The organism is Segetibacter koreensis DSM 18137 (genome assembly GCF_000374045.1).
Classification (GTDB): domain Bacteria; phylum Bacteroidota; class Bacteroidia; order Chitinophagales; family Chitinophagaceae; genus Segetibacter; species Segetibacter koreensis.
This window is the reverse complement of sequence record NZ_KB893319.1, coordinates 115344-161883: the sequence shown is the minus strand read 5'-3', so window position 1 is coordinate 161883 and position 46540 is coordinate 115344. Positions and strand designations below refer to the sequence as shown.

The window sequence follows — 46540 nt, the reverse complement described above, 5'->3', positions numbered from 1 at the left end:
TCATTTTTCAACTATTCCTCCGTAAGTTTTTTCTTACTTATGACAAGAGTTAATTGAAACTTCTAAATCATTTATAAATATTTTAATTATGAAAAAGATATTCTCTATTTTGAGTTTTGCTTCTTTTTTATTTATTCAACTCACCGGTCTTGCTCAAAACTGGGTAAATGGAGGCAATACCTTAACTGCAACAGGAAAGTTTGGTACAAAAAATAGCCAATCTGTTGTTTTTATAACAAATAATACAGAACGGGGCAGGATAACCAATGGAGGTAACTGGGGGATAGGTTCAACAGGCACCACTTCCAGGTTTACCGTTAACAGTGCTTCCGGTGTAAGTCCTTTTCGTGCGCAGGTAAATGGGTCTACTAAATTTATCGTTAATGGCAATGGTGGTGTTTCCATCGGCAGCAGCAGCAGTGGTCCGTCAAATGGTTTGTATGTGTCAGGAAATGTAGGAATAGGCACATCATCTCCTTTATATAAATTGCAGGTAGCCGGTAATGCCTCAATTAGTAGCGGACTGTATGTTGGCAACAACGGTATTTTTGGTTACAACAGTTCAGGCAGTGGAGTATACGGAAGTGGAAGTACTTATGGTGTTTATGGAACGAGCACAGGCGATTACGCTGTTTATGGCAATGGAGGAACATATGGCATATACGGCATTGGTGTCAGTTCGGGTGTCTATGGTGTGGGGAGCAGTACATATTCTAATGGTGTTACGGGCTCTTCGGGTTATATTGGTGTTTATGGTACAGGTGGCGGTTACGGTATTTACGGAGTTGGAACCGGTACTTCTGCTTTTGGGGTTTTAGGTACAGGCAAAACGGGTATTTATGGATATAGTACAGTTGGAGGGGGTGATGGAGTACACGGTTTTGCATATGGCGCGAGTGGTTATGGTGTCTATGGATATTCATCTTCTTCCTTAGGCGTTTACGGCTCTACAGGAAGTAGTAGTTCTTATGCCGGTTTCTTTTCAGGAAATGTATATTCTACAGGAACTTATTTAGGTTCAGATCGAACACTTAAGCAAAACGTTACTGACTTAACAAGTGCAATGGATCTCATAAATAAACTTAAACCAAAATCTTACAATTTCAGACAAGATGGTAATTACAAATTAATGAATTTGCCAGAGGGGAAACATTATGGGCTCATTGCGCAAGAAGTCGAACAGATTCTTCCAACTATAGTTAAATCAACTAAATTTGAGACTCGCGATGTGAAACCGCCAGTATTACAACAAGCAGGTTCAACTGTCGCAACACCTGCTGTAGCACAACCTTCAGAAACGATAGAGTTTAAGGCTTTAAATTATACTGAACTTATTCCGATTTTAATTAAAGGAATGCAGGAGCAGGATATTAAAATTAAAAGTCAGCAAAAAGAAATAGAAGATTTAAAATTATTACTACACTCTACGAACACACCTGGAAGCACTACAATTAACACCTCTGCCTTTATAAAACAAAATACTCCTAACCCTTCGGGTGATAATACGATGATAAGTTATTTTATACCAAATGATACAAGAAATGCTCAATTATTAATTAGTGACATGAAAGGAAGTGTATTAAGAGCTTTTAACCTAACAAAAGGTGAAGGACAAGTAAATATTAAAAGTGGCGAACTTACTGCGGGTACTTATAATTATAGCTTATTTATTAATAACAGTAAGATTGATACAAAGCAAATGATTATAATAAAGTAACGCCGGTAGAATTCTTTCGATAATTTAAAAGCAGGAAGCCAGATGTTGTGCCCGGCTTCCTGCTTTTAAACCATGTTCAAAACATTTAGTAATTCAATTACTATTTTATTATTTATCTACTATTAGTTGAAAACAGGATGAGGCAAGTAACTAATTGGCAAAAGATATTTAAAGATATATTCTGCCAATTACGCATCCAATAACTAAAGCTGCAATTATTAGCAGTATCACATAAACACTTTTTTTACCTGCTTTTTCCATTCGCTGCTGCAAAGTTTTTATTTCATCGGCTTGAGAAATTTTTTCTTTACTAGCGGCTTCTAGCTGCCGCGTTAAAATTTCCAATTCTGTTTTATTTGAAGTTACAATAGATGTAATGTCAGTGTTTAAATTATTGATCTCTTCTGCATATTTTTCTTCTAATTGCCGCGTTATATCATTTACCAGCTTTGCTTTTAAAGTGTGAAAATCTGTAATTGTATTATTATAAATTTCATTAAAGTATTGCCCAATTGCAACTGGAGTAGTAAAAGATTTATCTGCTATCTTTTGTAGTAACGGAACATTTTCTTTATCACCTAATCCAGTAATAAAATGGGTTGAAAGTGCGAGCGCTGTTTCTGCTATATCACCGCTATCAAATATTTCTATATTCTCCTCTCCCCCTGCGGCAACAGCAAGTATATCGCATTTTTTTGCATAGTAGCGTAAACTCTCCATAATCTCTCTTTCAGAAGTAAGATTAATCCCTATAAAGTAAATTTTGTAAGACGGCGCGGCTGCTTGTAACTGATGTTTAATATCGCTGTCAATTATACCAGACTTGCCAAGTAATATATTTACAGTTATAGGTTCTCCATTAATGATCTTTGATTTAATAAAACCATTTACATCTTTATAACCGCCTTCAGCCTTCTTTCGAAGTATGTCAAATGATTTTAATTGAGTATTAACATAGCTCAACGAGTTTCCGGAAAGCAGTTCAACTACATTCAATTGTAAATCTATTCTACCCCCAATTGGCTGAACTCTTTTAGTCAGATATACATTACATTCTATTATTTTATTTTGTATTAACTGAGGCCTTATTAACGCTGGAACTACAAGGACCATAGAAGCATCTGAAGTTTCATCTTTAAGATTATCAAAATAAATACCTTCATAACTTATGCCATTACCTGCAGTATAAATGCCTTTGACTTTGAATACCTTTTGTGTAGTTTCATTATGTAATGTACTGTTGAATATGTGGAGCAATGAAGACGGATTGTAAATAGTCTCTGAATTTGAGCGAACTAAGGCCATAAAATACTAGAAATTAGTTTTGCAATAATTGACAAATGTAATCAGCAAATACATTTTTTATTTCCTCAGGTTATTTTATTCCGCAATGAAATAAGACTAATTTTTATCATTTTACCGACTTTTATCAATTTAGTCTAATAAAAGGGAAAGGCTGCAGTCAAATGGAAAAGGTAAATGCTTTACAATAAATGATAGTAAAACAATGCGAGCCTTACCTCGCTAAAATAGATATTCTTCAATAGCCAATTCTAAGAAAATCAACCTATAAAAATAATTGCAACTTTCGTTGAAAAAGTAATATGATCGTAACTACAAGCACCCATATAGAAGGATATAAAGTAGTAGTACGAGGTATAATTGTACGGTTACGTAACCAGCAACAACGTTCATCTTAATTATAGAAATCTCAAGTACTTCGGCTTCAAATCTTAAACTTAAAAGCCTTCGTTTTATTATGAAACATAATGATTTGTAAGGGTACGAACATTTTAAAATGTATGTTTTATGTTCCGACAGGCAAACATTAACGTTGAAAGCCAATTATTTAAAGGTAACTTACAGAAATTGCTGGTTACAACACTGGTAATAAAAGTCTATTTCTTGCATAAAAAGCTATTTATACGGTGCCATTACGCCGCCGGACCTTTGTTTCTTAGCTTTCTATCAACAACGTGGACTAATCGGGAAACAAGATCAACGCCATGGTATAAACTAATGACGAAAGTTAAATTGCAAAAAAGAATTGAACAATTAGTAGCAGATACGCTATGATAAATATTTCCATAAACTTTAATAAAAAAACAAAATGTCAGTAAAAAATAAAAAACAATTCGGTGTATGGATGAATTCGCACCAAGCTACTATTGTAGGCAGGGAATCAGTAGATACCGGTAACTTCGCAATACTGGCCCACACTAAAACAGCAAGCAGCGACAGTAATTCGAATGAAAATTCTGCTAATAATTCTGAACAGGGCACGCAACAAAAGTTGTTCAAGGAAATAACTTCTCATATGCAAAATGTTGATGAAATACATGTGACTGGTACCGGCAATGCGCAGGAGCAGTTTATTAATTACCTTTCGCAAATCCCCCAGTACAAAAACACGGTTGCGAAGGAGAGCACTTCGAACAAAATGGCAGACGAAAAATTAGTCGAATATATTACTGCGCAGTTCAATTAAAAGGCTGAATAAGATCAGTTGTGGTGAAGTTTTAGCCTTTATTTCTACGTCTCTTTCAGCACCTTCATAAAAAACAATTATCATGAATATTTATGTTTCTAACTTAGGCTTCAATATAAAAGATGAAGCTCTCAAAGATCTGTTTACACCATTTGGAGAAGTAAAATCTGTAAAGATTATTAATGACAGAGAAACGGGGCAATCGCGGGGATTTGGTTTTGTGGAAATGGTTGATGAAACTGCTGCACAAACAGCGCTGTCGCAGTTAAATGAAACTGCAGTCGAAGGAAGAACAATGAGAGTTGCTGAAGCGATGCATAAAGTTAGAGAAGGATCCGGTTTAAATACAACCTCCGACAGCAGTAAAAAGAATAGGCTTTTGTAGTTCTTACTATTATTTATTACGAAATAGGAACAGTAAACCAAAAAATATTGTTCGTTAAACAAGAAAAGGCGCTTGGTTGCGCCTTTTTTGCTTTACCAACCCTTAAAGGATTTACTTGAAATATTTCTGTATGTAGGTCGGTAAATTCGACCATCAAAATGATAAGCTCTCTTTTATTTTTCTTAATTAAACTACGTTAAAAGCTATTTATTAACACCGTGCCCGGGTTCTAATAGCGTACCTTACCAAAACAGTTGGTAAAAACCAAATCAAGTGTCATTCAGCCGTTTATTAAAATTAATTATTGTACTTTTTCTGCTCTTTACAGCTACCGTCTCTCTACGGAGTCAAAAGCAGCAGACAACAAAAGAAATTTTTGAGGACACAACCAGGAAAATCGACATTATCGACATTGTAAAATCAAAATTTAAGTTTAGTCCCAAAACGCTTAAAAGAAGCCCCGGGAAAAAAGTATATTTCTCGTTGCTTCCCATTTCATCTGCAATGCCCGGCGGGGGAAGGGCACTTATAACATCTACTTCTGCTGGCTTTTACCTTGGGAGCAGAAGCAATACGTTTTTATCGAATGTGACATTTTCCCCTTATCTCAACTTTAAAGGTCGTAATTCTATTGCTTTCAGGTCAAATATATATACCAAAGAAAATCTTTGGAACATACAGGGTGATACAAGGTTTTCATTATACCCCGAATATATTTACGCAACTAAGAACACTATTTACCGGGATGAAAAATTGTTATTAAATTATAAATATATCCGGTTTTACCAGGCAGCATTAAGAAGAATTAAGCCTTATTTTTTTGCCGGCGTTGGATATGATCTCGACTATCATATAAACATTAACAGTGTTAATGATACTATTGGTTTGCAAAAATTTACAGGCTACAATCATGGTACAGATGTGAATCAAAATACGTTGTCCTCTGGTATCACTGTTAACCTGCAATACGATACGAGAAATAATGCTATTAATCCCTTACCCGGTGCTTACGCTAATCTTATTTACCGGGTGAATCCTTCTTTCTTAGGAAATGGATCTCATGCATGGAAATCCCTATACCTAGATGGCAGAAAGTATATAAATTTTCCTGACAGAAAAAGAAAGGTAGTAGCATTGTGGTCATACCTCTGGACCGCCTTTAACAATGATGTACCTTATCTTGATTTGCCTGCAAACGGCGCCGACGTCTATCAAAGATCTGCAAGGGGAATTGATCAAAATCGGTATCGTGGAAAATCTTTGTGGTATATAGAAGGCGAATACAGAAGAGATATAACCATGAATGGACTATTAGGATATGTACTTTTTACCAACCTTACTACCATTACAAATCCCGCTACACAACGCCTGAGCGGACCTCATGCGGCGGCCGGTGGTGGATTAAGAATCAAATTCAACAAACGATCAGGTACTAATATTGCTATCGATTACGGCTTTAGTAAAGGCCATTCAGGTATTTATTTAAACCTGGGCGAAGCTTTTTAATGACTATCAAATACTTTTTTATAAATACACAATGACATTAACGGTTAACAGAATGAATATCAGGATCAATCCTGATTATAAGAAAGTAATTGCAAGATTTTTTAATACGGGTGACGAGCGTTCTCTTAATTTAATAAATAGAGTGTCGCAAATGAAAAATGAAGAAGTGGAAGTTTTATTAAAAAATGTTTTTACTGAGTTTTCAAAGAGGTACCGGGATATAAAAACGGTTTTTTTGAAACACTTTCATTTAATTAAACACTTGCTCGCCCAACCTGAGCAAGATGCGTTAATCGATATGAAAAAGTTGCTGATTGGTTCTTATTTTACAATGGAATATTCTATTGAAGCCGCAGCTTTATTCAACCCTTCGATTGTTGAAGATCCCGACCAGGCTGGTGCAGGTGTTGGCCAAAAAAAGGTGATCGTGAGTTTTAGGGCGACAGGTGAAAGTCACATTTCTTCTATTGTTTTTAAAGAAGGTTTATTAGACGAAAACGGCGTTATCCATTTTGAACCCACAGGCAGATTTATGGGTGAAGGAAAGGTTATTGAACTTAAAAAAGACAACAAAGCAACTTTAGAAGAGTTAATGTCTCAAATGGTAATACCTGAAGGTATTCTGCCTTCTATTTACGACCAGTTACCAGAGACTTTTTCTTACAAGGAGATCGAAGCGGTTCTAAAAAAAGCTTTATTGAGAATAGAATCAACAAAAGACAGAAACAGGATTAAATTCGATATTCTTAGTATGGTCAATACAAGCTATGAATTACAGTTTTCTCCTGACTCTTTATTGTCAGAGCGTGTGATTTTTCCTGTAACCCGTACAGAAAAAAATGGAATAGAAGATGCAAGATTTGTAAAATTTGCAGAAGAGGATGGTTCGTTTACTTATATTGCGACTTATACTGCTTACGACGGCTCCTATATTTTGCCCCAACTAATAGTAACGAAGGATTTTTGTCATTTTAAAATTGCACCTCTTCATGGTAAAGCAGCTATCAATAAAAACCTTGCTTTGTTTCCGCGTAAAGTCAATGGGCAATATTTAATGCTCTCCCGTATTGACGGTATGAATAATTACATTATGTTTTCTGATGATCTGTATCTGTGGGAAGAGGCTCAACTGCTGCAAAAGCCAAAATATCCATGGGAGTTTGTACAAATAGGAAACGCAGGTTCACCAATTGAAACAGAAAAGGGATGGCTGGTGATTACACATGGAGTTGGGGCAATGCGAAAATATTGTCTCGGTGCAAGTCTTTTCGATTTGAATGATCCAACGGTAGAAATAGGACGTTTGAAGGAGCCGCTGCTTGTACCTAATGAAGATGAAAGGGATGGATATGTACCTAACGTGGTTTACTCCTGCGGTTCAATAATACATCGAGATAAATTGATAATCCCGTATGCAGTATCTGACTATGCTTCTTCGTTCGCAACAGTATCTGTAACAGAACTGTTGGATGAAATATTAAGCAATTGAAAAAGAGTCGTATCAGTTTTAGATTAAATGATGTTACGAACTCTCAATCATTCATACTGACTTGGAGCTATACATTCCTGCCAATATTCAATTATTTTCTTTATTGTATTTTCAAGGCGTTGCATGGAAGAAGGTTTAATAAAAAAGCCTTGAACAGACATAGCATAAGCATCGGTGACCGCTTTTTTATTAGCGCCTGTTGTAAAAAATAAGTAAGGAATACATTTTGTTTGTAATTGTTCGTTCGTAAATATTTTATTTCTTAGTTCAAATCCATCCATCTTTGGCAGGTTGATATCCGAAAGAATGAGAAATGGCCGCACGTCTGTTCTATTGATGTATTCTAATGCTTTATTGCTATCTAGGAAATAGACGATTTTATTCTCGTAACCTAATTTTTTAAATATTTCCATGAGGATTTCCTGGTCATCTTCATCATCTTCTATTACGATAATTGGACCTTTCTTATTCATAAAATATTGTTTATTGTTTTAACGAAAATAGTAAAAAGTCAGCTACCTGCCCTTGTACTCTCATATGGGGCCAGGAGATGTTCTAGAACAAGTATAATGTCTTAAATGCTATTAGACTTTCTAAGGATTTGCTGATACAATCTTATATAACCAAAGACCATTACTTTACTGCTGAACTTCTTCATAGCATGATTACGGCATTCATTTCTACAAATGCTGATGATCTTGCCAACTGCAACAATTGCTTCTGCGATATTATTTACTAAAAAACCGGTTTTCCCATCAATAATTAATTCTTTCATAGCTCCTCTGCTAAAAGCAATTACAGGTGTGCCGCACATCATCGCTTCGGCTACACTTAAGCCAAACGGTTCTTCAAAACTTATCGGGTGCAGGAGTGCAATTGCATCGCCTAATAATTGATTTCGTTGTTCAGGTCCTGCATTGCCCAGATAAATAATAGAGGTATCATTAAGATAAGGAGCAACTTGTTTATCAAAATATTCCTGGTCCTGAATAAGACCACATAGCACCAACTTTTTATTCGATTTAGCGGCTATTTGAATTGCTTCATATGCACCTTTATCCGGATGAATTCTTCCAAAATACAACAGGTAATTCCCCTTTCCTAAACCTAACTGAAACTGCTGATCATTCAGCCCGTTGTAAACTGTATCGAGGTAGGTAAGGTCAGGATGTCGGTCGCTATTACTAATAGACACATAATGTGTATTAGCATTATATTTTCTATATACAGGAATAATTTGTTCGGAAGAAAACCCATGTATTGTTGTAATCATAGGAGTACGAACTAAAGCCGAGTAAGTAAGGGGAAGAAAATCAAAGTGATTATGTATTATATCAAACGAGGTAGCTTGCTCCATTACATTCGAAATGTGCAGGCATTCTACAACTTTTGCATCACCCGGAAATTCTCCTAATGGCTTTTCCCTTACAGATGCAAGCTTGCCCCTGGTTACTGAATCTCCTGTTGCGAATAAGGTTACATCCACTCCTTGTTCTACCAGTCCTTCAGCCAATACTGATGCTACTTGTTCCCAGGGTCCGTAGTTCCTTGGTGGAGTACGCCAGGTAACAGGAGCTAAAATGGCAACTTTCATTCTTTAATTGATGATAATACTACCATGTGCGAAATCCAATAAGCTAATGTACTTTCTGCGCCCTGGTTAAAATTAATTCCTTCACTATGTAATCCGTCAGCACATCCACCCGTACCGGGATCATACAACGATAAACTCAGGTCATTATGGCCGAGAAACCAATTGTAGCTCTGGTACATGCGGCTTAAGTATTTTTTATTCCGGGTTATTCTAAAAGCCTGTTGATAGAAAAGCACCATAGCCATTGCATCAATGCCTTGTTGATCAAATTTTGCAGGAGTATTTCCCCGCTCATACCAACCCTGGTTTCCTATTGGGCTTAAAATACCGCTGTGAAATACTTTTGACTCCAAAAAACGTATGGATTCGAGGGCAATTGACAAATAAGTTTCATCACTTGTTATCTCGTAAGCATTTAATAAGGCAAGAGGTAGTATTGCATTGTCGTAGGTAAGGATAGGTTCAAACCAATGCCATTTATCCTTTTTGTTGTCATTATACATTCTCACCATTTTATTGGCAAGCTCTATCACAAGATCTCTTTTGTGGTCGTCAGGATAATTATACTTGATATACTGGCAAACGCCAACAATAGAATTGGCAATGCCACGTAAAGAAGTAAGCTTATCAATATGACGATAAGCTTTGGAGAAAATGTCAGCACCAGCCCTTTTTAACGAATTAGAAGGGGCTTCGTTAACAAGAAATCCAAGCGCCATTATTGTTCTGCCAAACGAATCTTCCGAGCCACGTTCTTCATCAGCCGCCTTAGTATAACTCATGAAATTCTTAAACTCACCATTATCAGTTTGCATATAATGGATAAAACTCAGGTATACATGGAGAAGCGGTAATGCAGCCTCATTTTGCTTATTCTTACATACCAAAACTGCTAATAATAAAGCACGTGAATTGTCGTCAATACAATATCCTTCTTTCCTATTTGGTATATTAAATATCGCATGTTGAATAATTCCTGTATCATCCGTCAAATTTTTAATATGCTGGAAATTGAAATCCGGCAAATCTGAAAGCTCCAGAACGTGGGGATTCGAACTGAGCAATATTCCTTCTGTTTCCATAAATACTTTTTAATTTAATTGATATACTGATTAACTAGTTCTGACTGCAACACCGGGATTCCAAGAACATTATAGAAAAGGTTCGCATGTTTTTGACCTACTTTTTCCCATGTTGTATTTCGGGTCTTTAAAAAGGCATTATTGCTCATTTCCTTTTTTAGTTCAGGATTTCGAAGGATCCTGATTGCATTTTCTGCTAATTCATGATCCTTACCGGGAGATAGAATTACACCTGTTGTTTCGTCCAGCATTTCTTTAGCCAACACAAATGAATTTGAAATAATCGGGCAACCGGCACTCATCGCGTATAAAAAAGTACCACTCACTGCCTGGTTAGGATCTTTTGAAGTAAACAGGTAAATATCTGTTAACGCTAAATATTCCATTAGTTTTTTTATAGGAGCATATTCATTAACCAAACGTACATTTTCCTGCAATCCATTCTCCTCAATCAATTGCTGCAGGTAATTGCGGTATTTTTCCCCTTCCTGTTCTAACAAATTTGGATGTGTTTGACCTAAAACAATATATACCGCTTCAGGAAAAATTGCCCGTATTTCTTTCATTGCAATAATGCCTTTTTCAATCCCTTTATTAGGGCTTAGTAATCCAAATGTTGTTAATACGTGTTTTTTGTCAAGACCGTATTTAACTTTTAATTCCTCGGTATTTGTTTTGCTATGAGCGTGAGTTCCATGAGGTATAATAATAATTTTATCAGAACTTAACAGGTAATCTTCTTTTAGTATTTTAGAAGAGTTTTTCGTCATCACGATTACTTTATCAGCCAACAATCCTATAGCCTGTACAATTTTCAACATCTTTGGTGCAGGAGCAGGTAGCACTGTATGAAAGCGAATGACAAAAGGTTTTTCAATCAGCGATAAAAAAGCCAGCAGATATTCACCTAATTCTCCACCATACAAACCAAACTCATGCTCTATACAAATTAATTTAATAGAGGAATCATTATTTATATTCTTAGCAGTTTCCAGACAAGACTCCAATTGGTAGCCGTCCATGACCAAACTAACAGTTTCGTCATATAACTCCGTTGTCTTTTTTTTATCTAGTGCACAAACATCAATAACAATTTCTTCTGTTATTTCCATATTGATTGCATTAATCAAATCATGCGTAAAGCTTGCAATTCCACATTTTTTAGGTGGAAAAGTGCTTATAAAAAGAATTTTTGTTTTTTGATTAGATGCCGGCATAGTATAATTTTAAATAAGTGTTATTAATAAACAGTATAAGCAGAGGTCAATTACAAGCGACTATTAAAATCGATCCAAATTTTACTCCTATTGCTGAAAGGAATATAAAAAGGGCAAGTAGTTAAAGCCTATGCAAGAATAGCTTTAGATAAGACAAAATATGAGATCAGAAGACAATCGTATTGTGATAAAGTTAGCGTAATTAATTGACGATATCATAAAAACTTTAAATGGGTAGGTATATTTGAAGCTATTACATCTACGGTATCTAAGTTTGTTGGCTATTGAATGGGTGGCAGCTAAATATCGAAAATCGTGCAATAGTAAGCCATAGTATTGGCTTTTTATTTTACTGCAAGCTATTAAAACAAAAACGCCCCAACCATATGCACAAATGAGAAAGGGCTGAGGCGTAGCTGTGGAAGAAGGGCTCGAACCTTCACGAGGCAGTTGGTTCAAACGCAAAGTTTAGTGGTCAACCCTGGTCGGCCGAACGCAAGGAACAGTCGGCTCTACGTTTAAATTTATCCCGTAATCCTCACCCCCGAGACAAGAGGGCATGTCTGCCAAAAATTTCATCACTCCACAGTATTAATAAGAACTCTTTTCAAGATAGCTGTAGGGGGAGGGCTCGAACCTCCACGAGGCGGTTAGTTTAAACGCAAAGTTTAGTGGTCAACCCTGGTCGGCCGAACGCAAGGAACAGTCGGCTCTACGTTAAATTTATTCCGGGCTCCTCACCCCCGAGACAAGAGGGCATGTCTGCCAAAATTTCATCACCCCACAGTATGTATTCAATGAACTTGACAATGCAATATTACGGCTTATTCTATTTTTGTTGCAAATTTTATAACTAATATTTCAAAAAATTAGAAATCATTCAAGTAAATTTACTTATTGTTTAAAAAACTCTAACTACATCTAAAAAAATGACCTCTAAATTAAATTTTGACAAACTGGACTACCAGATTATAAACGAAATGATGGAAACAGCAGAGATATCGTATGCCGATCTTGGTAAAAAACTATTTGTATCAGGAGGAACCATACATGTGCGAATAAAAAAGCTGCAGACAATGGGAATTGTAAAAGGAACAAAATTAAATGTAGACCTGAAAGCAATGGGTTACGATGTAATAGCTTTTATCGGCATTTATCTTGAGAAAAGTTCGTTGTACGATGCAGTTGTAAAAGAGTTGCGAAAAATACCTGAGATAGTAAGGTTAAATTATACTACCGGGAATTATAGCATGTTTGCTGAAATTATGTGCAGAGACATAAGCCAACTGCGTTACGTTTTGCATGATGAGCTGCAAAAAATAAAAGGAATTGAAAGAACAGAAACTTTTATTTCATTGGAAGAAAGTTTCAGACGAAATGTTGTTGTAGGAGATTAATAATAAAAATTATTAAAACCGTGTTATTGGCGCTTATTGCAAAGCCAAATTAATTATACCGGTTGTACCTTCTCAGGCACGCTTAACTCCTTTACATTTCCTGTTCTTTTTAAAACACCCCATTGCTGTAGTTCTCCTTTGATCGCCCTTTTAAACGAACGGAACAAAACTATATACATGAGCCAGCGATATGCGAACCTTTGCGGAATTAACCATATAAGTTTATTGAATTTCTCCTTTTCAAAGCTAAAAGCCATAAGAGCAATTGCCGCATCCACTAACATAAATAATAAATAATAGTTTCCAATTTTTGCTGCATTATCTGTCATAAGACCAATGATCATTAAAACATCTGCAAGAGGAGAGAATACCGGGATGATAAACTGAAACAGTAAAATATTTGGCAACGCTATCCATCCCAACGATTTATAATTGTTATTAAATAAAGTCTCACGATGTTTCCAGAATGTTTGCATAACTCCAAAACTCCATCTAAACCGTTGTTTTAAAAACTGCCTTATAGTCTCAGGCGCTTCGGTCATAGCAATTGCCTGGTTCTCGTTTTCAACCAGGTACCCACATTGTAAGATACGAATAGTCAGATCGCAATCCTCAGCCAGGGTATCTGTAGTAAAGCCTCCTGCTTCTTCAAGCACCTGTTTTCTAAATGCACCTATTGCGCCGGGCACAACGGTAATTGCATTAATATAGGCAAAAGCTTTACGATCAAAGTTTTGGCTCGTGATGTATTCTATACTTTGCCATCGGCTTATAAGGTTTACTTCATTACCAACTTTTACATTTCCCGCTACCGCACCCACTTTTCCTTGCCTGCCTTGCTCTGTTGATAAAAAATGTCGCATCAAAAGTCTGACAGCATCAGGTTTGAGTTTTGTATCAGCGTCAATACATATAACGTAGTCGGCAGTAGTTTGAGATATTCCAAAGTTGAGTGCAGATGCTTTACCGCCGTTCGGCTTAGTCATTACTTTCACCTTCGGATGATTAGAGAATGAATTGCTAACTTTTTCATAAGTGCTGTCTTTGCTTCCATCATCAACAAAAATGATATTGAAATTTTCATAATCGCATTTTAATAAATTCGTTAGTGAATTTACTGCATTCACTTCTTCGTTATATGCCGGAACGATTATACTTACAAGGGGTTTATCAGATGAGGAATTATAAATTATTGACTGTTCTTTGCGGTGCTGTTTCCATGCAAGGAAAGCCATGAATAAAAGCCTTGCCATGCCCAGAATAAGAAATACAACAAACAATGAAAACATTATATGCCCAATATAATAACCCGCTTCCAGGATAAACATATATATCTGAATATTTCTGTAGCCACTGCCTTTCGGAACTCCAGGCATCATGTCATCTCTTCTTTTGCCTAACAAATGTGAAACAGTGGTAAAAGTGTATCCATTATCTCTAAAATATTGAATAATTCGTGGTAAGGCCTTAACGGTTTGGCTGCGGTCGCCGCCTGCGTCGTGAAGAAGAATAATATTACCATTTTGCTGATACCTGACAACCCGTTTAAAGATACTGTCAGCAGATATACCCGGCTCCCAATCTTCGGGATCAATGCTTTCTCCCACAGTCAAATAATTTCTGGTACGGCTTAGTGCTACAGGAATCAATTCTTCCATTTGTTCGGGTTCACTGTCCGCATTAAAAGGAGCTCTGAACATAATAGTTGAATGACCCGTTATACATTCTATAAGTAACCTTGTTGCATCCATTTCCATTAAAGCCCGCTTATCGCTGACTTCTGCCATATTGGGGTGTGAGAATGTATGGTTACCTATTTCGTGACCTTCTGAATAAATTCTTTTCACCAACGGTATATTTGATTCCGCCTGGATACCAACTATAAAAAAAGCCGCAGGTACATGATATTTTGCAAGTGTATCCAGCACTTCTCTTGTATACTCCGGATCTGGTCCGTCATCAAAAGTCAGCACCATCTGCTTGCCCCTCGCCTTTCCCCATTTTTTTACCACAAACATAGAAGGAAGAGTATCATAATGCTCTTCACTAATTAACATTTCAGCAGTATCTATTTCAGGAGTTATATGTCCCGCACGGGGTTTAGATAAGACATCTAATATTTCACCTTCACCTACATAATCTACATCATTGCTGCTTTCTACCGTATTAAAATCGGCAAAGTTGAAACTGGCAAGAGCAGGCTTAGACATCTCTTTGTTATAAAAATCCCATAAGCGGGTATCCTCACTTCCGAGGCGCCATAAAGCAGTACCTGCAAGACCGTACTCAGTTGCAAATCTCAGGGTATTAAAATTAGTTCCGGCATCTGTAAAATATACTTCATGCTGCTTATCGCTGTCATCATAATAACTATAATGGAGATTGTAAGTATTGTCATCAAAATCTACCTCTGCTTCACTTTCCCGGGCAGTACTTAACGCTTCCTGGTAAGTAACTGTTTCTGCAGCACCTTTTTCAGGCCAGTCGTAACCATAGCCGGCCATTCCCAAAACTATTTTTTTAGCGGGCACTACTTTCGCCATTTCGTCTACGGCAGCCTGCATCCAATCCTGGCTGCTTATGTCCCCAGGCTTACCGTCTGAAGAATGTTCATCATACGCCATCAGAAATAAATAATCATTGTACCTGGATAAAGCTTTATAATCATAATCTTCATTTAAAGGAATAACATCCTGCGTTACGAGTAAACCATTGGCGTGAAGGCGGTTGTACAATTCTTTCTGAAAACCCGATAAAACCTCGTTGTGCGTTTCGATCAACTCTTCAAAATCAATGTTAATTCCCTGGAATTTATTCTCTTGTAAAAGCTTTACCAGGTCATTTATTAATCTGTCCCTTTTCGCAGGATTTGTTATAATCCTGTGTACCACATCGCCTCTCCATTTTTCATTAATATTATTAGTAAGCATCGGCATTACCTTTACTCCCGACGCTTTAATTAAATCAAACGCTCTTTTATCAATATTAGTTTTAATTGTATCTGCATCAGGATCTAAAAAAAACCATTCCGGTAATACAAGATTTAATTTACTGATGCTTCTTTTGAGTGAAAAAAAAGATTGCGGATCCCAGGCTACATAAAAAGCTGAACGAATGCCTGCCGGGGAATTCCAATTGTAGGCAGCACTTACATTGACAGGCAAAGAAGATCCCTGTCCACATCCTTTCCCTTTGGCCCACCGTGTATTTATAAATTGTTTAAAACCTGTATATTCCTTTGGAAGTTTAGATCGTTTTTCAATAAAATTTTTTCTTTCCTGCAATGCCTTTTTAGCAACACCTTCCATGTTAAGCTGAGGGGTGTACTCTGTCTCCATAGCTATAATAATGACCGCAATAGCCAATAGCAAACAGAATATTAAAAAACGGCTTCCCCATTTAAATCTTGCCCAGCGTGCAGAATTTGAAGTTTGAAAAATTTGTTGAGAAGGATTCTGAAACATATATGATGTAAATAAGACAGCAATTTTTATACAGTAATTATTGAGTCAAACGATTATTAACGTTGATTTATTTAACTGTATGGTTAAAATATTTAAAAATTGTTCCGTTTTAAATTCAAAGGTTTTTTTAAATATCATGTTCGTTTAATATTAGTAAGATGTAAAAGCATTAATATAGGTCCTAAATGTTTTATTATCTTTTATTATTATTAATAATTCCTTCATTAACACTTACCAATTAGCGTTACATTTCACTACCATTTTATTAACCACTTTTCCTTTTAAAAATAATCTTATTTATATAATAAAGCCAGCATTTATTATTAATATTGCCACTTATAACTACATTAATTTATAAAAATTTCCAATTCTTTTCTTATATTCAGAAGAAAAATCAGGTGTAATGTATTAAATGATATTTAAACATAGACCGCCTGTTCTTAATCACAATATTCTATCACCAGCAGCTGTTTTTTCACCAATGATAAAATATGATTATAAATTATACCCTTTCTTCGCGGAAATATTTTACCTTCTTTTTTAAATTTTGTTTTGCTTTATTCTTTTTCGGCAGATCTTCTTCCACACTTATAGCACAATCAGTTGGTTTAAATATTAAAGTTAATTTTCAGGATTCGTCTACAACACCTCCTACCGGTTGGATACGAGACTTTGGTCAACCTTTTGGTCTCCGCACCCTTTCGCACCAGGGTTCAGGTCTTTATTATGGATGGGTAAAAAGGTATGATAACACTCCTCTCAGGCTTAGTAAAAACGGGCGAAAAAGAAGTTCTCCTGCAAATATTTCACTTGCTACCTTAATGCATATGCAGGCAAATAATATCACTACGACATTTTCAGGCACTAAAACGGAGGGCAGATGGAGAGTTAAGATACCTAATGGTAAGTATGATGTAAAAGTTTCTGTTGGTGACGGCACCGAAATTGACAGTAAGCACACTATTAATATCGAAGGCAAAAAAGTGATTTCCGCATTTGTACCTACCTCAACCCAAAAGTTTAAATCTGCAATTGTAACAGTGTCTGTTTCCGATGGGTACTTGACCATAGATGCTATCGGAGGAACAAATACCAAAATAAATACCGTTACCATTCAGCCGTGCAGACCTGCTGTGGTATCAGTAAATCCATTGAACGGAGAAAAAAGTGTAAGCGAGAATACATCTATATCAACAAATATTTTACAATTACCAAATGGTGGCATTAATAACAATACCATTACCTCTGGCTCTGTGTATCTTACAGAGACGGCCACAGGGGCAGTAGTTCCTTCACATGTTAATGGAACCGGCGGAGGTGATGCAATAACTCTTGTGCCAACTTCTTCGTTAAAATTAAACACCACCTATAAATTTAATATTACTTCGGCAGTTAAAGACCTGTTTGGAGGATCGTTTGTTCCTTTTTCCAGCACATTTACTACAACATCTACGGCAACTCCGGATAATAGTTCAATACGGTTTGATAAGATAAGCTTACCCACTGCTACGGGGCGACATTCGAGCCTTACAATAGGGCCGGACGGTAAACTATATGCAATAACCATTGATGGTATAATTAAACGCTTTACAATAAACCCTGACGGAACTTTAGGAACTCCGCAATTAATCTATTCACTGCAGGATGCGTCGGGAATACGAAAACAAAGATTATCCCTTGGTTTTGCTTTTGATCCCTCAGCTACTGCAACTAACCTTATCGCGTGGGTTACAAATGATTCGTACGTGTTTATAAATGGCCCGGATTGGGATGGAAAACTCACAAGACTCAGCGGCAGCAATCTCCAGATAGTTCAGGATGTACTTATTAATTTACCGCGGTCAGCTAAAGATCATGTAACCAATAGTATAGCTTTTGGTCCTGATGGGGCTTTATATTTTACCCAGGGTAGCACCTCGGCAATGGGACGGGCAGACCAAACATGGGGCAACAGAAATGAACATTTACTTTCAGGAGCAGTTTTACGATTAGATGTTTCCAAGCTCGGTTCTCTTCCTTTAAATGTAAAAACTTCTGAGGGCGGAGGAACTTATAACCCTTATTCTTCTAATGCTCCATTAACTATTTATGCCTCGGGTACCCGAAATGCTTATGACCTTGTCTGGCATAGTAACGGGAGTCTTTATGCTCCAACCAACGGCTCTGCTGCAGGAGGCAATACTCCTGCATCTGTAACCGGCACTTTAAGGACAAATGGTACAACTTATAAAGGTCCTTCAATCCCGGCCTTAACCAATGTACAGCAGACGCAAAAAGATTTTCTTTTCAGAATAGTAAAAGGAGGTTACTATGGTCATCCAAATGCATTGAGAGGCGAATATGTTTTAAATGGAGGAAACCCTACATCGAATAAAGATGTGTCCGAAGTGACAAGCTATCCCATAGGCACGCTACCTGATGCTAACTGGAGAGGTTTCGCTTTCGATTTTCACAGTAATATTTCTCCCAATGGTGCTATTGAGTATAAAAGCTCAGTATTCAATGGTGCTTTAAAGGGAAAGTTGCTGGTAGTAAGGTATAGCCAATATGACGATATCATCACCCTTACTCCTGGCACGTCAAAAGACATTGTCAGTTCAATTGAAGGAAAATCCATTACAGGATTTTCGGGGTTCGTTGATCCCCTCGACCTTACTGAAAATGTAAAAAATGGAAATATTTATGTGTCAGAATATGGAGGAAACGGTCAAATAACCTTACTAAAACCACATACCGGTACAACTTCTGCCCGTGCTCAACCAATTAATAATGCACAGCCTACTTCTGTAAAAAGTTCCTATAAACAATTTCCTTCCTGCGATGATACTTTAGCATTTGCATACCCAACAGAACTGTCAGAACTATTAATGGAAAGCCTTACCGACACGGAAAAACCAAAAGTTAATCCGAATCCCTTTCAAAAAAGATTCAATATCGAATTTCCCCGGACATATGAAGGAGAGTTTACCCTGCAAATTGTAGACGCGCTAGGAAAAGTGTACGACCTGGGAAAAAGAAGATTAAAAGCGGGTGGAAGCAACTTATCAATAGATGTTTCCAGGTTTTATTTTAAGCCCGGTATTTATTTTCTCAAAATACAATCTGACTCAAAACTCGAGACAATTAAACTATTAATACAATAAGATTACTTATTTAAAATTGTTTAAATAATAAAGGTTGCTTCTTTTAGCAACCTTTATTATTTATTTTGAATGCTGTTTCTTATTCAAACGTACTATAAAAATAAGGAGTTTTAGCCTCAAATTCTGCACTGCAGGTATCTACCATTTTATACACGCGCGAAATTCCTAATGCCTTTCTCTTTTCGTATACCTGGTCTTCGGTACAATTTCTCATTATTCTTGAAATCTGCTCATCACCAAATCCATTTTTCTTAGCCTCTTTCAGCAATTCTTCAGGTAAGGTGTCTATAGTGTATTTTGAAAGTTCCTTTTCGATTTCACATATCTTTTGTATCTGATATAAAAACCACCTGTCGATACCTGTTGCCTGTGAAATTGTCTTTACGGTAACTCCTTCCATCAAAGCATCTTTAATTCTAAAGATTCTATCCCACTTTGGTATTTTAATATATTCAAGTATTTCAGCACTTTTCATCAGGCTTTTTCCATAATAGCCCAGTCCTACTGCATCATTTTCCAGGCTTTGACACGCCTTTTGAAGCGCCTCGGTAAAACTTCTTCCAATGGCCATTACTTCCCCAACGCTCTTCATTTGTAAACCTAGGGTATCATTACCGCCTTTAAACTTATCAAAATTCCAACGTGGCACTTTTACGATCACATAGTCAAGAGCAGGTTCAAAGTAAGCCGATGTAGTTTGCGTAATCTGGTTCTTCAATTCATCCAAGTTGTAACCGATGGCAAGCTTTGCAGCTACTTTAGCAATAGGATAACCGGTAGCTTTAGAAGCAAGAGCCGACGAACGGCTCACACGAGGATTGATCTCGACTGCAATCAGTTCTTCAGTATCAGGATTCAATGCGAACTGCACATTGCAACCTCCTGCAAAATTTCCAAGACTGCGCATCATTAAAATTGCTTTATTCCGCATGTCCTGAAAGGCGGTATCGCTTAAAGTCATAGCCGGAGCTACGGTTATACTGTCACCAGTATGTATCCCCATTGGGTCAACATTTTCAACCGTGCATATTATTACTACATTATCAGCCTTATCGCGCAGCAGTTCCAATTCATATTCCTTCCAGCCAAGCACTGCTTTTTCTACGAGTACTTCATGTATGGGTGATGCAGTAAGGCCTCTGTTAAGTGCCTCATCCAATTCATCTTTTGTATGTACAAATCCACCTCCCGTACCTCCTAAAGTAAATGAAGGGCGTATTACAAGTGGAAATCCTATTTGCTGTGCAAATTCTTTTCCTTCCAGGAAGCTGTTGGCAACCTTGCTGGGAGCAACTGCTATCCCTATTCTCACCATTAACTGCCTGAATTTTTCACGGTCCTCAGCAGTATCTATGGCTGCAACATCAACACCGATCATTCTTACATTATACTTGTCCCATACACCTAATTCATCAGCCTCTTTACAAAGATTAAGTGCCGTTTGTCCTCCCATGGTAGGTAAAACCGCATCAATCTGGTTTTCTTCAAGTATCTGCTCAATGCTTTCTACAGTAAGGGGTAACAGGTAAACTCTATCGGCCATCATTGGGTCAGTCATGATAGTCGCTGGATTACTGTTAATCAAAATAACCTTAATTCCTTCTTCCCGTAAACTACGGGCCGCCTGCGAGCCGGAATAATCAAATTCACAAGCCTGGCCAATCACTATGGGACCTGAACCAACTATTAAAACTGATTTTATCGAATTATCTTTTGGCATAAAAAAACAAACCTTGTTTGAAAGTAAATAATGGTAATTTTTCGGCCATAAAAGTCTTTCTAAATGATTAACAAACTTTTAGGTGCGAGACAAATTCCGCAAATGTAAGCCTGTGTAATCAGAATGACTGGTTAATTTTTTAAAATTTTTTTTGTAACGAACCCCACCTCTTTGTTCAAAAACGTTGCGTCGTACTCTTGTACAGAAAATCTTTAATCAACTTTTTCCATTGTTTTATCTATTTTCAATAATAGAGAACAGTAACTTTTTTTTAAGTTAATATCAATTTTGATGTTTTAAACGTTTTAATTGAATTGTTGGATATTTGCCTTGTGGCTTAGTCCCTGCAAATTTTCAAAAATCAATTAGAACACAGATGAAGAAAATAACGGCAGCAATATTACTTTCTTTTAATTCGCTATTTTCTTTTGCCCCGGTTAATTCCCAGGTTTTAATTTTTTTACCTGATTATCCTCAATCCTATTTTAGAGACCCGCTTGGCATACCCATATCCTTAGCCGCCAATTTTGGAGAGCTTCGGCCCAATCACTTTCACATGGGGCTAGACATTCGTACAAACCAAAGAGAGAACTTGCCTGTATATGCAGCAGCGAAAGGATATGTAAGCAAAATAAAAATTGAAAAATCAGGTTTTGGTCATGCTATTTATATAAATCATCCAAATGGTTACACAACGTTATACGCGCATCTCAACAAATTTTATGATCCGCTCGAGGATTTTGTAACCGCCAAACAGTATGCTGACCAGCAATGGGAACAGGAAGTAGATTTTGAACCAAATCAATTTCCCGTTGAAAAAGGACAATTGATTGCATACAGTGGTAATACCGGTGGGTCAGAGGGCCCACATTTGCACTTTGAGATTCGCGACACTAAAACTGGTAACAATCTTAATCCGTGGATATTTGGTATGGGATTAACAGACAAAATGCCTCCCACAATTTATAAATTGTACTATTACGACCGGCGATACAGCACTTACCAGGTTAAGCCGCTACCTATACCAATTGTAGGAGACCGGGCAAAGTATACATCAAAACAAAGTGTGGTAACCCTTACTTCACCGGTTGTAAGTTTTGGTATTTCTGCTGAAGACAAAATACATATTTCATCTTTTAAATATGGGATATATGAAACTGCTTTGTCAATAGATGGCATAAAACGATCTGGCTTTGCATTAAATAATATTTCTTACGATGATACAAGATATGTAAACGGAAGTATCGATTACAAAACCCGAGCATCGGGCGGTCCTTATATTCAACATCTTAGCAGGCTTCCGGGAAATCATAGCACTATTTTCTCAACAGCAGCAGACGGAAAAATAGTGCTGGCAGATACACTAATTCATACAGCAGAGATTTTAGTAAAAGATGCAGTAGGCAATACCTCGACCCTTACCTTCAAATTCAGATGGTCGCCCTCGACAACAGATGATCTTGTTTTTCCTCAAAACAGCATAAATATGGCCCCGGGAAAAGCAAATACATTGCAAATGGATGATATTGAAGCTGACTTTTCCCCTAAAGCTTTTTATGATACAGTTCCATTTGTTTACAGTGCAGAATTGTCAAAAGACACTAAAGTTGTATCAGCTATTCATCACCTGCATAATTTTACTGTACCTGTGCATGATAGTTTTATGGTACGCATAAAACCTACAGCACTTATTCCAGACAATTTAAAAGACAGAATAGTTATGCAGCTAATTAGTAACCATAAAATTGAAGCTGTAAAAGGTCAATGGAAAGAAGGTTGGATGGAAGCGAAATTCCGAGACCTGGGGCTAGTTAAATTATTGATCGATACTATACCACCAAGAGTTGCAATAGCGGGATGGACAAACGGAGCAAACTTAAGAAACAAAAAATCAATAGCTATAGCAACAAGTGACAACGTGGACGACGTTAAAAGCTTTACAGCATTTTTAGATGGAAATTGGTTAATGTTCAGCAGGAAGAATAATACGTTTACTCACCTGTTTGATAAAAGAACCGGCCCGGGCAAACATGAATTAGTAGTTGAGGTAGAAGATGAGGCAGGAAACGTTACCGAAAGAACCTACACTTTCACACGATAAACAATCGTTTTACCTAAAAAAAATACTTGCTGCAAAAAAGACATGTAATAATCTCTCAAACTTTTCAACCATTTTTACCTGAATTTTGTAATTGAGCTACAAAGACCTTAACTAAAAATTTTACAAAATGAGCGAACTTAAAGAAGGAGACAAAGCGCCGGTTTTTGAAGGTGTAGACCAAAATGGTAAAAGCGTATCTTTAAATGATTTTAAAGGGAAAAAAGTTATTTTATACTTTTATCCAAAAGACGACACCCCGGGATGTACCGCCCAGGCATGTAACCTGAGAGACAATTATCATGAATTAATTCAGAAAGGCTTCCAGGTTGTTGGAATAAGTACAGACAGTGTAAAAAGCCACAAGAAGTTTGAAGATAAATATTCGCTGCCCTTTCCCTTGATTGCGGATGAAGAAAAGAAAATAGTAGGGCAATATGGCGTGTGGGGAGAAAAGAAAATGATGGGCAAAAGCTATATGGGAACAAACCGAACGACTTTTTTAATTGATGAAGACGGAACTATAAAAAAGATTATTACGAAGCCAGATACAAAAAATCAAACGGAGCAGGTTTTGAATGCCTGGAGTTAATTTGAGTATTTTAACGACTAAGATGATTCTTAGCAATGACAAAAGTAAAAATCAAAGAAAATTCATTTATTGCCCGAATCGCTGCTTATAAATTAAACAGCGATTCGGTTGCAATGGTTATAGGAAAAACAATCTACTTACACAACTCAAGTAGAGAAGAATTCTTAAATAATGAAAGGTGGGTACGGCACGAAGTGGCTCACGTTAAGCAGTACGGTCAATTAGGTCTGTTTCGATTTTTAGCCCTGTACCTTTTAGAGACTTTTAATAAAGGATATCAAAATAACCGATTTGAAGTAGATGCAAGACAAAAGGAAAAAGATATATCCGTACTTTCTGAAATTTATTTTGGCTGAGGTATTATCCAATTAACACTTCCATAGGTAAGAGCCATAGGTCGATCCGTCTTTACTAATAGTTCGCCATTTCTACTTACCCCGGTAACTACAGCATTAAATATGCTCCCATCTTTTTTAAAAGTTACCATTTCATCTAGCTTGTACAAGTGGCTTGAATATTCCTGTAAAAGATCATTATCTTTTTGCTCTTTTAACTGTTTCCACCGGTAATCCAGGCATTGGCATAGCTCCTTTGCCAAATCGGTTACATTAAATGACTTACCTGTTATTTGTTTCAATGAAACTGGATTTGGCAGGTCAGCAGGAAAAAAAGTTTGGTTAATATTTATACCAAGGCCTGCTATCGAAAATTTCCATTCTTTCCCCTTCAACACGTTTTCTATCAGCATTCCCCCTGCCTTTCTGTCTCTCCAATAAATATCATTAGGCCACTTAATACTTGTTTCATCAATTGTATATTTATTAAAAAGATCAAAGCATGCCAAAGCTACAGTTACATTTAAAAGAAACTGATTATCAATACCAAGAAAGGCTGGTTCTAAAACTGTGCTCATGATTATATTTTCTCCGTGCACTGCCTTCCAGGCCTTTCCGCGCTGTCCTTTTCCCGCATTTTGGTATTGTGCAAACCATGTTGCTCCATGTACTGCCATTTGTGCCTGCACCTGCCTCATGGCATAGTTGTTGGTGCTGTCTACTTCACATAATTCAAAAAACGGTTCACCTATAGGGTTTTCAGGTCGCAAAGAATTAGTATTTTTGACAAAGATAGATTTAGCAGGTAAAAAGATAGATATATTAAGTAATTTTAAATTGAATTAAAATCATCGAAAATCCTGGTTTAACTCTATCTGTTACAACTTTATACCTTGGTGTAGTGTTACAAATAAAACCTTATAAACCGTATTATTAATTTAAAGATTTCATTTATTGGAACCACTTTCATTATTATCTATCCGTAAAAAAAGTTCAGCGACAAAACTTACCAAAAGCTCCAAACTTTTTAAAACTATTATAAAATCTATTCAGGAAAAGAAAGGTGAAAATATAGTTTCACTTGATTTACGTAAAATACATGAAGCAGTAGCAGATTTTTTTATTATTTGCGAAGCAAGTAATCCACAACAAATCAGGGCTATAGGAGAATTTGTAGAAGAAGAGGTAAAGAAAAATTGCAACGAACAGGCTTTTAAACACGAAGGTTACCAGGCTCTTCAATGGGTTCTTATAGATTATGTTAATATAGTTGTACATGTAATGCTTCCCGAATCCAGAAAGTTTTATCAACTTGAAGAAATGTGGAGTGATGCAGTAAGAGAGGAGCATGAGGGTTAAGCTTACAGTAAATATTTTAAAAAAACTAAAAAAGGAAAATTTCTGACTTACAGAGATGAAGAAACATGGCACAAGAAGATAAAAAAATAAAAGATTTTAGAAACATTCCAGGACTACCGTCCGGCGATGATAAGCCAAACAGGAAAGGGCCAAAATTCAGCATTTACTGGATTTATGCAATTATTGCGGTTGTTCTAATTGCAGCAAATCTGTTTAATATGAGCGCTGACGCAGTTAAAACAACAGAGTTAGAATTCAGGCAGCAAATGTTGGCAAAGGGAGATGTTGAAAAACTCGACTTGATTAAGAACAAGGAATTAGTAAGGGTATATATAAAACAGGATAGCCTAAATAAGCCTTTCTATGAGAAAAAAATAAAAAAACCTACTACCGGCTTTAACAAAGGTCCTCAATTTGAATTTACTGTAACAGATTGGGAAAGTTTTAATGCCAGCCAAAACCAGTTTTTTACAGACACAGCTGCTAACCCTTTGGGAATACAAAAGGTTCCGGAGAATGTTACGAACGAAGGCGAATGGTTTGGTCCAATAGCTAACACCCTTGTAACTATTTTTCTCTTCGTAGGACTATGGATATTGCTTATGCGTAAAATGGGAGGCCCAAGTGGTGGCGGGGGTCCGGGAGGTATTTTTAATATTGGAAAATCAAAGGCTACATTATTTGAAAAAGGTACCCGTGTAAATATTAACTTCGGTGATGTCGCTGGTCTCGATGAAGCCAAGGTGGAAGTAATGGAGATTGTGGATTTTCTTAAAAACCCTAAAAAATATACTGCTCTTGGCGGAAAAATACCCAAAGGTGCGCTACTGGTTGGCCCTCCTGGTACGGGTAAAACTTTACTTGCTAAAGCAATGGCCGGAGAAGCGCAGGTTCCGTTTTTTAGCTTAAGCGGAAGTGATTTTGTTGAAATGTTTGTCGGTGTAGGTGCGAGCCGCGTGCGGGACTTATTTAAACAGGCAAGAGAAAAAGCTCCTTGTATTATATTTATTGATGAAATAGATGCAATTGGTCGTGCTCGTGGCAGAAACGCTATCATGAGCAACGATGAAAGAGAAAACACCCTTAACCAGCTCCTTGTAGAAATGGATGGTTTCGGAACTGATATTGGTATTATCATTCTAGCAGCTACCAACCGCCCTGATGTTTTAGATACGGCATTATTGAGACCTGGACGTTTTGACAGGCAAATTTCTATTGACCGTCCTGATGTAAAGGGTCGTGAAGCTATTTTCAAGGTGCATCTGAAGCCGATAAAAATTTCTCAAACTCTTGACATTCATAAGCTGGCAGAGCAAACTCCTGGTTTTGCAGGTGCCGATATTGCCAATGTTTGTAATGAAGCAGCGTTAATTGCCGCAAGAAAAAATAAAGATGCGGTTGATATGAGCGATTTTCAGGATGCTATCGACCGTGTGATTGGCGGTCTTGAGAAGAAAAATAAAATAATCCTTCCTGAAGAAAAAGAGATAATTGCTTATCACGAAGCAGGACATGCAATATGTGGATGGTTTCTTGAACATGCTTATCCTTTATTAAAGGTTACTATTGTGCCTCGTGGTACAGCAGCGCTGGGATATGCACAGTACACACCTAAAGAACAATACCTATACAACACAGACCAGTTATTTGACCAGATTTGTATGACATTAGGCGGAAGAGCTGCAGAAGATATTTTCTTTGGAAAGATTTCTACCGGCGCCAGTAATGACTTGCAACAGATTACCAAGATAGCTTACTCAATGGTAACGGTGTATGGTATGAATGGAAAGATTGGTAATATAAGTTACTACGACCCTTCACAGGAAAACACGTTTACTAAGCCTTACAGTGAAGAAACGGGTAAAATGATTGACGAAGAAGTAAGAAAGCTGATTGCTGAGGCCTACGTAAGTACCAAAAGTCTTTTGACTGAAAAGAGAAGAGAAGTTGAGATTTTGGCTAAGGAACTTCTGGAAAAAGAAGTTTTATTTCAAAGCGATGTTGAAAAGCTAATTGGTAAAAGACCTTTCGAAGATAAAAAAATACTGGACGTTGCGCACCAGGACGCCAATACAGAACTGAGCGCACCTCCTGAGAAAACAGTAGTAGATACAATAAACCAAATTGATTAATGAAACATGTATGAAAGTTTCATCTTCTAAAGAAAACATTTTAAAAAAAATAAGACAGGCACTGGCAAACCCGGTGCCTGTTCCATTTCCACACAGTGAAGGAAATACAAGTGTTTTTCAACCTTTACAAAAAGAACTGGAAATAGAATTTGCAGAAAACTTTACAGGTTTACTTGGAAGGTTTTCTTTTTGTTTAGATGAGAAAGAACTGGCTGAACAACTTCATCATCTTACCGCTAGTAAACAACTAAAGACAATATTTTGCAACGAAACAGAAATTAAAGAAAAACTGGCAAATTCTGGTTTTACTAATTTTTCTGCCAGTAATGTTGCTACGTGTGATGCAAGTATTACAGGGTGTGAACTATTAATTGCACGAACTGGTAGTTTACTTATGAGTTCGACGCAACCAAGCGGAAGAACTAGCAGTGTTTATGCGCCTATTCATATTTGTATTGCCTACACAAGTCAGCTCGTATATGATATTAAAGAAGGTTTGCAAATTTTAAAAGAAAAATATGCTGGCAACCTACCGTCTTTAATAACCCTTGCAACTGGCCCAAGCCGTACCGCGGATATCGAAAAAACGCTGGTGGTGGGTGTTCACGGACCAAAAGAGGTGTATGTGTTCTTAGTAGAAGGATAAGTTTGTCGTAAATACTTTCTATTCCCGTTTTATTTTTCATGTTGATGTCACCAACTTTGCTTTTAACTCTGTTCCTTTTATAACTTTAACCGCATGGAAAATAAGATCACCAATTTGTTTGTGTATGGAACTTTAAGAAGCGGGTTTCATAATTCTGCTTATGCATATATAACCAAGCACTTCACTTTGATTGGTGAAGCTAAAGTAAAAGGTGTGTTATACAACGCAGGAGATTATCCTGCTGCCATGCCTACTACAGAAGAAAATTTTATTAAAGGTGAATTATATACAGCAAAAAGTACTGATGATTTTTTATGGGCGATTGAGCAGTTAGATACATATGAAGGAGTGGATGCAGAAGAAGGAGAGCCCGCATTGTACAAACGAGAATTAACTGAAGTGTTCTATAATAATACATCAACAAAAGCCTGGATATATTGGTATAATCAAAATCTAGATGGGTTAATTGTTATTCCATCGGGAGACTTTATGGATTCATTAGAACTTGAAAGTAAATCTTAAAAAGGATGGAGGTACCTAACGGTAAAAAAATTTATTTCTTGTCTGACTTTCATCTTGGCGCACCAAATTATGCCGATAGTTTACAAAGAGAAAAAAAAATAGTAGCTTTTTTAGAAAGCATAAGGCAGCAGGCAGCAGCAATCTTTATTGTTGGAGACATGTTTGACTTTTGGTTTGAATACAAAGATGTAACTCCAAAAGGATATGTGCGACTGCTTGGAAAACTTGCAGAAATAACTGACAGTGGAATTCCTATTCATTTTTTTGTTGGCAATCATGATATGTGGATGAATGACTACTTTGAAAAGGAATTGAACATTTCTGTATATTTTGAACCAAAAACCTTTGAATGGAATGGCAAAAAGTTTTTTATCGGTCATGGCGATGGTTTAGGTCCCAAAGATCATGGGTATAAACTTTTAAAAAAAGTATTTAGAAACAGAATTAGCCAAAGACTTTTTGGCTTTTTACATCCTTACGTGGGCATTGGTCTTGCTAATTATTTCAGCCGCAGCAGCCGAAAAAAAACAGGTTCTGCCGATGAAGTTTTTTTAGGCGAAGAAAATGAATGGCTCATAATCTTCTCAAGGCAAATTTTAGCAAAAGAACATTATGACTATTTCATTTTTGGCCATCGTCACTTGCCCATGGATATTACTTTATCTGATGAAAGCCATTATATAAATTTAGGAGACTGGATAAAATATTTTACCTACGCGGAATTTAACGGCCATGTTACTCAATTAAAAAAACTGCACTGATCTGAAAAACTTTTCTATAATATTTATTTTTTCCTGCCTATTTTCCTTTATGGGTTATGGACAGCACGACAGTATTTTAAAAGTTTCATTAGTTAACAAAATAGACGGAGAAATTAAGGATTTTACAACTGATAATTTGCGTAATATTTACTTGTTGAATGCTACTAATCAAATTAAGAAAGTAAATGACAGAGGGGATTCGATTGCAGTATATAATGATGTAAGGAGGTTTGGAAAAATTTGTTCTATTGATGCAACAAATCCGTTAAAGATATTAGTGTTTTATAAAGACTTTTCAACAATTGTTGTTTTAGACCGGTTGTTAAATTCACGTGCAGTTATTGATTTGCGCAAACAGAATATTCTACAGGTTGCAGCAGTTACGAGCAGCTATGATAACAATATTTGGCTATACGACGAACTTGACAATAAGCTAAAGAAAATTGATGATAACGGAAATCTGCTATTAGAATCTTCTGACTTCAGGCAGGTTTTTGATTCAGTTCCGTTACCAAGCTCTATGTACGACAGGGACGGACAGTTGTATCTATACGATCCTTCAAAGGGATTACTGGTATTTGATTATTATGGAGCGAAGAAAAATGCTTTTCAGATATTACACCTTTCAGACCTGCAGGTATTAGATAAAAACACCATTACCGCGAGAGATAGTACTCATATTATTTTATATAAACCGAGGGCGCTTCAATTATCTTCTTTTACAGCCTTTAACACACTCGCTGATTTTAAAAAAATAAAATTCAACGGAAGTAAAATCTATTGTCTTAATAAAAACGGAACTCTAGAAATATATTCGGTAGCGGGTCAATAATTTCTTTCATTCAGTAGAATTTTCATATACACCTTTTTGTCACCAAACAGAAGATATTTATAAGCCAATTAAAGGTTAGCTTTAAGATCTAATAAAAAACTTTTAAATTTTTGCAGCGAGTTTGTTAGCTGAAGTTCTATATCAGCTTTTTTCCTGTTAGTTTTAATATATTCCTTTGCGCCTTCAATAGTGTACTTGCGTTCTCTCAGTAATTGATAAATTAATTGAAGAGTCTTTACATCTTCGGGTCTAAACAGGCGGTCCCCTTTTCGGTTTTTTCTTGGCTTAAGTACATCAAATTCGTTTTCCCAAAACCGTATTAAGGAAGTATTTACTCTAAACCACTTTGCCACTTCACTTATCGAATAATATTGTTTTTGAAAAAGAATTTCATCTTCAGGCACTTCAACCAGGTCAACTTCTGCTTCAATTTCTTTAATCGATTTTCTTCCTCTCTTTTGGGGTTCTTTTCTTACTTCTTCCTTTGGTTCCGCAACTGGTATTACAACAGGTTTAGCTTTTACCTTCACACTGATCTTACCATTATCAAAAACTACCAATCCATTCCTTTCAGATTTTTGCGGGTTTAACTCTTTTTGTATTTCATCCTTTTCTTCATTAGTAAGTTGATTTGCGCTATCAAACGTTTCACCCCTGACTTGCAATTTTTCTACGTTAGTTACTTCTGCTGATTTTTCTATAAAAACCTCATTATTTGAAAAAACTAAAGATTCTTTTTCTTCTGCTTTTATATCATTTTTAGCAGACGTGTTTGCTTTGTCAGTCCCAGGAATTTCATTTTGCCATGGAAAAGCGGTTGCTCCAAGTGTTTCTTCAGCTAACTCTACCAAAGAAAAATGAGTTTGTTCAGAATTTGATACCGGAGTAATAGCCTCTTCGTTCTTCACAACCGATTGATCTTTACCGCTTTCTTCTTCCTGCGGGGGTGTATCAAAAAGAGTTCCGAAAAGGTCTAACTGGCGCATAGTGTAAAAGTAATACATCAACGCGCTTTTTCAATTGCTCGAATAATAGCGGTGGATAAATGGTTAGTTACTTAATATTTAGAAAGTGAATTGTAAAATGTTAAGGGCGAAGTTCTTTTTTGATATTGCCTTTTATACAAAACGAAGCACAATAATTAAAGTAATTAATTTATATGGTTCGAAAGCGAAATAATTCTACACAATTTCTCATTAATCAAGGCTTTGATTGCTTGCACCGGCAAGTTTTACAAGACGGTCAAATTGTTCAGGTGTTAAATCGTTATAAAAAAAATAAACAGGATCTACAGGTGTTGAGTTTTTATGCACTTCATAATGACAATGGGGACCAGTGCTTTTTCCAGTGCTTCCTACCCACCCTATTACCTGACCTCGCTTTACAACCTGGCCTTTACGCGCTTTTACCCTCACCATGTGCCCGTACAGTGTTTCATAACCATAACCATGATCAATGACAACATGATTACCATACCCTCCTGCATCCAGGCCTGCAGCTTTTACCCTTCCGTTAGCTGTAGCATAAATGGGTGTGCCTTGCGGAGCAGTGAAATCGAGACCTTCGTGAAATTTTATAACCTTATACACGGGATCAATACGTGAACCGAAACCTGATGCAATTCTTGTTAGTTCTTTATTACTTACCGGTTGAATAGCAGGAATAGATGCAAGGAGCTTTTGCTTATTCCGCACCATTTCATTTATTTCATTATAGCTTTTTGATTGAAAATTTAACCTGGAAGTAAGATTATTTAATTGTTCAGCAATACTTTTAATAAGTTGCCCTTCATTCAACCTTTGTATCACTGCTATCTCCTGTGATTTTTTAATTTGTGTTGCTCTAGCACTGTCAGGCACCGGGTTAGCTTCAAAAATTGCCCTATAAACTTTATTGTCTCTCTTTTCTAGTTCCGTCATCTGCTGCTGCAGTTGCTGTACACGCTGACTCATTAAAGTGTAGTTAGCTTCATAATCTTCAATTTGCAGCCGTAGAATACGTTCATTAGGAGATCCGATATACCTAAAGCCAATCCAGACTATTATTGCTGCTGTAACCAGCGTTGTTGCCAAAAAGCCAAACACCCTTAATAGCTTTACCCGTAAAGGAACAGTAAGCTTCTCGTAACGTAATGTATGGGTATTATAATAGTATTTAATTTTCTTCAAAATCGTAATTCCTTATTTTTCTTCGGTTCTGCTTTTCTCAATTCTGCTAAATTCGATTAATAATAGCTTCAAAATCAATTTCATACTAAAACTTATAAAACCATTAACCACCTAAACTCTTTCATTTCCTACCTTTACCCACCTTGCCCTTAACATTACAAATATAAATTCAGATATAAATTTTACCGTTATTATGATGACGAGCGCTGACATCAGAAGCCAGTTTTTACTTTTTTTTGCTGAAAAAAAACACCAGATCGTTCCTTCTGCTCCTATTGTTGTTAAAAACGATCCTACCCTGCTTTTTACAAATGCCGGCATGAACCAGTTTAAAGAATATTTTCTTGGAAATAAAAAACCGGAATATTCCCGGGTAGCCGATACACAAAAATGTTTACGCGTAAGTGGAAAGCATAATGATCTTGAAGAAGTTGGCGTTGATACCTATCATCATACCATGTTTGAGATGCTCGGCAACTGGAGCTTTGGAGATTATTTCAAAGCAGAAGCCATTGCATGGAGTTGGGAATTGCTGACGAAAATTTATAAAATTGATACAGAAAGATTGTATGTAACTGTGTTTGAAGGCAGCGAGGCAGAAGGTCTTCCAAAAGATGAGGAAGCTTTTGATGAATGGAAAAAAGTAATTAGTGAAGACAGGATCTTATTTGGAAATAAAAAAGATAATTTTTGGGAAATGGGCGATACAGGCCCATGTGGACCATGCACCGAAATTCATTATGACAGCAGAAGTGAAGAGGAAAGAAAAGCCGTAGACGGAAAGAATTTAGTAAACAAAGATCATCCGCAGGTAATAGAGATATGGAATAATGTATTTATTCAGTTTAACAGATTAAAAGATGGAAATCTTGAGGCATTACCTGCAAGGCACGTAGATACCGGGATGGGACTTGAAAGGTTAGTTCGTGTTTTACAAGGGAAAAACAGTAATTACGATACAGATCTTTTTACAGGAACAATTGCAGAAACCGAAAGGATAACAGGAAAGAAATATACGAACTCAGACGATAAAAAAGATGTGGCATTCCGGGTAATAGCTGATCATATTCGAGCTATAGCTTTCACAATTGCAGATGGGCAACTGCCATCCAATACAGGTGCAGGTTATGTAATAAGAAGAATTCTTCGCAGGGCGGTCAGGTATTATTATTCCTACCTCGACTACAAGCAACCGCTATTATGCGAATTAATTCCTGTTTTGGGCAAGCAATTTGAGTTGGTATTCCCGGAATTATTTGCACAAATAAATTTTGTTCAAAGGGTAGTTACAGAAGAAGAAGAAGGTTTTTTGAGAACATTGGACAAAGGGTTGAAAAAAATAGATGATATTATACACTTAAAGGAAACAATAGCGAATGCTACTATTAATGGTGAAGCTGCATTTGAGCTATTTGATACTTATGGCTTTCCTATTGATTTGACCCGTTTGATTGCAGCTGAAAATAATTTACAGGTAGACGAACAAGGTTTTGAAAAGGAAATGCAACAGCAAAAGCAACGCAGCCGCGCCGCTACCATAATTGATGCCGCTGACTGGGTTGTATTAGATGAAGAAGCTTCAAGTGAATTTATTGGTTATGATATGTTGCAGGTAAAAAGCAAGGTGGTAAAATACAGGAAGGTTTCTGCAAAAGGCAAAGAAGCATATCACCTGGTATTAAACGCCACACCTTTTTATGCTGAAAGTGGTGGGCAGGTTGGAGATAAAGGCGAACTGATTTTTGGTGACCAGGCAATTGATGTAATTGATACCAAAAAAGAAAATAACCTTACTATTCATTTTACTCACCAATTACCAGAAGAAATTGATAGCGATGTTATAGCGAGGGTAAACAAAACATTACGAAAAAGCACTGAAGGCCACCACACTGCAACTCACTTACTGCATGCTGCCTTAAGGCAAGTGTTGGGTACTCATGTTGCGCAAAAAGGAAGTCTCGTTAACAGTCAACATTTACGTTTTGACTTTTCTCATTTTGCTAAAGTAACGGATGAGGAAATGGCTAAGATTGAAGCAATTGTAAATGAAAAAATAAGGGAAAACGTACCGGTAGTAATTAAAGAAATGACTAAGGAGGAAGCTATTAAATTGGGAGCCATGGCATTGTTTGGAGAAAAATATGGCGATATGGTACGGGTGGTAATTATAGACCCTAAATACTCAATAGAGCTATGTGGCGGAACACACGTGCTAAATACGGGCGAATTAGGTTTTTTTAAAATAAAAAATGAAAGCGCTGTTGCAGCCGGGGTAAGAAGAATCGAGGCAGTAAGCGGTACAGCTGCTGAGCATTACGTTACAGAAAATTTTACTGCTCTGCAGGAAATTAAAGATTTTCTAAAAAATCCGAAAGACGTAAAAAAGGCAATTGAAAACCTGCAATTGGAAAATACAGAACTGAGGAAAAAAATTGAAAGTTTTGAAGCAAAGCAACTTTCTGCAATAAAATCAGATTTATTAAATAAAGTTGAAAATGTAAATGGAATTAGTTTTTTAGGCCAGTTGGTAGAAGTAAGCAATGGAGATAACTTGAAAAAACTATGTCTTGATCTTAAACCACACCTTCAAAATTATGTAGTGGTATTAGCTGCAAATACAGGTGGAAAAGCAAGTGTAGCCATTATGGTCGACGAAGAAGTAGGCACAGCAAAAAATCTCGATGCAATAAAAATAATTAAAGAACAAGTTGCTCCCTTAATAAAAGGAGGCGGCGGCGGACAGAAAACACTTGCGACTGCCGGAGGGCAGGATGCTGGTAACTTATCACTCGTAGTTGAAAAAGTAAAAGGATTATTATAATTATATACTGACTTTTTCCAACAAAAAACCCTGCAAGTTTTGCAGGGTTTTTTGTTATATAATGTTTTCTAAATTAACATTTCCGAAATTCTTCGTATTTAAAAATCTTTCTTACATTTGAACTACTAAATCTTTCGTATAACTTAAAAATAGAACATATGAATAACTGGAAAAAATTATCGACAGCAGCTTTGGCTACTATAGTATTAGCTTCATCTGCTATTGCACAGGATAAAAAAGAAAAGCCGTCAAAAGATAAAGAAGAAAAAACACAGGAAATAGTTATTCGTAAAAAACCGGGCAAAACAGAAAAAATGACCATAGTGGTTGATGGTGATAACGTAACTATTAATGGAAAACCTGTTGATGAATTTAAAAATGATGATGTAACAATATTAAAAAGAGACCGTTCTCTTGCAATGGCTGGCCCCCGAATGAGAGGGTTCGATGGTGGACGTCCGCCTTTTGGTGGAGAAGATTTACTTATGCATGGAAATGGCAACAAAGCTATGCTGGGTATAATAACACAAAAGGCAGATGATGGTGTGAAAGTGACTGATGTAACAAAAGAAAGTGGTGCTGAAAAAGCTGGTTTAAAAAAAGATGATATAATTACTAAAATTGGCACTACCGCTGTCGCTACCCCACAAGATCTTGTAGAAGCAATTAGCGCATATAAACCAAACGACAAAGTGGACATCACTTACAAGCGCGAGGGAAAAGAAAATAAAACAACAGCCGTGTTGGGAGAAAACAAATCAAGGCCATATTCTTACAATTTTAATAATAAAGATTTCAATTTCAATATGCCTGAAGGTGCAATTCCACCAATGGAAAATTTTGATTTCAACTTTAATCACAGGCCTAAAATAGGGTTGCAGATACAGGATATTGAAGAAGGAAAAGGCGTTAAGGTGAAAGACGTTGATGAAGATTCCCCCGCATCCAAAGCAGGCATTAAGGAAGGCGATGTAATTACACAGGTAAATGGAAAAGATGTTGCAGGTGTTGATGAATTACGCACTCAAATCAGGGATTTGAAAGATGGTGACGTTGTAAAGCTTACTTATAAAAGAGATGGGAAAAATCAAAATGCAGAAATAAAAATTCCTAAAAGATTAAAATCTGCTGACCTGTAAAAAATAAACTTCCCTTTTTTAATCCTCACAAAGCCGTTGTTTTCATAATCAACGGCTTTTTTATAAAAACATTTAAATAAATTTTGTAACAACTCTTAAACTCCTGCTTACTTTTAATAATAATACCTTTACTGCCCCCTTTGTCAAGGGGTTGTTTATTTTTGTATAATGAATGCAAACGAAAAATACGAAGCTGTAATTGGCCTAGAAGTTCACGCCCAGTTACATACCCAAAGCAAATTGTTTGCGGGTGACAGTGCATCTTTCGGCGCCGAACCTAACACACATATTAGCCCAATTACTTTAGGCCATCCCGGCACATTGCCAAAAACAAATAAAAAGGCTGTCGAATATGCGATTAAAATGGGATTAGCGTGTAATTGTGAAATTGAAGAATATAATTATTTTGCCCGAAAAAATTATTTTTACCCTGATCTTCCTAAAGGCTACCAGATCTCACAACATACTACTCCTATATGTAAAGGGGGAAATGTGTTGATAAGAACAAACAAGGGTGAAAAAAATGTAAAGCTTAACCGTATTCATCTTGAAGAAGATGCGGGAAAAAGCATTCATGACGCGGATGAAAATTATACTTGTATAGATTATAACCGGGCAGGCGTGCCATTAATTGAAATAGTAACAGAGCCTGATATGCAATCGGCCGAAGAAGCCTTTCAATATGTAACCGAAATAAGAAAGCTGGTAAGATGGATTGATGTGTGTGACGGAAATATGGAAGAAGGCAGTCTTCGATGCGATGCAAATGTATCTATTCGTTTAAAAGGCAAAACAACCCTGGGAACTAAGGTCGAAGTGAAAAACCTCAATTCGATAAGAAATGTAAAAAAAGCAATCGAATACGAAATCGATCGAATGATTGCAATGGTTGAGAAAGGTGAAACCATTATACAGCAAACCCGCAGCTTTGATGCAGCAACAGATACTACTTTTGCTATACGCGATAAAGAAGAAGCAAATGATTACCGCTATTTCCCCGAGCCTGATTTGACACCTTTTCAATTAACAGAACAATTTATTTCAGGCATAAAAGCTTCCCTTCCAGCTTTGCCTAATGACTTATATACGCGTTACCTTTCCCTGGGGCTGAACGAATATGATGCGAGCCAGCTATGCGATGAAAAATCTACCGCCGTTTTTTTTGAAAAGACAACGGAGTTTTCAAAAAACTATAAAGCTATTGCAAACTGGATGCTGGGTCCGTTGAGACAGGTAGTAAATGAAAAAAACATTTCTTTTGCTGAAATTGATTTACAGCCCAAAACTCTTGCAAATCTAATATCGCTTGTAGATGAAGGCAAAGTGAACTTTTCTGTAGCCTCATTAAAAATTTTACCAGTCTTATTGCAATATCCTGAAAAAGAACCTTTGCAGATAGCAACTGAACTTAACCTGCTACAGGTAAGCGGAAGTGCAGATATTGAGGCATGGGTAAATGAAGTAGTTAACAAAATGCCTGAAAAGGTAAAAGAGTATAAAAAAGGTAAAAAAGGATTAATAGGATTATTTGTAGGTGAAGTAAAAAAAGTAAGCAAAGGAAAGGCAGACCCAAAAGTGGCCACACAAATTCTTGAAGAAAAACTTAAATAATAAAAAAAAACGGATTTAAAAAAATTGTTCTAAAAAGCATGAAAAGAATATTATACCTAGCACTGTTGGTAGTTGTAATGGCATCGTGTCAGCAGAAAAAACACGGTGCTTTTATTGTAAGCGGAGTTATAGAAAATGCTACGGGCAAAAAAGTGCTATTGATGGAAACTCCTTACGGAATAGCCCAACCTGTGATTTTCGACTCTACAATTCTTAAAGATAAAGGTTCATTTACTTTAAGAGGACGGGCAAGTGAAGAAGGCATTTACAGGTTAGTAATTGAAAACGGTCCTGATGTCGTTTTGATAAATGACAATAATGATATAAAACTTCATCTTGATATAAATGACTATAGAAATTATACAGTAGAAGGTTCGCCTGCTTCTGAAAGTCTGCATAAGTTATTTGAAGATTACCGCAGTAAAGATTCTGCCATTCTTATAACATTCAAAAAAATTGATAGTGTTCGGGCACTTCCCGGACATGACAGTGCAGCGGAGGCTTTACAAACAAGAAACGACCAGGAAATAGCAGGTTTGAACAAGATGTTGAAAGATTATATTAATAATACAAACAGTCCTTCTGCTTCTTTGTATGCTCTTGGCATTGCCAGCCAGACAATACCAAACGAAGAAATTAAATCAATGGTAGATGCAACCGCAAAAAGATTCCCTGAGCACTCAGGTCTTGCAAAAATAAAGAGTATGCTTGCTGTAAAGGCGCCAGAACAAACAGCCGAAAAAACCTATGCATTACTCAATCAGCCGGCCCCTGACCTAACTATGAATGATGTAAATGGAAAACCAGTTAGCATAAGCAGCTTCAAAGGAAAATTCGTGTTGATTGATTTTTGGGCTAGCTGGTGCGGACCTTGCCGTCAGGAAAATCCAAATGTTGTGGCTGCCTACAATCAATTTAAAAATAAAAACTTTACTGTTTTAGGCGTATCATTAGACGAGGATAAAGCAGCATGGCAAAAAGCTATCGAAAAAGACCATTTAACATGGACACATATGAGTGATCTTAAACAGTGGGAAAGTGCCGCAGTGCAGGCTTATGGTTTTGATGGTATTCCTTTTAATGTATTGGTTGATCCTGCCGGAAAAATAATTGCGAGCTCTTTAAGAGGCCAGGACTTAACTAATAAACTTTCAGAAGTTCTCAAGTAAGAGAAGCAAAATTTATTTTTAAATACTGAGCATTAGAAAAAGTTCGGCAATTCTTTTGGTGCGTAAAAAACTAAATTAATTCTCCTTTATAAAGAGGGCAAAGAGGTTATGTTGGGTTCGAAAATTCAACGAACTTCAAAAAAAGTTTCACGACCTTTATTTCAACAGTATTTATGAAAACCACTTTTTTTTTATTTTTTATAGGGCTTGCTTTGTCGGTCGCTGCACAAACTTATAATGCAGATAAGGTAAATAAAAAAGCAATCGATCTATACGAAAGAGCCTTACTTAGGCTGCAAAACGACCAGTTTAAAGAATCTATTCCTCTTTTAAAGAAAGCAATTGAAACAGATGGAAAATTCGCAGATGCGATTTTGTCTTTAGCAAGCGTTTACGGAGAATTGAAAGATTATAAAACATCCGTTGAATATTTTGAAAGAGGAAAAGCAATTGATACGTCCTATTTTCGTTTTTTCTACCTTCCCTATTCAATAAATCTTGCCGGTCTTGGCCGATTTAATGACGCATTAAATGCTATTAACCAATTTCTTTCAATAAAAGAACTTAGCGACAGAAGCCGTAAAAGCGGTGAGTATCGTAAACGAACTTACGAGTTTGGCGTACAGTATGGCAATAAAAATCCGGTTGGAAACTATGTATTTGCACCGATAAATTTAGGCGATAGCGTAAACTCTGAAAAGAGTGAATACTACCCTTCTATTACCATAAATGACAGCATGTTTGTTTTTACGAGAAGAGGCGAAGGATTTCGTGAAGACTTTTTTGAATCTACAATTCTGGATGAAAAAAAATATTCCAAGTCAAAACTTATTAATGGAGATATAAATGCAGAGCCTTCAAAAGGTGCAATCAACATTTCACAGGATGGAGAATGGCTCATTTTTGCAGGTTACAATTTTCCCGGCGGATACGGCGACTTCGACTTGTACATCTCTTATTATACACCTACAGGATGGAGTGAGCCGGAAAACCTGGGAAGAAACATTAATACAGAAAGCTGGGAAAGCTCGCCAAGTTTAAGCCCAGATAAAAGAGCGTTGTATTTTAGCAGTAACAGGCCGGGTGGCTATGGCGGTAAAGATTTATATGTTAGTTATCGCATGCCTAATGGCAAATGGGGACCAGCTAAAAATATGGGTTCATCTATTAATACGGTTGGTGATGAACTTGCGCCTTTTATTCATGCAGATAATGCCACTCTATACTTTACCAGCGATGGCTTGCCTGGCTATGGTAACAGTGATATTTTCCTTTGCAGAAAAGGACCAAATAACGAATGGAGCAATCCCGAAAACTTAGGGTATCCTATTAATACTATAGAAAATGAAGGAAGCCTGTTTGTAAGTGCGGATGGGAAAACAGCCTTTTACGCAAGCGACAGAAGTGATAGCCGCGGAGGATTAGATATTTATACGTTTGAATTAAGGCCTGACGTGCGGCCAGCACGAACCTTATATGTGAAGGGAAAAGTGTATGATATAAAAACACGCAAAGGCTTGCCAAGCGCCGTCGAACTTGTTGATAATACTAACCAGCAAACCGTTAGCAACGTGCAAACAGACGAAACAGGAAATTATTTTATAACATTACCCGTAGGAAAGGACTACACTTTTACTGTTAACAGAAAAGGATATTTATTTTATAGCGAAATATTTCCTTTAAGTAAAAATCAACCAGATAGCACTTATAATAAAGATATTCCGCTAAAACCTATTGAATTAAATGCTTCGCTTGTTTTAAAAAATATCTTTTTTGAAACAAATTCGGCACAATTGCAGGAAATAAGTCTCATAGAAATAAACAAATTGTTGCAATTACTAACCGAAAACCCAACGCTAAAACTTCAAATAAACGGGTATACAGATAATGTAGGAAAGCCAGCAGAAAATCTTAAACTTTCAACAAGCCGCGCAAAGGCAGTGGTTGATTATCTCGTTACTAAAGGCATAGATATAAAACGCTTACTCTACAAAGGTTTTGGAGAAACGAAACCAGTTGCAGACAACAAAACAGAGGCCGGACGAGCAATGAACAGAAGGACTGAATTTGTAGTTATAGCACAATAATTTTAAACAACTCTTATACTATTCTGTCTTTAAAAGCTTTTGCAACTGCCTCACTTTTAGAGTTTACGTGAAGTTTTTCATATATTTTTTTTATATGAGAACGAACAGTGTCAATAGCAATAAACATTTCGGCAGAGATCATTTTATAGCTATAACCATTTACTAGTAGGTGCAATACTTGCTTTTCCCTTTCAGAAAGATTGTAATTTTCTCCCTTTTCACTATGTAAAGAAGAAAACATTTTTAAAACTTGAGTAGCAATGGAAGAAGTCATAGGTGCACCGCCAGAATTTGCTTCCTGTATATATTCTATTAACTTAGCAGGAGGAGTTTTCTTTAATACGTACCCATTTGCGCCGTTGCTTATTGCTTCAAATACATTTTTGTTGTCATCAAAAACTGTAAGCATCAAAATCTTCACTTCATTATCAACTAACCTTATCTGTTTAAGGCCCTCGATGCCATCCGAACCCGGCATATCAATATCCATTAAAATCACGTCAGGCTTATAGATTCTAAGCTCCTGCAACACATTACTGCAATTTTTAAAAGAAGCCAGCACTTCAAAACCATCAGAACCGTTAAGGAGCATAGTAAGTCCTTCCCTCAATTGCGGGTTATCTTCGTATATCAGTAGTTTAATCATACCACAAAAATACAGCAGAGGTAAATGCCGCCCTATCGCATATTTATGCGTATTTTAGGATGAGAAATAAAAAAACGTCAGCAGTTTTGAAATATCCGTTACAACCGCTTCTCACTTTTCACGCCTTATCAAGAGCTGTGACTTCTCATCATTCTAGAACAAAAATCGAAAGAAGCAGGACGCATTGAGATGCCAATACTTACCGATTAATAAAAAAAGCCCCAACATTTTTTACAAATACTGAGGCTCTGATTTTTTACATTAATTACTTTATTTATGCGGCGCAGTAGTAGTGTCAGTAGTAGTTCCACCTGTTGTTCCACCTGTGGTTCCACTACCTGTAGTATCAGTAGTAGTTCCGCCTGTTGTTCCACTACCTGTAGTACCACTAGAGGCATCTGTACCGGTACCTGAAGTTCCCATGCCCGAAGTTCCTGATGTTCCGGTGCTATCAGTTGTAGTGCTGCTGCTTGTTGTTGTTTGGTCTGCCTGCTGAGATGGAGTGCAATAAGCAAGTGCAAAACCCATTGATAATAAGATGATTGCTTTTTTCATATAAAAATTTTAGACATTGATACTATTATCATGCCATTTTCTGATTTACATCTTTTTACCCGTCAAAATTGTGAAATATCCTACTTATTCTACAATTCTCAGCTTAGCATAGTTTAACATAATCTTTTTTTCCCCGTTATTTTCAAAATTCACCGTAGCAATAGGGTTATGTGCAGCTCCTTCCATCTTTAAAACTTCGCCAAAACCAAATTTCTGATGCTCCACCCTTTGCCCTGCCTGCAAACCAGAGGTATCACTTGCGGCAAAGTCGGCGGACGGTTTATGTTCAACCACCTTCGGGGTAACAGGAGCAGCAGGCATATATGCGGGTTTCGATTCTCTTTTGTTTGGCGGAGGTCCATATTTTTCAGCTACTCTTGCTGCATTGTTTTGAGAACCTCCATTCATTCTTGCAAAAGCTGAAGTGCCACCAAAGTCGTTATATCCCTGGTTACGCGCGCCGCCACCTGCAAAACTTTTATCTATATATTGCTCCGGCATTTCTGCTATAAACCGGCTGGGCTCATTTTGTACCAACTGCCCAAAACGGTAACGGGTATTTGCATACGTTAACCATAAATGCTTTTTTGCCCTGGTGACAGCTACATAAAATAATCTGCGTTCTTCTTCCAACTCTTCGCGCGTATTTATTGACATAGCACTTGGAAATAACGTTTCCTCAATTCCGCCCACAAATACACATGAGAATTCGAGGCCTTTTGCGGCATGTATTGTCATCAATTTTACCACATCACTGTTTTCTTTGTCGTCATCAGCGTCTGTTAATAATGTTATTTGTTGCAAATAACTCCCGAGCGATTTATCCCCCAATTCACCATCATCATTACTCGGGCTCTCCGTCCATTCTTTTATAGAGTTTAGTAACTCCTGTATGTTTTCATAGCGAGCCAGCCCCTCCGTCGTTTTATCATTGAAAAGTTCCTTTACAATATTTGTATGCTTGCCGACCTGCACGGCCACATCATATGCGTTTTTGCTGGTGAGCATACTTTGAAAGTACCGGATCATTGTGACGAAATTATTTACAGCCTCAAGGGTTCCTGCCTTAAAACCAAATTCCCCGGCTTTACTTATTACATCCCACATACTTATATTATGCTCATTCGCTAAAATCACAGCCTTCTCTATGGTAGTTTTACCAATTCCGCGAACAGGATAATTAATAATTCTTTTCAATGCTTCTTCATCCCGGGTATTTACAATAACTCTTAAATAAGCCAAAACATCCTTGATCTCTTTGCGCTGATAGAAGCTCAACCCACCATAAATTCTATAGGGAATCCCCATTCTCCTAAGACTTTCCTCGAAGGACCGGCTTTGGGCGTTGGTACGGTATAAAATAGCGAAATCACGATTATAAAAATGATTGCGCAGCTTTTGTTCTTGTATAGTGTCCGCAACAAATTTTCCCTCATCGTTATCTGTCATGCTACGAACAAGTCTTATTTTTTCTCCTTCGAGGTTTTGCGTCCACAAATCTTTGGGTATCTGACCTTTATTATTTTTAATAACCTCGTTGGCAACGTTTAAAATGCTTTGTGTACTCCTATAATTCTGCTCGAGTTTTACCACTTTTACGTCATCATAATCTTTCTGAAACTGCAAAATATTCTCGATAGTCGCGCCGCGAAAGCTATAAATACTTTGTGCATCGTCACCAACGACTGCAATGTTTTCATGCACGGCAGCCAGCAGTTTTATGATTTGATATTGTACCGCATTTGTATCCTGGTACTCATCAATCATTATGTATTTAAATTTGTGCTGGTACTTATACAAGACTTCCGGGAAATCACGCAGCAGTTCATACATCTTAAACAATAAATCATCGTAATCCATTGCTCCGTTCTTAAAGCAACGTGCAGCATAGCCCTGATAAATTTGACTAATCAATGGCCGGTTTGCCCGCTGGTCTTCCTGCTGAATGTAATAGTCATTCTGGTAATCCACCGGGCCGACCAAAGCATTTTTAGCTTGTGAAATACGATTGTGAACTACATTTGGTTTATAGTGTTTATCGTCGAGGTTTAATTCGTTTATTACTGTTTTCAGCACGCTGCGGCTGTCATCAGTATCGTAGATAGTAAAATTGTTGGGATACCCTATTTTTGGCGCCTCTGCTCGTAATATTCTTGCAAATACGCTATGAAATGTTCCGATGTATAAATTTCTCGCTTCGGTATTGCCGAGAATTTTTTCCACCCTTTCCTTCATTTCTGCAGCTGCTTTGTTTGTAAAAGTCAGCGCCAATATATTAAAAGCATCAATTTTATGTACACTCATCAAATGGGCGATGCGAGTCGTAAGTACTTTTGTTTTACCACTTCCCGCCCCGGCTACGATCATAATCGGCCCCTCTTTATGGATAACTGCCTCACGCTGCTGCTCATTCAGTTCATTCAAATAATTAGACATAGACGCGAAGTTACATTCTTAAACTGTCATGCCGAAGCTGATTTAAGGCAGTCTTTATAAAGTGTTAGGAATTTTTACGGAAATGACTGGCAATAATTTAACTTTATCAACTTCTGCTTCATTTTTTTTAAATCTCTTTGTTGAAGCAAGTTGTATTATAAATGAGAATTCAATTATTTCTTGCTAAAACTATTCTTTCCAGATGTTTTGTCAATGGTTTAAAAAGCTCAATGATGAGCATACTCAACTAAAAAAATCGTAAAAAAAAGTTATTGCCGGCCAAACATTCTTTCTAAATAATCACCCTTAAACTCTAGGTAAGTCGGGGAGCCGTTAGGAGTAACATTGGGCACCTGGCAACGGAATAATTCTTCCTTCAACACCATCATTTCTTTTTGAGCCATGGCTTTTCCAGTTTTAATGGCTTGTTGTTTTGCCACACATCTTACTAATTTTTCCCTTTTACTAAACTTAATATCGCTTGTAAAATGCTTATATTGTTCGAGCAATAGTTCGATCACCATTTTCTCATTTCCCTGTAAAATGTCGGCAGGAGTGCCTTGTACTACAAATGTATTGTTACCAAAAGGCTCTATCAGGTAACCAAGTACTTTTAAATCAGGCAATAATTCTTCCATAAGAACAGAATCTGTCGCATTTAATTCGATTGTAGATGGAAACAGGCTGTGCTGGGCTGGCATTTGCTTTCCATTAGCCGCTTCAATATATCTTTCATATAGTATTCTTTCATGTGCCTGCTGCTGATGTATCAATAAAAATCCTTCTGACGTAGGCGTAATAATGTAGGTATTATGCAGTTGAACGAGGGTTGCATCAGGCAAAAGACGGATTTGGGGTCCCTGTTTTAATAGTGAATAACCTGAATATTCGAGTTCCTGCTCAAGTTTACCGGTTTCGGTAACAGATCCCAAATCAGAAGGCAGTTCCAGAGACGACGGTTCATAAAAATCTTTCCAATGTTTTAATTCACTTCGGTTAGTTCCCTCAATTTTATGAGCCTGATTTTTTTGGGTGAATGTCTTAAAGAGGTTAGATGAAGCAATTGATTGCAGCCTGTCTTCATTAGCTGGTTTTGAAATAGCTTCCATTTGTTGGATATCTGCATTAAGACTAAAATCGAGCGAAGGTGCAATGCTAAACTGGGCAAGTGCATGTTTTACCGCTGCTTGCACAAAAGCATAAACAATCTTTTCATCTTCAAACTTTATCTCCTGTTTTGTAGGATGAACATTTATATCGACTTGGGAAGGGTCAAGATCGATAAACAAAACATACATAGGAAAGCTGTCCTTTGCGATCATTTCGTCAAAGGCATTCATTACGGCGTGATTTAAATAAGCACTTTTTATATACCTGCTGTTTACAAAAAAATATTGATCACCACGGGTTTTTTTAGCTGTATCAGGCT

The 46540-nt window shown here is 36.9% G+C and carries 35 protein-coding genes (1 of these 35 running past the window's edge); 21 read left to right on the top strand and 14 right to left on the bottom strand.

The features are described 5' to 3' along the window. Window positions 1-88 precede the first annotated feature (88 nt). Window positions 89-1717: a tail fiber domain-containing protein gene (locus tag B154_RS0107745; protein ID WP_018613152.1), complete on the top strand. Its 1629-nt coding sequence runs from the start codon at window positions 89-91 to the stop codon at window positions 1715-1717. 168 nt (window positions 1718-1885) lie between these two features. Here B154_RS0107745 and B154_RS0107740 read toward each other — a convergent pair whose 3' ends face one another. Continuing rightward, complete coding sequence (locus B154_RS0107740; RefSeq protein ID WP_018613151.1) at window positions 1886-3022, bottom strand: exodeoxyribonuclease VII large subunit; 1137 nt, start codon at window positions 3020-3022, stop codon at window positions 1886-1888. Between the two features lie 805 nt (window positions 3023-3827). Here B154_RS0107740 and B154_RS0107730 point away from each other — a divergent pair. From B154_RS0107730 to B154_RS0107710, 4 genes are all read left to right on the top strand, one after another. Further along, a complete protein-coding gene (locus B154_RS0107730; RefSeq protein ID WP_018613149.1) occupies window positions 3828-4205 on the top strand; it encodes a hypothetical protein in 378 nt (125 codons plus the stop codon). A gap of 82 nt (window positions 4206-4287) precedes the next feature. Beyond that, window positions 4288-4590, top strand: coding sequence for an RNA recognition motif domain-containing protein (locus tag B154_RS27940; protein WP_018613148.1), 303 nt, complete (start codon window positions 4288-4290; stop codon window positions 4588-4590). 273 nt (window positions 4591-4863) lie between these two features. Then, on the top strand, window positions 4864-6096 hold the full coding sequence (locus B154_RS0107715; protein WP_018613146.1) for a BamA/TamA family outer membrane protein: 1233 nt from the start codon (window positions 4864-4866) through the stop codon (window positions 6094-6096). Between the two features lie 31 nt (window positions 6097-6127). Next, window positions 6128-7585: a glycoside hydrolase family 130 protein gene (locus B154_RS0107710; RefSeq protein ID WP_018613145.1), complete on the top strand. Its 1458-nt coding sequence runs from the start codon at window positions 6128-6130 to the stop codon at window positions 7583-7585. Window positions 7586-7632: 47 nt separating this feature from the next. Here the strand turns inward: B154_RS0107710 and B154_RS0107705 are convergent, their stop codons facing one another. From B154_RS0107705 to B154_RS0107690, 4 genes are all read right to left on the bottom strand, one after another. Next, window positions 7633-8058, bottom strand: a complete 426-nt coding sequence (locus B154_RS0107705) for a response regulator (RefSeq protein WP_018613144.1) — start codon at window positions 8056-8058, stop codon at window positions 7633-7635. 101 nt (window positions 8059-8159) lie between these two features. Continuing rightward, window positions 8160-9179, bottom strand: a complete 1020-nt coding sequence (locus B154_RS0107700) for a glycosyltransferase family 4 protein (RefSeq protein ID WP_018613142.1) — start codon at window positions 9177-9179, stop codon at window positions 8160-8162. Further along, a complete protein-coding gene (locus tag B154_RS0107695; RefSeq protein ID WP_018613140.1) occupies window positions 9176-10261 on the bottom strand; it encodes a hypothetical protein in 1086 nt (361 codons plus the stop codon). The genes B154_RS0107700 and B154_RS0107695 overlap by 4 nt, the downstream gene beginning before the upstream one ends. A 14-nt stretch (window positions 10262-10275) precedes the next feature. Continuing rightward, the gene (locus tag B154_RS0107690; protein WP_018613138.1) at window positions 10276-11478 is read right to left on the bottom strand and encodes a glycosyltransferase; all 1203 of its coding nucleotides are present in this window, start codon (window positions 11476-11478) and stop codon (window positions 10276-10278) included. A gap of 929 nt (window positions 11479-12407) precedes the next feature. Between B154_RS0107690 and B154_RS0107685 the strand changes: the two genes are divergently transcribed. After that, entirely contained in the window at window positions 12408-12875 is a 468-nt protein-coding gene (locus tag B154_RS0107685) for an Lrp/AsnC ligand binding domain-containing protein (protein WP_018613136.1), read from the top strand. A 53-nt stretch (window positions 12876-12928) separates the two neighbouring features. Here the strand turns inward: B154_RS0107685 and B154_RS0107680 are convergent, their stop codons facing one another. Beyond that, a complete protein-coding gene (locus B154_RS0107680) occupies window positions 12929-16339 on the bottom strand; it encodes a trifunctional glycoside hydrolase family 18/polysaccharide deacetylase/glycosyltransferase family 2 protein (RefSeq protein WP_018613135.1) in 3411 nt (1136 codons plus the stop codon). Window positions 16340-16830: 491 nt separating this feature from the next. Between B154_RS0107680 and B154_RS27935 the strand changes: the two genes are divergently transcribed. Next, window positions 16831-19482 carry a T9SS type A sorting domain-containing protein gene (locus tag B154_RS27935; RefSeq protein WP_018613132.1) on the top strand — a complete coding sequence of 884 codons (2652 nt, stop codon included), beginning with the start codon at window positions 16831-16833 and terminating at the stop codon, window positions 19480-19482. A 79-nt stretch (window positions 19483-19561) separates the two neighbouring features. On the opposite strand, the gene carB is transcribed toward B154_RS27935, so the two are convergent. Continuing rightward, on the bottom strand, window positions 19562-21202 hold the full coding sequence (carB, locus tag B154_RS27930) for a carbamoyl-phosphate synthase large subunit (RefSeq protein WP_018613130.1): 1641 nt from the start codon (window positions 21200-21202) through the stop codon (window positions 19562-19564). Window positions 21203-21578: 376 nt separating this feature from the next. Here carB and B154_RS0107665 point away from each other — a divergent pair, with 376 nt between their 5' ends. The 3 genes from B154_RS0107665 to B154_RS0107655 all read left to right on the top strand — a co-directional run bounded on the left by B154_RS0107665 (window position 21579) and on the right by B154_RS0107655 (window position 24248). Continuing rightward, complete coding sequence (locus tag B154_RS0107665) at window positions 21579-23303, top strand: M23 family metallopeptidase (RefSeq protein ID WP_018613128.1); 1725 nt, start codon at window positions 21579-21581, stop codon at window positions 23301-23303. Window positions 23304-23430: 127 nt separating this feature from the next. Then, window positions 23431-23892, top strand: coding sequence for a thioredoxin-dependent thiol peroxidase (gene bcp / locus B154_RS0107660; RefSeq protein WP_018613126.1), 462 nt, complete (start codon window positions 23431-23433; stop codon window positions 23890-23892). Between the two features lie 35 nt (window positions 23893-23927). Further along, window positions 23928-24248: a DUF4157 domain-containing protein gene (locus B154_RS0107655; protein ID WP_018613124.1), complete on the top strand. Its 321-nt coding sequence runs from the start codon at window positions 23928-23930 to the stop codon at window positions 24246-24248. Here B154_RS0107655 and B154_RS0107650 read toward each other — a convergent pair. After that, window positions 24236-24997, bottom strand: coding sequence for a biotin--[acetyl-CoA-carboxylase] ligase (locus B154_RS0107650; RefSeq protein ID WP_018613123.1), 762 nt, complete (start codon window positions 24995-24997; stop codon window positions 24236-24238). The two genes, B154_RS0107655 and B154_RS0107650, sit on opposite strands and share 13 nt — an antisense overlap. A gap of 184 nt (window positions 24998-25181) precedes the next feature. Here B154_RS0107650 and rsfS point away from each other — a divergent pair, with 184 nt between their 5' ends. From rsfS to B154_RS0107620, 6 genes are all read left to right on the top strand, one after another. Then, window positions 25182-25586: a ribosome silencing factor gene (rsfS, locus tag B154_RS0107645; protein ID WP_018613121.1), complete on the top strand. Its 405-nt coding sequence runs from the start codon at window positions 25182-25184 to the stop codon at window positions 25584-25586. A gap of 65 nt (window positions 25587-25651) precedes the next feature. Then, window positions 25652-27718 (top strand): ATP-dependent zinc metalloprotease FtsH, encoded by a 2067-nt coding sequence (gene ftsH / locus B154_RS0107640; protein WP_018613120.1) that lies wholly within the window; start codon window positions 25652-25654, stop codon window positions 27716-27718. Between the two features lie 10 nt (window positions 27719-27728). Further along, window positions 27729-28364, top strand: coding sequence for a LutC/YkgG family protein (locus tag B154_RS0107635; protein WP_018613118.1), 636 nt, complete (start codon window positions 27729-27731; stop codon window positions 28362-28364). A 93-nt stretch (window positions 28365-28457) separates the two neighbouring features. Beyond that, complete coding sequence (locus B154_RS0107630) at window positions 28458-28886, top strand: gamma-glutamylcyclotransferase family protein (protein ID WP_018613117.1); 429 nt, start codon at window positions 28458-28460, stop codon at window positions 28884-28886. A 5-nt stretch (window positions 28887-28891) separates the two neighbouring features. Then, window positions 28892-29647: a UDP-2,3-diacylglucosamine diphosphatase gene (locus B154_RS0107625; RefSeq protein ID WP_018613116.1), complete on the top strand. Its 756-nt coding sequence runs from the start codon at window positions 28892-28894 to the stop codon at window positions 29645-29647. A 49-nt stretch (window positions 29648-29696) separates the two neighbouring features. Next, a complete protein-coding gene (locus B154_RS0107620) occupies window positions 29697-30479 on the top strand; it encodes a hypothetical protein (protein WP_018613115.1) in 783 nt (260 codons plus the stop codon). 68 nt (window positions 30480-30547) lie between these two features. On the opposite strand, the gene B154_RS31795 is transcribed toward B154_RS0107620, so the two are convergent. Both B154_RS31795 and B154_RS0107610 read right to left on the bottom strand, forming a co-directional pair. Then, on the bottom strand, window positions 30548-31483 hold the full coding sequence (locus tag B154_RS31795; protein WP_018613114.1) for a MerR family transcriptional regulator: 936 nt from the start codon (window positions 31481-31483) through the stop codon (window positions 30548-30550). A gap of 192 nt (window positions 31484-31675) precedes the next feature. Further along, a complete protein-coding gene (locus B154_RS0107610) occupies window positions 31676-32647 on the bottom strand; it encodes a M23 family metallopeptidase (RefSeq protein ID WP_018613113.1) in 972 nt (323 codons plus the stop codon). Between the two features lie 193 nt (window positions 32648-32840). Here B154_RS0107610 and alaS point away from each other — a divergent pair, with 193 nt between their 5' ends. From alaS to B154_RS0107585, 5 genes are all read left to right on the top strand, one after another. Beyond that, on the top strand, window positions 32841-35468 hold the full coding sequence (gene alaS, locus B154_RS0107605) for an alanine--tRNA ligase (protein WP_211217467.1): 2628 nt from the start codon (window positions 32841-32843) through the stop codon (window positions 35466-35468). 158 nt (window positions 35469-35626) lie between these two features. Next, complete coding sequence (locus tag B154_RS0107600) at window positions 35627-36607, top strand: PDZ domain-containing protein (RefSeq protein WP_018613108.1); 981 nt, start codon at window positions 35627-35629, stop codon at window positions 36605-36607. A 168-nt stretch (window positions 36608-36775) separates the two neighbouring features. Continuing rightward, window positions 36776-38218: an Asp-tRNA(Asn)/Glu-tRNA(Gln) amidotransferase subunit GatB gene (gatB, locus tag B154_RS0107595; RefSeq protein ID WP_018613106.1), complete on the top strand. Its 1443-nt coding sequence runs from the start codon at window positions 36776-36778 to the stop codon at window positions 38216-38218. Between the two features lie 38 nt (window positions 38219-38256). Continuing rightward, window positions 38257-39387 (top strand): TlpA disulfide reductase family protein, encoded by a 1131-nt coding sequence (locus B154_RS0107590; protein ID WP_018613104.1) that lies wholly within the window; start codon window positions 38257-38259, stop codon window positions 39385-39387. Window positions 39388-39560: 173 nt separating this feature from the next. Then, the gene (locus B154_RS0107585; RefSeq protein WP_018613102.1) at window positions 39561-41474 is read left to right on the top strand and encodes an OmpA family protein; all 1914 of its coding nucleotides are present in this window, start codon (window positions 39561-39563) and stop codon (window positions 41472-41474) included. 13 nt (window positions 41475-41487) lie between these two features. On the opposite strand, the gene B154_RS0107580 is transcribed toward B154_RS0107585, so the two are convergent. The 4 genes from B154_RS0107580 to mutL form a co-directional block, all read right to left on the bottom strand. Continuing rightward, window positions 41488-42120 (bottom strand): response regulator, encoded by a 633-nt coding sequence (locus B154_RS0107580; protein WP_026260038.1) that lies wholly within the window; start codon window positions 42118-42120, stop codon window positions 41488-41490. Between the two features lie 270 nt (window positions 42121-42390). Then, a complete protein-coding gene (locus B154_RS27925) occupies window positions 42391-42675 on the bottom strand; it encodes a hypothetical protein (protein WP_157580551.1) in 285 nt (94 codons plus the stop codon). Window positions 42676-42759: 84 nt separating this feature from the next. Further along, the gene (locus tag B154_RS0107570) at window positions 42760-45111 is read right to left on the bottom strand and encodes an ATP-dependent helicase (RefSeq protein WP_018613096.1); all 2352 of its coding nucleotides are present in this window, start codon (window positions 45109-45111) and stop codon (window positions 42760-42762) included. Between the two features lie 269 nt (window positions 45112-45380). Continuing rightward, window positions 45381-46540, bottom strand: the 3' portion of a protein-coding gene (gene mutL / locus B154_RS0107565) for a DNA mismatch repair endonuclease MutL (RefSeq protein WP_018613094.1). It continues 715 nt past the right edge of the window; the window shows 1160 of its 1875 coding nt (coding positions 716-1875); its start codon lies off the right edge, out of view; its stop codon occupies window positions 45381-45383.

Coding starts and splice junctions, on each gene's coding strand:
- B154_RS0107745 (WP_018613152.1), top strand. CDS start 89: ATGAAAAAGATATTCTCTATTTTGAGTTTTGCTTCTTTTTTATTTATT.
- B154_RS0107740 (WP_018613151.1), bottom strand. CDS start 3,022: ATGGCCTTAGTTCGCTCAAATTCAGAGACTATTTACAATCCGTCTTCA.
- B154_RS0107730 (WP_018613149.1), top strand. CDS start 3,828: ATGTCAGTAAAAAATAAAAAACAATTCGGTGTATGGATGAATTCGCAC.
- B154_RS27940 (WP_018613148.1), top strand. CDS start 4,288: ATGAATATTTATGTTTCTAACTTAGGCTTCAATATAAAAGATGAAGCT.
- B154_RS0107710 (WP_018613145.1), top strand. CDS start 6,128: ATGACATTAACGGTTAACAGAATGAATATCAGGATCAATCCTGATTAT.
- B154_RS0107705 (WP_018613144.1), bottom strand. CDS start 8,058: ATGAATAAGAAAGGTCCAATTATCGTAATAGAAGATGATGAAGATGAC.
- B154_RS0107700 (WP_018613142.1), bottom strand. CDS start 9,179: ATGAAAGTTGCCATTTTAGCTCCTGTTACCTGGCGTACTCCACCAAGG.
- B154_RS0107695 (WP_018613140.1), bottom strand. CDS start 10,261: ATGGAAACAGAAGGAATATTGCTCAGTTCGAATCCCCACGTTCTGGAG.
- B154_RS0107690 (WP_018613138.1), bottom strand. CDS start 11,478: ATGCCGGCATCTAATCAAAAAACAAAAATTCTTTTTATAAGCACTTTT.
- B154_RS0107685 (WP_018613136.1), top strand. CDS start 12,408: ATGACCTCTAAATTAAATTTTGACAAACTGGACTACCAGATTATAAAC.
- B154_RS0107680 (WP_018613135.1), bottom strand. CDS start 16,339: ATGTTTCAGAATCCTTCTCAACAAATTTTTCAAACTTCAAATTCTGCA.
- B154_RS27935 (WP_018613132.1), top strand. CDS start 16,831: ATGATTATAAATTATACCCTTTCTTCGCGGAAATATTTTACCTTCTTT.
- carB (WP_018613130.1), bottom strand. CDS start 21,202: ATGCCAAAAGATAATTCGATAAAATCAGTTTTAATAGTTGGTTCAGGT.
- B154_RS0107665 (WP_018613128.1), top strand. CDS start 21,579: ATGAAGAAAATAACGGCAGCAATATTACTTTCTTTTAATTCGCTATTT.
- bcp (WP_018613126.1), top strand. CDS start 23,431: ATGAGCGAACTTAAAGAAGGAGACAAAGCGCCGGTTTTTGAAGGTGTA.
- B154_RS0107655 (WP_018613124.1), top strand. CDS start 23,928: ATGACAAAAGTAAAAATCAAAGAAAATTCATTTATTGCCCGAATCGCT.
- ftsH (WP_018613120.1), top strand. CDS start 25,652: ATGGCACAAGAAGATAAAAAAATAAAAGATTTTAGAAACATTCCAGGA.
- B154_RS0107635 (WP_018613118.1), top strand. CDS start 27,729: ATGAAAGTTTCATCTTCTAAAGAAAACATTTTAAAAAAAATAAGACAG.
- B154_RS0107630 (WP_018613117.1), top strand. CDS start 28,458: ATGGAAAATAAGATCACCAATTTGTTTGTGTATGGAACTTTAAGAAGC.
- B154_RS0107625 (WP_018613116.1), top strand. CDS start 28,892: ATGGAGGTACCTAACGGTAAAAAAATTTATTTCTTGTCTGACTTTCAT.
- B154_RS0107620 (WP_018613115.1), top strand. CDS start 29,697: ATGGGTTATGGACAGCACGACAGTATTTTAAAAGTTTCATTAGTTAAC.
- B154_RS31795 (WP_018613114.1), bottom strand. CDS start 31,483: ATGTATTACTTTTACACTATGCGCCAGTTAGACCTTTTCGGAACTCTT.
- alaS (WP_211217467.1), top strand. CDS start 32,841: ATGATGACGAGCGCTGACATCAGAAGCCAGTTTTTACTTTTTTTTGCT.
- B154_RS0107600 (WP_018613108.1), top strand. CDS start 35,627: ATGAATAACTGGAAAAAATTATCGACAGCAGCTTTGGCTACTATAGTA.
- gatB (WP_018613106.1), top strand. CDS start 36,776: ATGAATGCAAACGAAAAATACGAAGCTGTAATTGGCCTAGAAGTTCAC.
- B154_RS0107590 (WP_018613104.1), top strand. CDS start 38,257: ATGAAAAGAATATTATACCTAGCACTGTTGGTAGTTGTAATGGCATCG.
- B154_RS0107585 (WP_018613102.1), top strand. CDS start 39,561: ATGAAAACCACTTTTTTTTTATTTTTTATAGGGCTTGCTTTGTCGGTC.
- B154_RS0107580 (WP_026260038.1), bottom strand. CDS start 42,120: ATGATTAAACTACTGATATACGAAGATAACCCGCAATTGAGGGAAGGA.
- B154_RS27925 (WP_157580551.1), bottom strand. CDS start 42,675: ATGAAAAAAGCAATCATCTTATTATCAATGGGTTTTGCACTTGCTTAT.
- B154_RS0107570 (WP_018613096.1), bottom strand. CDS start 45,111: ATGTCTAATTATTTGAATGAACTGAATGAGCAGCAGCGTGAGGCAGTT.